55 protein-coding genes and 1 tRNA gene (1 of these 56 only partly in view) are annotated in these 55,167 nt (G+C 71.1%); 30 read left to right on the top strand and 26 right to left on the bottom strand.

The genetic code is table 11. The features are described from left to right. From ACIA47_RS07275 to ACIA47_RS07230, 10 genes are all read left to right on the top strand, one after another. Positions 1-184: the 3' portion of an acyl carrier protein gene (locus ACIA47_RS07275; protein WP_130406896.1), read on the top strand. Its footprint begins 74 nt before the window's first position; only the last 184 of its 258 coding nucleotides appear in the window; the start codon falls outside the window, past its left edge; it ends in the stop codon at positions 182-184. 4 nt (positions 185-188) lie between these two features. Continuing rightward, on the top strand, positions 189-659 hold the full coding sequence (locus tag ACIA47_RS07270; RefSeq protein ID WP_396706185.1) for an SRPBCC family protein: 471 nt from the start codon (positions 189-191) through the stop codon (positions 657-659). After that, positions 656-2,317 (top strand): acetyl-CoA carboxylase carboxyltransferase subunit alpha, encoded by a 1,662-nt coding sequence (locus tag ACIA47_RS07265; RefSeq protein ID WP_396706183.1) that lies wholly within the window; start codon positions 656-658, stop codon positions 2,315-2,317. The genes ACIA47_RS07270 and ACIA47_RS07265 overlap by 4 nt, the downstream gene beginning before the upstream one ends. Continuing rightward, a complete protein-coding gene (locus tag ACIA47_RS07260; RefSeq protein WP_396706181.1) occupies positions 2,304-2,741 on the top strand; it encodes an acetyl-CoA carboxylase biotin carboxyl carrier protein in 438 nt (145 codons plus the stop codon). The genes ACIA47_RS07265 and ACIA47_RS07260 overlap by 14 nt, the downstream gene beginning before the upstream one ends. A 4-nt stretch (positions 2,742-2,745) precedes the next feature. Next, positions 2,746-4,131, top strand: coding sequence for an acetyl/propionyl/methylcrotonyl-CoA carboxylase subunit alpha (locus ACIA47_RS07255; RefSeq protein WP_396706179.1), 1,386 nt, complete (start codon positions 2,746-2,748; stop codon positions 4,129-4,131). An 82-nt stretch (positions 4,132-4,213) separates the two neighbouring features. Further along, complete coding sequence (locus ACIA47_RS07250) at positions 4,214-5,749, top strand: peroxidase family protein (RefSeq protein ID WP_203121585.1); 1,536 nt, start codon at positions 4,214-4,216, stop codon at positions 5,747-5,749. Between the two features lie 105 nt (positions 5,750-5,854). Continuing rightward, complete coding sequence (ahcY, locus tag ACIA47_RS07245; protein WP_396706175.1) at positions 5,855-7,300, top strand: adenosylhomocysteinase; 1,446 nt, start codon at positions 5,855-5,857, stop codon at positions 7,298-7,300. A gap of 14 nt (positions 7,301-7,314) precedes the next feature. Beyond that, entirely contained in the window at positions 7,315-8,292 is a 978-nt protein-coding gene (locus ACIA47_RS07240) for a carbohydrate kinase family protein (RefSeq protein ID WP_203121582.1), read from the top strand. Positions 8,293-8,443: 151 nt separating this feature from the next. After that, positions 8,444-11,281 carry an AfsR/SARP family transcriptional regulator gene (locus tag ACIA47_RS07235; protein ID WP_396706173.1) on the top strand — a complete coding sequence of 946 codons (2,838 nt, stop codon included), beginning with the start codon at positions 8,444-8,446 and terminating at the stop codon, positions 11,279-11,281. 160 nt (positions 11,282-11,441) lie between these two features. Next, a complete protein-coding gene (locus ACIA47_RS07230) occupies positions 11,442-12,827 on the top strand; it encodes a glycoside hydrolase family 6 protein (protein ID WP_396706171.1) in 1,386 nt (461 codons plus the stop codon). 109 nt (positions 12,828-12,936) lie between these two features. Here the strand turns inward: ACIA47_RS07230 and ACIA47_RS07225 are convergent, their stop codons facing one another. After that, a complete protein-coding gene (locus tag ACIA47_RS07225) occupies positions 12,937-14,181 on the bottom strand; it encodes an MFS transporter (protein ID WP_396706169.1) in 1,245 nt (414 codons plus the stop codon). Between the two features lie 203 nt (positions 14,182-14,384). Here ACIA47_RS07225 and ACIA47_RS07220 point away from each other — a divergent pair, with 203 nt between their 5' ends. Both ACIA47_RS07220 and ACIA47_RS07215 read left to right on the top strand, forming a co-directional pair. Next, positions 14,385-15,035 carry a CGNR zinc finger domain-containing protein gene (locus ACIA47_RS07220; RefSeq protein ID WP_396706166.1) on the top strand — a complete coding sequence of 217 codons (651 nt, stop codon included), beginning with the start codon at positions 14,385-14,387 and terminating at the stop codon, positions 15,033-15,035. A 280-nt stretch (positions 15,036-15,315) separates the two neighbouring features. Next, positions 15,316-15,388: transfer RNA gene (locus ACIA47_RS07215), tRNA-Arg, on the top strand. 119 nt (positions 15,389-15,507) lie between these two features. On the opposite strand, the gene ACIA47_RS07210 is transcribed toward ACIA47_RS07215, so the two are convergent. Together ACIA47_RS07210 and ACIA47_RS07205 are read right to left on the bottom strand one after the other, a co-directional pair. Continuing rightward, a complete protein-coding gene (locus ACIA47_RS07210) occupies positions 15,508-16,107 on the bottom strand; it encodes a ClpP family protease (RefSeq protein WP_091394861.1) in 600 nt (199 codons plus the stop codon). Between the two features lie 137 nt (positions 16,108-16,244). Continuing rightward, on the bottom strand, positions 16,245-16,742 hold the full coding sequence (locus ACIA47_RS07205) for a helix-turn-helix domain-containing protein (protein ID WP_396706164.1): 498 nt from the start codon (positions 16,740-16,742) through the stop codon (positions 16,245-16,247). A gap of 206 nt (positions 16,743-16,948) precedes the next feature. On the opposite strand from ACIA47_RS07205, the gene ACIA47_RS07200 reads away from it, so the two are divergent. Beyond that, positions 16,949-17,962, top strand: coding sequence for a TrkA family potassium uptake protein (locus tag ACIA47_RS07200; protein ID WP_030329269.1), 1,014 nt, complete (start codon positions 16,949-16,951; stop codon positions 17,960-17,962). Positions 17,963-18,079: 117 nt separating this feature from the next. Here ACIA47_RS07200 and ACIA47_RS07195 read toward each other — a convergent pair whose 3' ends face one another. Continuing rightward, positions 18,080-18,559: a MarR family winged helix-turn-helix transcriptional regulator gene (locus ACIA47_RS07195; RefSeq protein ID WP_396706162.1), complete on the bottom strand. Its 480-nt coding sequence runs from the start codon at positions 18,557-18,559 to the stop codon at positions 18,080-18,082. Between the two features lie 82 nt (positions 18,560-18,641). Between ACIA47_RS07195 and ACIA47_RS07190 the strand changes: the two genes are divergently transcribed. After that, a complete protein-coding gene (locus ACIA47_RS07190) occupies positions 18,642-19,286 on the top strand; it encodes an FMN-dependent NADH-azoreductase (protein ID WP_225855377.1) in 645 nt (214 codons plus the stop codon). Positions 19,287-19,355: 69 nt separating this feature from the next. Here the strand turns inward: ACIA47_RS07190 and ACIA47_RS07185 are convergent, their stop codons facing one another. The 3 genes from ACIA47_RS07185 to ACIA47_RS07175 all read right to left on the bottom strand — a co-directional run bounded on the left by ACIA47_RS07185 (position 19,356) and on the right by ACIA47_RS07175 (position 23,989). Continuing rightward, complete coding sequence (locus ACIA47_RS07185) at positions 19,356-20,390, bottom strand: 2-oxoacid:ferredoxin oxidoreductase subunit beta (RefSeq protein ID WP_396706160.1); 1,035 nt, start codon at positions 20,388-20,390, stop codon at positions 19,356-19,358. After that, positions 20,383-22,230 carry a 2-oxoacid:acceptor oxidoreductase subunit alpha gene (locus ACIA47_RS07180; protein ID WP_112581690.1) on the bottom strand — a complete coding sequence of 616 codons (1,848 nt, stop codon included), beginning with the start codon at positions 22,228-22,230 and terminating at the stop codon, positions 20,383-20,385. The genes ACIA47_RS07185 and ACIA47_RS07180 overlap by 8 nt, the downstream gene beginning before the upstream one ends. A gap of 280 nt (positions 22,231-22,510) precedes the next feature. Further along, the gene (locus ACIA47_RS07175; RefSeq protein WP_396706158.1) at positions 22,511-23,989 is read right to left on the bottom strand and encodes a hypothetical protein; all 1,479 of its coding nucleotides are present in this window, start codon (positions 23,987-23,989) and stop codon (positions 22,511-22,513) included. Between the two features lie 129 nt (positions 23,990-24,118). Here ACIA47_RS07175 and ndhC point away from each other — a divergent pair, with 129 nt between their 5' ends. Then, on the top strand, positions 24,119-24,496 hold the full coding sequence (gene ndhC, locus ACIA47_RS07170; protein ID WP_396706156.1) for an NADH-quinone oxidoreductase subunit A: 378 nt from the start codon (positions 24,119-24,121) through the stop codon (positions 24,494-24,496). Positions 24,497-24,563: 67 nt separating this feature from the next. Here the strand turns inward: ndhC and folP are convergent, their stop codons facing one another. Further along, the gene (folP, locus tag ACIA47_RS07165; protein ID WP_396706155.1) at positions 24,564-25,433 is read right to left on the bottom strand and encodes a dihydropteroate synthase; all 870 of its coding nucleotides are present in this window, start codon (positions 25,431-25,433) and stop codon (positions 24,564-24,566) included. 156 nt (positions 25,434-25,589) lie between these two features. On the opposite strand from folP, the gene ACIA47_RS07160 reads away from it, so the two are divergent. Together ACIA47_RS07160 and ACIA47_RS07155 are read left to right on the top strand one after the other, a co-directional pair. Beyond that, a complete protein-coding gene (locus ACIA47_RS07160; protein WP_396706153.1) occupies positions 25,590-26,207 on the top strand; it encodes a DivIVA domain-containing protein in 618 nt (205 codons plus the stop codon). After that, a complete protein-coding gene (locus ACIA47_RS07155; protein WP_396706151.1) occupies positions 26,204-26,701 on the top strand; it encodes an SRPBCC family protein in 498 nt (165 codons plus the stop codon). Before ACIA47_RS07160 ends, ACIA47_RS07155 begins: the two co-directional genes overlap by 4 nt. Here the strand turns inward: ACIA47_RS07155 and ACIA47_RS07150 are convergent. Further along, positions 26,646-27,566: a sterol desaturase family protein gene (locus ACIA47_RS07150; RefSeq protein WP_396706149.1), complete on the bottom strand. Its 921-nt coding sequence runs from the start codon at positions 27,564-27,566 to the stop codon at positions 26,646-26,648. The genes ACIA47_RS07155 and ACIA47_RS07150 overlap by 56 nt on opposite strands. A gap of 113 nt (positions 27,567-27,679) precedes the next feature. On the opposite strand from ACIA47_RS07150, the gene ACIA47_RS07145 reads away from it, so the two are divergent. Beyond that, positions 27,680-28,261, top strand: coding sequence for a DNA-3-methyladenine glycosylase I (locus ACIA47_RS07145; RefSeq protein ID WP_203122876.1), 582 nt, complete (start codon positions 27,680-27,682; stop codon positions 28,259-28,261). A gap of 13 nt (positions 28,262-28,274) precedes the next feature. Beyond that, on the top strand, positions 28,275-28,898 hold the full coding sequence (locus tag ACIA47_RS07140) for a hypothetical protein (RefSeq protein ID WP_396706147.1): 624 nt from the start codon (positions 28,275-28,277) through the stop codon (positions 28,896-28,898). On the opposite strand, the gene ACIA47_RS07135 is transcribed toward ACIA47_RS07140, so the two are convergent. From ACIA47_RS07135 to ACIA47_RS07120, 4 genes are read right to left on the bottom strand one after another with little or no spacing between them, the layout of a single operon-like run. Beyond that, on the bottom strand, positions 28,895-30,136 hold the full coding sequence (locus tag ACIA47_RS07135) for a DUF1501 domain-containing protein (protein WP_396706145.1): 1,242 nt from the start codon (positions 30,134-30,136) through the stop codon (positions 28,895-28,897). The two genes, ACIA47_RS07140 and ACIA47_RS07135, sit on opposite strands and share 4 nt — an antisense overlap. 14 nt (positions 30,137-30,150) lie before the next feature. Then, positions 30,151-31,449, bottom strand: a complete 1,299-nt coding sequence (locus ACIA47_RS07130) for a DUF1800 family protein (RefSeq protein ID WP_396706143.1) — start codon at positions 31,447-31,449, stop codon at positions 30,151-30,153. A 59-nt stretch (positions 31,450-31,508) separates the two neighbouring features. Next, positions 31,509-32,300 carry an enoyl-CoA hydratase-related protein gene (locus tag ACIA47_RS07125; protein ID WP_203122883.1) on the bottom strand — a complete coding sequence of 264 codons (792 nt, stop codon included), beginning with the start codon at positions 32,298-32,300 and terminating at the stop codon, positions 31,509-31,511. A gap of 4 nt (positions 32,301-32,304) precedes the next feature. Then, positions 32,305-33,123 (bottom strand): PaaX family transcriptional regulator C-terminal domain-containing protein, encoded by an 819-nt coding sequence (locus ACIA47_RS07120; protein ID WP_396706141.1) that lies wholly within the window; start codon positions 33,121-33,123, stop codon positions 32,305-32,307. A gap of 190 nt (positions 33,124-33,313) precedes the next feature. Here ACIA47_RS07120 and ACIA47_RS07115 point away from each other — a divergent pair, with 190 nt between their 5' ends. Then, complete coding sequence (locus ACIA47_RS07115; protein WP_007455245.1) at positions 33,314-33,481, top strand: DUF3117 domain-containing protein; 168 nt, start codon at positions 33,314-33,316, stop codon at positions 33,479-33,481. Positions 33,482-33,628: 147 nt separating this feature from the next. Continuing rightward, the gene (locus tag ACIA47_RS07110) at positions 33,629-35,104 is read left to right on the top strand and encodes a leucyl aminopeptidase family protein (RefSeq protein ID WP_396706417.1); all 1,476 of its coding nucleotides are present in this window, start codon (positions 33,629-33,631) and stop codon (positions 35,102-35,104) included. A gap of 54 nt (positions 35,105-35,158) precedes the next feature. Here ACIA47_RS07110 and ACIA47_RS07105 read toward each other — a convergent pair whose 3' ends face one another. Further along, on the bottom strand, positions 35,159-35,728 hold the full coding sequence (locus ACIA47_RS07105; RefSeq protein WP_396706415.1) for an O-methyltransferase: 570 nt from the start codon (positions 35,726-35,728) through the stop codon (positions 35,159-35,161). Between the two features lie 314 nt (positions 35,729-36,042). On the opposite strand from ACIA47_RS07105, the gene ACIA47_RS07100 reads away from it, so the two are divergent. Both ACIA47_RS07100 and ACIA47_RS07095 read left to right on the top strand, forming a co-directional pair. Continuing rightward, positions 36,043-37,494 carry a trypsin-like peptidase domain-containing protein gene (locus ACIA47_RS07100; RefSeq protein ID WP_396706139.1) on the top strand — a complete coding sequence of 484 codons (1,452 nt, stop codon included), beginning with the start codon at positions 36,043-36,045 and terminating at the stop codon, positions 37,492-37,494. 97 nt (positions 37,495-37,591) lie between these two features. After that, positions 37,592-38,014, top strand: coding sequence for a preprotein translocase subunit TatB (locus ACIA47_RS07095; protein WP_091394791.1), 423 nt, complete (start codon positions 37,592-37,594; stop codon positions 38,012-38,014). 301 nt (positions 38,015-38,315) lie between these two features. Here the strand turns inward: ACIA47_RS07095 and ACIA47_RS07090 are convergent, their stop codons facing one another. The 3 genes from ACIA47_RS07090 to ACIA47_RS07080 all read right to left on the bottom strand — a co-directional run bounded on the left by ACIA47_RS07090 (position 38,316) and on the right by ACIA47_RS07080 (position 41,470). Then, on the bottom strand, positions 38,316-39,464 hold the full coding sequence (locus ACIA47_RS07090; protein ID WP_396706137.1) for an Mrp/NBP35 family ATP-binding protein: 1,149 nt from the start codon (positions 39,462-39,464) through the stop codon (positions 38,316-38,318). A 76-nt stretch (positions 39,465-39,540) separates the two neighbouring features. After that, positions 39,541-40,191 (bottom strand): DUF1003 domain-containing protein, encoded by a 651-nt coding sequence (locus ACIA47_RS07085; RefSeq protein ID WP_203123116.1) that lies wholly within the window; start codon positions 40,189-40,191, stop codon positions 39,541-39,543. Next, positions 40,184-41,470, bottom strand: a complete 1,287-nt coding sequence (locus tag ACIA47_RS07080) for a magnesium transporter MgtE N-terminal domain-containing protein (protein ID WP_203123118.1) — start codon at positions 41,468-41,470, stop codon at positions 40,184-40,186. The genes ACIA47_RS07085 and ACIA47_RS07080 overlap by 8 nt, the downstream gene beginning before the upstream one ends. A gap of 33 nt (positions 41,471-41,503) precedes the next feature. On the opposite strand from ACIA47_RS07080, the gene ACIA47_RS07075 reads away from it, so the two are divergent. Together ACIA47_RS07075 and ACIA47_RS07070 are read left to right on the top strand one after the other, a co-directional pair. Then, complete coding sequence (locus tag ACIA47_RS07075) at positions 41,504-42,373, top strand: PhzF family phenazine biosynthesis protein (RefSeq protein ID WP_396706134.1); 870 nt, start codon at positions 41,504-41,506, stop codon at positions 42,371-42,373. Positions 42,374-42,385: 12 nt separating this feature from the next. Then, positions 42,386-42,916 (top strand): hypothetical protein, encoded by a 531-nt coding sequence (locus tag ACIA47_RS07070; protein ID WP_396706132.1) that lies wholly within the window; start codon positions 42,386-42,388, stop codon positions 42,914-42,916. Between the two features lie 8 nt (positions 42,917-42,924). Here the strand turns inward: ACIA47_RS07070 and ACIA47_RS07065 are convergent, their stop codons facing one another. Beyond that, on the bottom strand, positions 42,925-43,644 hold the full coding sequence (locus ACIA47_RS07065; RefSeq protein WP_396706130.1) for an HAD family hydrolase: 720 nt from the start codon (positions 43,642-43,644) through the stop codon (positions 42,925-42,927). Positions 43,645-43,750: 106 nt separating this feature from the next. On the opposite strand from ACIA47_RS07065, the gene ACIA47_RS07060 reads away from it, so the two are divergent. Further along, positions 43,751-44,707, top strand: a complete 957-nt coding sequence (locus tag ACIA47_RS07060) for a DMT family transporter (RefSeq protein ID WP_396706128.1) — start codon at positions 43,751-43,753, stop codon at positions 44,705-44,707. Between the two features lie 52 nt (positions 44,708-44,759). Here ACIA47_RS07060 and ACIA47_RS07055 read toward each other — a convergent pair whose 3' ends face one another. Further along, on the bottom strand, positions 44,760-45,053 hold the full coding sequence (locus ACIA47_RS07055; RefSeq protein WP_396706126.1) for a hypothetical protein: 294 nt from the start codon (positions 45,051-45,053) through the stop codon (positions 44,760-44,762). Then, the gene (locus tag ACIA47_RS07050; RefSeq protein WP_396706413.1) at positions 45,046-45,870 is read right to left on the bottom strand and encodes an SDR family NAD(P)-dependent oxidoreductase; all 825 of its coding nucleotides are present in this window, start codon (positions 45,868-45,870) and stop codon (positions 45,046-45,048) included. Before ACIA47_RS07050 ends, ACIA47_RS07055 begins: the two co-directional genes overlap by 8 nt. Positions 45,871-45,998: 128 nt before the next feature. On the opposite strand from ACIA47_RS07050, the gene ACIA47_RS07045 reads away from it, so the two are divergent. Next, entirely contained in the window at positions 45,999-46,955 is a 957-nt protein-coding gene (locus ACIA47_RS07045) for an HpcH/HpaI aldolase/citrate lyase family protein (RefSeq protein WP_396706124.1), read from the top strand. Between the two features lie 75 nt (positions 46,956-47,030). Here the strand turns inward: ACIA47_RS07045 and ACIA47_RS07040 are convergent, their stop codons facing one another. Then, on the bottom strand, positions 47,031-47,600 hold the full coding sequence (locus tag ACIA47_RS07040) for a DUF4190 domain-containing protein (RefSeq protein WP_396706122.1): 570 nt from the start codon (positions 47,598-47,600) through the stop codon (positions 47,031-47,033). Between the two features lie 118 nt (positions 47,601-47,718). On the opposite strand from ACIA47_RS07040, the gene ACIA47_RS07035 reads away from it, so the two are divergent. Next, positions 47,719-48,624, top strand: coding sequence for an SDR family NAD(P)-dependent oxidoreductase (locus ACIA47_RS07035; RefSeq protein WP_091394758.1), 906 nt, complete (start codon positions 47,719-47,721; stop codon positions 48,622-48,624). A gap of 27 nt (positions 48,625-48,651) precedes the next feature. On the opposite strand, the gene ACIA47_RS07030 is transcribed toward ACIA47_RS07035, so the two are convergent. After that, positions 48,652-49,191 (bottom strand): DUF4190 domain-containing protein, encoded by a 540-nt coding sequence (locus ACIA47_RS07030; RefSeq protein WP_396706119.1) that lies wholly within the window; start codon positions 49,189-49,191, stop codon positions 48,652-48,654. A 177-nt stretch (positions 49,192-49,368) separates the two neighbouring features. On the opposite strand from ACIA47_RS07030, the gene ACIA47_RS07025 reads away from it, so the two are divergent. Further along, the gene (locus ACIA47_RS07025; RefSeq protein WP_396706411.1) at positions 49,369-50,565 is read left to right on the top strand and encodes an acyl-CoA dehydrogenase family protein; all 1,197 of its coding nucleotides are present in this window, start codon (positions 49,369-49,371) and stop codon (positions 50,563-50,565) included. Between the two features lie 139 nt (positions 50,566-50,704). Here the strand turns inward: ACIA47_RS07025 and ACIA47_RS07020 are convergent, their stop codons facing one another. Continuing rightward, on the bottom strand, positions 50,705-51,112 hold the full coding sequence (locus ACIA47_RS07020) for a CoA-binding protein (protein WP_396706117.1): 408 nt from the start codon (positions 51,110-51,112) through the stop codon (positions 50,705-50,707). 19 nt (positions 51,113-51,131) lie between these two features. Beyond that, positions 51,132-53,192: an intein-containing Rv2578c family radical SAM protein gene (locus ACIA47_RS07015; protein ID WP_396706114.1), complete on the bottom strand. Its 2,061-nt coding sequence runs from the start codon at positions 53,190-53,192 to the stop codon at positions 51,132-51,134. Between the two features lie 93 nt (positions 53,193-53,285). On the opposite strand from ACIA47_RS07015, the gene ACIA47_RS07010 reads away from it, so the two are divergent. Then, positions 53,286-53,705 carry a thiol-disulfide oxidoreductase DCC family protein gene (locus ACIA47_RS07010; RefSeq protein ID WP_109819716.1) on the top strand — a complete coding sequence of 140 codons (420 nt, stop codon included), beginning with the start codon at positions 53,286-53,288 and terminating at the stop codon, positions 53,703-53,705. On the opposite strand, the gene ACIA47_RS07005 is transcribed toward ACIA47_RS07010, so the two are convergent. Together ACIA47_RS07005 and ACIA47_RS07000 are read right to left on the bottom strand one after the other, a co-directional pair. Continuing rightward, entirely contained in the window at positions 53,669-54,619 is a 951-nt protein-coding gene (locus ACIA47_RS07005) for an MFS transporter permease (protein ID WP_396706112.1), read from the bottom strand. The genes ACIA47_RS07010 and ACIA47_RS07005 overlap by 37 nt on opposite strands. Continuing rightward, positions 54,616-55,056 carry a hypothetical protein gene (locus ACIA47_RS07000; protein ID WP_091394742.1) on the bottom strand — a complete coding sequence of 147 codons (441 nt, stop codon included), beginning with the start codon at positions 55,054-55,056 and terminating at the stop codon, positions 54,616-54,618. Before ACIA47_RS07000 ends, ACIA47_RS07005 begins: the two co-directional genes overlap by 4 nt. Positions 55,057-55,167 lie beyond the last annotated feature (111 nt).

Genomic DNA, 55,167 nt, shown 5'->3' with positions numbered 1-55,167 from the left:
GGCCGATCCGGCGACGCTCGACGCGCCGTTCGAGGACCTGGGCTACGACTCGCTCGCGCTGTTGGAGCTGGCGGCGCGGGTGCAGCAGGAGTACGAGGTGCGCATTCCCGACGACGCCGTGTCGATCATGAAGACGCCGCGGCTCGCCGTCGACTACGTCAACCAACGACTCGCGGATCGGTGACCCCATGGCCGGACACACTGACAACGCGATCGTCATCAACGCACCGTTCGACCTCGTCTGGGACCTGACCAACGACATCCCCAACTGGCCCTCCCTGTTCAGCGAGTACGCCAGCACGGAAGTGCTCTCGACGTCCGCCGACGGGGCCGTCGTCTTCCGCCTGACCATGCACCCCGACCCGGCCGGCCGGGTCTGGAGCTGGGTCTCCGAGCGGGTGCCCGACCGCGCCGACAAAGTGGTGCGGGCACGGCGGCTGGAAACGGGCGCCTTCAAGTACATGAACCTGTTCTGGGAGTACACCGAGATCCCGGACGGCGGCGTGCGAATGCGGTGGGTACAGGACTTCGAGATGCGGCCGGGCGGCCACGCCGACGACGAGGGCATGACCGCCCACCTCAACCGGACCACACGTGAGCAGCAGGCACGCATCCGGGAGATCGTGGAGAAGGCCGCGGCCGAACGCGGGCAGTCATGACCGCCACCGTCAACACGCCCGTCGGTAAGAGCTGGCTGATCTGCCCGGGCTGCCGGGCGCTGCTCTACCAGCGCCGGGTCGAGCGCAACCTGGGCGTCTGCCCGGAGTGCGATCACCACGACCAGGTCACCGCACACCAGCGGATCGAGCAGCTCTTCGATCTCGACTCGGTCGAGGAGTTGCCGCCGGTCGACGCCGTCGGCGACCCGCTCGGGTTCGTCGACACCAGGCCCTATCCGCAACGGATCGAGGCCGCCCGTCGGCGCACCGGGCTGGACGAGGCAGTTGTCTGCGTCCGGGGCACTGTCGAGGGGCAGCCGTTGATAGCGGCGGTCATGGACTTCCGGTTCCTCGGTGGCAGCCTCGGCACGGGCGTCGGCGAGCGGATCACCCGGGCCGCCGAGTTGGCGCTCGAAACCCGTACGCCTCTGCTAATCGTCAGCGCCTCCGGCGGGGCCCGGATGCAGGAGGGCGTGCTGTCGCTGATGCAGATGGCCAAGACGAGCGCGGCGCTCGGAGCCCTCGACGAGGCCGGGGTGTTGACGATCTCGCTGGTCAGCGACCCGACCTACGGTGGCGTCGCGGCATCGTTCGCGACGCTCTGCGACGTCATTCTCGCCGAGCCGGGGGCGCGCCTCGGCTTCGCCGGCCCGCGGGTCATCCAGCAGACGCTGCGGCAGCCGCTGCCGGCCGGCTTCCAGACCGCCGAGTACCTCTTCGCCCGCGGCATGCTCGACGACCTGGTGCCCCGGTCGAACCTGCGGTCGACCATCGGCCGGTTGCTGGCCTTCGCGAGGGCCGACCGGCCCGCACCGGATCCTCACCCGGTACGGGCCACCGCGCCCCCCGAGTCGGCGGACCCGTGGGCGGTCGTGGCGCTGTCCCGCGATCTCGGTCGGCCATCCACACTCGACTACATCGGCCACTTCGTGGACGGTTTCGTGGAGCTGCACGGCGACCGGCTGGCGAGTGACTGCCCGGCGATCGTCGGCGGCGTCGGCCTGATCGACGGCCGGCCCACAGTGGTGATCGGCCACCAGAAGGGCCACACGGTCGCTGAGGTGGCCAGCCGCAACTTCGGCATGGCGACACCGGCGGGCTATCGCAAGGCGGCCCGGCTGATGCGCCTGGCCGAAAAGCTCGGCACGCCGATCGTGACGCTGATCGACACGCCCGGCGCCTACCACGGCATCTCGGCGGAGGAGAACGGGCAGGCCCTCGCCATCGCCGACAGCATCCGGCTGATGGCCGGACTGACGGTTCCGGTCGTCGCGATCGTGACCGGCGAGGGTGGCAGTGGAGGTGCCCTCGCCCTCGGCGTCGGCAACCGGGTGCTGATGCTCTCCAACGCCACGTACTCGGTGATCAGCCCGGAAGGCTGCGCGGCGATCCTCTGGAACGACTCCGGTCGGGCCGACGAGGCCGCCGCGCAGCTCAAGCTCCAGGCCGGTGACCTGCTGGCGCTCGGCATCGTCGACGGGGTGGTTCCCGAACCACAGGGCGGGGCGCCGGCCGATCCCGGGGCGACCGCGTCGGCCGTACATCGGGCGGTTGTCGACGCGTTCGCGGAGTTGGCCGGTCTCAACCGCGAGGAGGTGCAGGCCCATCGCCGGGCCCGCTTCCGACAGATCGGAGGTTTGACGAATGCCGGAGGGTAACGGCGACCCGCTGGACGCCGCGGTCCGCAGTCTCGCGCGGCTGATCGGGTCGACGCCAGGTCCGGTCCGTCGCGCCCGGCTCCAGCACGGCGACCTGGTGGTCGAGGTGGAGTGGCCGGACGGCGCACCCTGGGTGGCGGCGGTCCCGGCGGTCCCGGCGGTGGAGGCCGACGCCGGTCTGCACTACGTGTGCGCGCCGATGGTCGCGACGCTCTACCTCGCGCCGTCGCCCGGCGCTGACCCGTTCGTCAGTGAGGGTGACCAGGTCGTGCCCGGCCAGCAGGTCGCGATCCTCGAAGCGATGAAGATGATGATCCCGGTCGAAGCCGACCGCGCGGGCGAGGTCGTGAAGGTGCTGGTGCCCAACGCGACCCCGGTCGAGTACGGCGAACGGTTGATCGCCTTAGCTGTGTTGGAGGGCTGACCCAGTGTTCGAGTCGGTCCTGATCGCCAACCGGGGCGAGATCGCGGTCCGGATCGCCCGGACCTGCCGGGAGATGGGGCTGCGTACCGTGGCGGTCTACTCGACCGTCGACCGGGACTCGGCGGTGGTGCGGCTGGCCGACGAAGCCGTCCAGATTGGGCCGGGTCCCAGCCGGCGCAGCTACCTGAGCGCCCCGGCCATCATCGAGGCGGCCCGCCGCACGGGAGCCGACGCCATCCACCCGGGCTACGGATTCCTCTCCGAGGACCCGGACTTCGCCGAGATCTGCGAGGCCGACGGGATCACGTTCATCGGGCCGCCGCCCGCCGTGATGGCCGCGCTGGGCGACAAGGCCCGGACGCGGGGCATCATGGCGGGCCTCGGCCTGCCGGTGCTGCCCGGAACGACCGACGCCGTCGAGTCCGCGGCCCGCGCCCGCGCGGTCGCCGAGGAGATCGGCTTCCCGCTGATCATCAAGGCCGTCGCCGGTGGTGGCGGTCGGGGCGTACGGGTCGTCCGCGACCCGACCTCGTTCCTGGGCGAGTTCGCCTCCGCGCGGGCCGAGGCGCAGCTGCTCTTCGGCGACAACCGGGTCTACATCGAGCGTTACCTCGAGTCGGCCCGCCACGTCGAGGTGCAAGTGCTTACCGACCGCTACGGCAACGGCATCCACCTCGGCGAGCGCGACTGCTCGGTGCAGCGGCGTCACCAGAAGCTGATCGAGGAGTCGCCCGCGCCCGGGTTGCCGCAACACATGGTCGACCGGATGACCGCCGCCGCGGTCACCGGCGCGCTCGGTGTCGGCTACGTGGGCGCGGGCACCTTCGAGTTCCTGGTCGGCGGTGGGGACGACTTCCACCTCATGGAGGTCAACTGCCGGCTCCAGGTCGAGCACCCGGTCTCCGAGCTGGTGACCGGCGTCGACCTGGTGCGGCAACAGATCCTCGTCGCGGCCGGCGAACGGCTCGCGCTGACCCAGGCCGACGTGACGTCGCGCGGCACGGCGATCGAGTGTCGCCTCAACGTCGAGGACCCGGCGCGCGGCTTCGTACCGACGCCGGGTGAGCTGACCCGCTTCGACCTGCCCGCCGGTCCGTTCGTCCGGGTCGACACGCACGGGTACGCCGGTTACCGGGTGCCGGCCGACTACGACTCCCTTCTCGCGAAGGTGGTCGTCTGGGCACCCGACCGCCCTCAGGCCCTGGCCCGGATGGCCCGCGCCCTCGACGAGTGCGCCGTCGAGGGGCCAGGTGTGGCCACCACCCGCGACTTCCTCCGATCGACGCTCGACCACCCGCTGTTCCGTGCGGCGAAACACGACACCTCGCTGGTCGACACCATGCTCACCGGCCTCCAGCCGGACACCACCGAAGCTCCAGGGCGCCACTAACCGAAGGGTTCACACTGCTGCCGGTTCGCGGGTTTACGGCCCGTGCGTCCACGCGGGCGCCCGCGGACGGAAGGTGGCCGACATGGCAATTGACAACGCTTCTCGAGGTGTCAGCCGACGGCGATTATTGGCCGGAGTCGGCGCGGGGGCGCTCGTGGCCGGCACCGGGGGAGTCCTGCTCGACGCGACGCCCGCGGCGGCCGCGTTCTCCAACCGGTTCGGCCGGATGTTCCCGTCGCTGCCGGCGTTCGGGTCCGCGACGACCCAGATGCGGAACGCGCTGATCGACCTGTCGCGCGTCGGCGGCCCGATGGACGCCCGCGACCCGCTCAGCGTCGGTGCGGAGGCGCTCGCCGACCTGCAGCAGCACAGCATCAACAACCCCGACAACTTCTCGGTCCCGCAGGGCATGACGTACTTCGGGCAGTTCGTCGACCACGACCTGGCCTTCGAGACGACGGCGCCGCTGGGCACGCCGGTCGACCCGACCACTGTGCCCAACCCGCGGACGCCGGCCCTCGACCTCGATTCGCTCTACGGCGGCGGGCCGACCGCAAACCCGGAGCTGTACAACTCCGCCGATCCCGCCAAACTCAAGATCGAGTCCGGTGGGCGCTTCGAAGACCTGCCGCGCAACTCCAGCGGCAGGGCGATCGTCTTCGACCCCCGCAACGACGAGAACCTGCCGATCGCGCAGATAACGGCCGCGTTCATTCTCTTCCACAACCGGGTGGTCGACCTGGTACGCGCGCAGGGCACCCCGGCGGCACAGGTCTTCGGCGCCGCCCGGCAGCTTGTCACCTGGCACTACCAGTGGATCGTGCTCAACGAGTTCCTTCCGCTGATTGCCGGCCCGGGCGCGGTCTCCACGGTGCTCAGCGGAGGCCGCCGCTTCTACCGGCCGGAGCCGAACGCGACGTTCATCCCGGTCGAGTTCACCGCGGCGGCGTTCCGCTTCGGCCACAGCCAGCCACGACCGGCCTACCTGGTCAACCGCACCGGCAACGGCGGCGACGAGTTCTACGCCATGCTCTTCGACTCGTCGCTGAGCGGTGCCGACCCTGCCGACCTGCGCGGCGGGAAGCGGGCCGCTCGTCGCTACCTCGACCACCAGTTCTGGTTCCAGTTCTTCGACGGCCAGGTGCGCTGGAGCAAGTGGATCGACGTGCGCAACTCGACGCCGCTGTTCGGCTTCCCGCTGCCACCGCCACCGTCCGGCTCGCCGTCGGCCAACCTGCTCGGCCGCGACCTGCTCCGTCAGCTCACCTTCGGCATCCCGTCGGGCCAGCGGATCGCCGCACACATCGGGGCGCCCGCGCTCGGCAGCTTCAACTTCCCGGAGCTCAGCGGGTACGGCCTCGGCCTGGACTCCAACACCCCGCTCTTCTACTACATCCTCAAGGAGGCACAACTCCAGGCCGGTGGCGGCTCCTTGGGCGCCGTCGGTGGGCGAATCGTGGCAGAGGTGCTCATCGGCATCGCCCAGCTCGACCCGGCGAGCTACCTGAAGGTGCAGCCCAGCTGGCGCCCGACCCTGCCCGCCCGCTTCTCGGGCCAGTTCACGATGGCCGACCTGCTCACGTACGCCCGGGTCGACCCGGCCAGCCGCAACTCCTGACGGCGCCTGCTCCGCACCCGGGCCCGGGCGGCCCGGTGTGCGGAGCATGAGCCCGGTTGAACGGGACTCCAACGGTCCTCGACGCGGGTGGAGGAAGGTGCGGGCATGACTGGCGACTTCAGCGATTTCAAGGTGGCGGATCTGTCGTTGGCGGCCTTCGGGCGTAAGGAGATCGAGCTGGCCGAGCATGAGATGCCGGGTCTGATGTCGATCCGGAGGGAGTTCGCCTCGCGGCAGCCGTTGAAGGGTGCGCGGATCACCGGCTCGCTGCACATGACCATTCAGACGGCTGTGTTGATCGAGACGCTGGTGGCGCTCGGCGCGCAGGTCCGGTGGGCGTCCTGCAACATCTTCTCGACCCAGGATCACGCGGCGGCAGCGGTCGTGGTCGGCCGGACCGGCACCCCGGACGCCCCGGCGGGGGTGCCGGTCTACGCCTGGAAGGGCGAGTCCCTCGACGAGTACTGGTGGTGCACCCAGCAGGTGCTGCTCTGGCCGGATGGGCAGGGCCCGAACATGATCCTCGACGACGGTGGTGACGCCACGCTGCTGGTGCACAAGGGCGCCGAGTTCGAGGCGATCGGGGCGGTGCCGTCGCCGGAGAGCGCCGACTCCGAGGAGTACGAGGTCATCCTCGGTGTGTTGACCCGGTCGCTGCGGGAGGACAACCGCCGCTGGACGCGGGTCGCTGCCGGGATCAAGGGGGTGACCGAGGAGACCACGACCGGTGTGCACCGGCTGTACGAGATGCAGCAGGCGGGCAACCTGCTGTTCCCGGCGATCAACGTGAACGACTCGGTGACCAAGAGCAAGTTCGACAACAAGTACGGCTGCCGGCACTCGTTGATCGACGGGATCAACCGGGCCACCGATGTGCTGATCGGCGGGAAGGTCGCCGTCGTGTTCGGCTACGGCGACGTCGGCAAGGGCTGCGCCGAGAGTCTGCGTGGCCAGGGTGCGCGGGTCATCGTGACCGAGGTGGACCCGATCTGCGCCCTCCAGGCGGCGATGGACGGCTACCAGGTCGCGACCATCGACGACGTTGTCGAGACCGCGGACATCTTCGTGACCGCCACGGGCTGCTTCAGCGTGATCACCAACGAGCACATGGCGCGGATGAAACACCAGGCGATCGTGGGGAACATCGGCCACTTCGACAATGAGATCGACATGGCCGGTCTCGCGAAACGCGGGGACGTCGAGCGGATCACCGTGAAGCCGCAGGTGGATGAGTGGCGGTTCGCGGACGGCCACTCGATCATCGTGCTGTCCGAGGGTCGGCTGTTGAACCTCGGCAACGCCACCGGGCATCCGAGCTTCGTGATGTCGAACAGCTTCGCCAACCAGACCATCGCGCAGATCGAGCTGTTCACCAGCACCGACCAGTACCCGATCGGTGTCCACACCCTCCCCAAGCACCTGGACGAGAAGGTGGCCCGACTCCACCTCTCGGCGCTGGGTGTCCGCCTCACCGAACTCACCAAGGAACAAGCCAACTATCTCGGCGTCCCGGTCGAAGGGCCCTACAAGCCCGACCACTACCGCTACTGAGAGGGCCCGTCCGCATGATCGCCGTATCCGGCTCGATCGCGACCGACCATCTGATGCGTTTTCCGGGGCGGTTCGCCGAGCAACTCATCGCCGGCAGCCTCGACACCGTCTCGCTCTCGTTCCTCGTCGACGACCTTGTCGTCCGGCGCGGCGGAGTCGCGGCCAACATCGCCTTCGGGCTCGCTCAACTCGGGCACCGGCCGGTGCTGCTCGGCGCGGTCGGCGGTGACTTCGGCGACTACCGCAGCTGGCTGGAGCGGCACGGGGTCGACTGCTCAGAGGTGCAGGTCAGCTCCATCGCACACACCGCCCGGTTCATCTGCACCACCGACACCGACCTCTGCCAGATCGCGTCGTTCTATCCCGGCGCGATGGGCGAGCCCGACCGGATCAGCCTCGACGGTGTCGCCGCGCGGGCCGGCGGGCTCGGGCTCGTCATCGTCGCCGCGGAGAACCCGGACACGATGCTCGCCCGCGCCGCCGCCTGCCGCCGGCTGGGCCTGCCCTTCGCCGCCGACCCGTCACAGCAGCTGGCCCGGATGCCGTCGTCCGACATCGAGGCGATGATCAACGGCGCTCGCTACCTGTTGACCAACGAGTACGAGGCGGCGCTGCTGGAGTCGAAGACCGGGCTGAGCGAAGACGACATCCTGCGCCGCGTGGGCGTGCGGGTAGTGACCCTGGGCGCCAACGGGGTACGCGTCACCGGGCGGGAGGGTGACGTCCTGGTCCCGGCGGCGCGGGTGGGCCGCATCGTCGACCCGACCGGCGTCGGCGACGGCTTCCGGGCCGGCTTCTTCGCCGCGCTCGCCGCCGACCTGCCCATCGAGCGCGCGGCACAGGTGGGCTGCGTGCTGGCGGCGCACGTGCTGGAGGTTGAGGGCCCGCAGGAATACACGGTCGACGCCGACGCGTTCGAGCGCCGCATTGCCGACTCCTACGGCCCGGACGTCGCGGTCGACGTGCGGGCGCTGGGGCTCGCTCGGGTCTGATCGGGCCAGTCGGAGGGCGAACCGCTGCCCCTGCGGCGGCCCGTCCCCGGACGGTCTTCAGACGATTTACGACGACCAGCAAAGCCCGATCTTGACACTGTGATACCAGATGACTACCCTACGGGCCGATCTGCACAACGGGGGTGTCATCGTGGCGGTGCCGATCGACTTCATGGTGCTCGGGCCGCTGGAGGTTCGCGCTGGCGACCGACGCGTTGAGCTGGGCGGCGAGCGGCAGAGAAGGCTGCTGGCCGGTCTGCTTCTCCGCCACGGCCAGCTGGTGTCCGCCGCAGACCTGATCGCCATCGCCTGGAGCGGGGACCCGCCCGCGACAGCTCGCAACCAGATCCACAGCGGAATTTGGCAGCTGCGTCGCACACTTGACCGCTACGGTGCGGCGCACCTGCTGGGTGGTGAGCGCGCCAACTACCGGCTTCGGGTCGACGCGTGTCAGCTGGACCTCGCCCGATTCAAGGACGCCGTGTCCGAGGGGCGGCGCCTCATAGCGCTTGATGACAAGCGCAAGGCTGCGGTCGTGCTGCGTCAGGCGGTGTCGATGTGGCGGGGCCCTGCGCTCGCGGATCTGAACGGCATCGTGCTGGAGCGCGAGGCGGCCGTGTTGGAGGAGATGCGCATCGCGGTTCTCGAAGAGTGCCTGGAGTGCGAGCTGACCTTCGGCGGCGGGGCCGCCGTGGTCGCCGAACTGACTGACCTGGTGGCGAAACATCCGCTGCGCGAGCGGCTCGCGGCCATGTTGATGACCGGCCTCTACCAGTCCGGGCGGCAGGCGGAGGCGATCGAGGCGTACCAGCGCGTCGCTTCCACGCTCGCCGACGAACTGGGCGTCGACCCGGGTGACGAGCTGCGTAAGAGGTATGAGGCGATTCTTCGGCAAGACCGAGCCCTCGACCCGTCGGCGCGTCCCGAGGGCGTCGCCCTTGCCTCCGGCACCGGTGCGACACCTGTTCGCCCGGCTCAACTTCCTGTTCAAGGCGCCCTGTTCGTCGGCCGTTCCGCCAGTCTGGCCGAGTTGGATGCGGCTCTGGCGACCGGTCCCACTGACCAGCCGCACCCGACGGTCCTGTCCATCGTGGGCCATGCCGGTGTCGGCAAGACCGCGCTGGCCGTCCGTTGGGCACATCGGGTCCGCGACCGTTTCCCGGACGGGCAGCTCTTCGTGAACCTGGACGGGTTCGGCCCGGACGGGACGGCGGCCCTCAAGCCCACCGACGTCCTACGAGACTTCCTGGAAGCGTTACACGTTCCGCCAGACCGGATACCTCCCGGGCTCAACGCCCAGGTGGGCCTCTACCGCAGCGTCCTGGCCGACCGGCGGGTGCTGGTCGTACTGGACAACGCCCGCGATGCGGCACAGGTGCGCCCGCTGCTCCCGGGCAACCCGTCCTGCCTGGTCGTGGTCACCAGCCGAAACCGGCTCACCGGACTCGTCGTGAACGAAGGGGCTCAACCCGTCTCGCTCGGCATGCTGACCGAGGTGGAAGCGCACGAGTTGCTCACCCGTCGACTCGGCGTCGCCCGGGTCGTGCAGGACGCGGAAGCCGTCGACCAGATCATCCGCCGGTGCGCAGGACTACCCTTGGCGCTGGCGATCGTCGCGGCGCGTGCGGCCACCGACGCCCAGCTCCCGATCGAAGTCCTCGCCGGTCGCCTCGGGAGCGGCGAGGATCTGGACGTCCTTGCCGGAGACGATCCGCAGTCCGACCTCCGGACAGTTCTCTCCGGCTCCTACCGCGCTCTCAGCCCCGAACACGCCCGCCTGTTTCGCCTGCTCGGCCTGCACCACGGCCTGGAGATGGCCGTCTCGACCTGCGCCAGCCTGGCCGGCCTGCCGCTGGACCAGACCAGCCGACTGCTGGCCGACCTGGTAGCCGTGCACATGGTCGAGCGGCGTTCGGCCGACAGGTACGCGCTCCACGATCTCCTGCGCGCATACGCGCGCGAACTCGTCAGTGGTCACGAGACCGAGCGCGATCTGCGCGCCGCGCGGCATCGGATGCTCGACCACTATCTGCACACCGCCCATGTCGCCGATCGCCTGATCTATCCGCACCGGCGTGACTCGATAGACCTCGCGGCGCCGCAGCCCGGCGTGACCACCGAGATCCTCACCGACAGCGACGCGGCGTTCGCCTGGTACACGCGCGAACGGCGGGCACTCGTCACGGCCGTCGACATGGCAGCCTCGAACGGATTCGACTCGCACGCCTGGCAACTTGGCTGGACACTGACCACCTTCCTCAACCGATGCGGATGGTGGCACGAGTGGGCTGCGGTCGAGGCCACCGGTCTCGTCGCCGCGCAGCGGCTGAAGGACCGTAGGGCCGAGGCCCGCTGTCATCGCGGCCTCGCCAACGCCCACACCCGCCTGGGGCACTACGAACGTGCCCGCCAGCACCACAGGTCTGCCTTGCACCTGTACGTCGAGATCAGGGACCGGACCGGGCAGGCGCAGGTCCACAGCAATCTGTCCTGGTTGGCCGAGCGCCAGGGGAGCTACCGTGAAGCGCTGGCGCACGCCCAACAAATGCTGCACCTCCATCAGCATGCGGGTCCCGAATCTGGCGAGGCAAGCGCACTCAACGCCGTCGGGTGGTACCACAGTCTGCTGGGGGACCACACCCGCGCTCTTGACTACTGCGGACGCGCCGTCGCTCTCGTGCAGCGCCTGGGTGACCTCCACGGTGAGGCGTACGTGTGGGACAGCCTGGCGCATGTTCACCACCAACGAGGCGACCACGCGCAAGCCCTCTCCTGCGGACGGCGCGCGGTCAACCTGGCTGCGGAGGTCGGTGAAGCCACTCTGCAGGCGAGCGCGCTGGCCCGCCTCGGCGACACCTACGAGGCCGCCGGTGACCTGGCCGCCGCGTGGAAGGTGTGGCATCAAGCCTTGGATGTCTATAACGGGCGCGACGAGGTGCAGGCGGCAGCCATTCGAGAGAAGCTGAAAATCAGCATCTACGGTTCCTGACTCCCCGCCAGTGGTGACACCCAGATGCGGTCGTCCAAACAGTGACATCCTACCCATTGACACGTGTTCACGTCTTGGCAGCGGTGCCCGCCTCCGCTAACGTCCATGGGAACGCTCCCATGGACTTAGATACATCTATGTGATCTGGAGGCAACACGTCGTGGCTATCCTCTCCTCGCTCCGCCGCAGATCGGCGGCCATCAGCGTGGCGGCCGTCGCGGGCGCCACCGCCGTCGGCGTCTGCCTCGCCGTCAGCAGCGCCTCCGCCGGCACGCTGTCCGGGTCGCTCTACCGTGACCCGAGCTCGGCAGTCGTCCGCTGGGTCGCCGCCAACCCCGGCGACTCGCGTACCGCCGTCATCCGCGACAAGATCGCGAGTCAGCCGCAGGCGCGCTGGTTCGCCAACTTCAACCCCTCGACAGTGCAGTCCGAGGTCTCCGGGTTCATCGGCGCCGCCAACGCGGCGCAGCAGATCCCGGTGCTGGCGGTCTACGAGATCACCAACCGGGACTGCGGTGGGGCCAGCGCCGGTGGGGCGCCGGACCTCAACCAGTACCAGACGTGGGTGTCCAACTTCGCCAGGGGACTGGGCAACCAGACCGTCATCATCATCCTGGAAACCGACTCGCTCGCTCTGCTGACCTGCCTGAGCAGCGCCGAGATCAACGCGCGCAACCAGGCGATCTCGACGGCCACCCGGACCATCAAGTCGGGCAACCCCAACGCCAAGGTGTACCTCGACGGCGGCCACTCCACCTGGAACAGCGCTGGTGAGACGGCCAACCGGCTCCGGGCGGCAGGTGTGCAGTACGCCGACGGCTTCTTCACCAACGTGTCGAACTACAACTCCACCTCCAACGAGGCGAACTTCGGTCGGGCGGTCATCTCCGCCCTCAACGGCATGGGGATCTCGGGCAAGCGCCAGGTCATCGACACCAGCCGTAACGGGGGTGCCAGCGGGGACTGGTGCGGCGACGACAACACCGACCGGCGCATCGGGCAGTACCCGACGACCAACACGGGTGACGGCAACATCGACGCGTACCTGTGGGTGAAGCCGCCGGGGGAGGCGGACGGCTGCCGCTTCACTGCCGGTTCGTTCCAGCCCGACCTGGCCTTCAGTCTGGCCAACGGCGCGCCCAACCCGCCCACCACCACCCCGCCGACGACGCCGCCGCCGACGACCACTCCCCCGACCACTACCCCGCCGACGACCACACCGCCGACCACCCCTCCGAACAGCTCGCCGCCGGCCGGTGACGGCTGCTACGCGTCGATTGCGGTCAACCAGTGGGCTGGCGGCTTCACAGCGAGCGTGACGGTCACCGCCGGCAAGTCGGACATCAACGGCTGGACCGTTACCGTCGCGCTGCCCAACGGCGCGGTCACCAGCGCTTGGAACGCGCAGGTCAGCGGCACCAGCGGAACCGTAGGGTTCACCAACGTGAGCTACAACGGACGGGTCGTAGGCCGACAGTCGACCAACTTCGGCTTCCAGGGCACCGGCACCGGCCCGGGCGTGTTGGCCGACTGCGTGACCAGCTGACCTCAGCCGATGCGGCGGCCCGGCGCGAAGGACCACTCTCCGCGCCGGGCCGCCCTTTGTCACCCCAGCTCGCGCTCGCGCCCCCGTAGCTCAGGGGACGCCGCGCCAGCTATGTCGGCACGCTGGTGGCCGGTGGCTTCTCGGCATCGCGGCTGCGGGTCTGTCGCACCGACAAACTGCTGTGGTCAGGCTTGTGGTTCCTCCCTCTCCGGCGGGACATCTCGTGGCCGGTGAGCAACGCGATCGCCACGGCCGTCAGCAGGCCACCGAACAACGGGATGACGCGCACCCCGGCCGTCGCCAGCAGACCCGCGCCGATCAACGAGCCGGCCGCGAGGCCCAAGTTGAACGCGACGCTGAGGCTGGCCGATGCCATGTCGGTTGTCGACGGGGCAACCTGCATGACGCGGTGCTGAATCCCCGCGATCAGCGAGCTGAACGACATCCCCGCCACGGCGAGCAATGGGATGGTCAATGCCTTGCTCGTGCCTATCCCGTAGAGGCCGAGCATCGCGGCGGTAAGGAGCCCGAGGAGCACCAGCACGGCACCGAGCGGAAACCGGTCCAGGACCCGGCCGACCGCCCAGGTGCCGGCGACGCCGAACGAGCCTTGAACGAAGAGCAGCAGACCGAGAGACGCTGCGGCGAACCCGCTGACGTCGAGGAGGAAGACGGTCATGTAGGTGAACGCCCCCATGGCGCCGGTGACCGCGAGGACGGTGGCGAGGAGGAGCACGACGAAGCGGGGCCGGTCCGGCATCGGCCCGATGTCGCCCGCACTCTGTTGCGGTGTGACGCTCGGCAGGAGCAGGGCGACAGCGACGCAGGCGACGAAGCCGAAGACGGCCATCGCGACGAAGGCGGCCCGCCACCCGGCCTGCCCGCCCAGCCAGGTACTCAGCGGCACGCCGAGGACCGGGCCGAGGGCGTTACCGATCGACAGCCGAGCCACGATGCGGCCTCGGATGTTCGCGGGGAACATCGAGATCGCCACCGGGAACACCACCGCCCAGAAGACACCGTTTGTGGTGGCGGACACCAGCCGCGCGGCGAGCAACACCTCGTAGGAGGTGGCGAAGGCCGACACCGCCGTAACCGCGGCGAACACACCGAGGGCGCCGGCGAGCAGCGGGCGTCGGGGCACACGTCGAGTGACCCGGGTCAGCGGTAGCGCCACAACCATGACCACCACGGCGTACCCGGTCACCAGCAGACCGGCCTCGGACCTGGAGCGTCCCAGGTCTGGCGCGATCAGCGTGAGCAACCCGATCGGAAGCACTTCGGTGGTGACGTAACAGAAGGTGGCGGCGGACAACGCGGCGAGGGCATAGACCGCGCGTCGTTCATGCACCATTGGCTACCTCCCAGATCCTGGACGTCGGTCGATGATCCCGGCTAACTCGATTTTGACGGTAGCATAGACGATTGGGCATTCCTCGTTGTCCCGCTGCCAATCGCTATCGTTGCGCCGATGTGTCGTGCCAGGCGGGTCGCCCCGACTCCCGAACTGGGCGAGGTGTAACCCTCGTGGAGGATTTAGGTGGTAGCCTTGCCGGTATGCCACTCGACGTGTGCCAGTTACCGTTGGTCGGCGGCCACCCGGCGCTCAATCTGGCCAACACGCTGGAGCGAGGGGGCGAGTCGCCGCACGACTTCCTGTCCGACAGTTCCGCTCTGCTGCGCTGGTCGGCCCGGGTGGGCGTGGTCAGCGACGCGGAGGCCGACCAGGTGGGCCGGGCGTGGCGCGACGAGCCCGCGGCGGCGCACGCGGGACTGGCCGCCGTGCGGGACATTCGTGAAGGGCTGTATCTCGTGATGCTCGCGGCGATCACCGCCGCGGACGGTGAGCCGGTGGGTGACCCCATCGCCGCCGGTGCCGCGCTGGTCGCTCTCCATCAGCGCTGGTCCGGCGCGGCCGTCCGAGCGAGATTCGTGCTCGACTCGTCGCAGGTGCGACTGGTCTACGGCACGGTACCGGCCATGCTGGTGCCCGACCGGATCGCGGAGGCCGCCCTCGACGTCATGCTGACGGCCGACCTGACCCGGGTGCGCCGCTGCCCGGTGCTCGAAGGCGGCTGTGGCTGGCTGTTCCTCGATCAGAGCCGCAACGGTTCCCGCCGCTGGTGTCGCATGGCCGACTGCGGCAACGCGGTGAAGGCGCGACGGCTCACCGAGCGTCGCCGTGCCGCCCGGCCCGCCAACTCGTAGCAGTTCGCCGTTGGCGTACCGGTGGTGGCTCTCCGGCGAGTGCCAACCCGGGTCGATCGGTGCCAACCCGGGTCGATCGGTGCCGACCCGGGTCGATCGGTGCCGACCCGGGTCGATCGGTGCCGACGCGGGACACTGCAGCCGACTGTGAGTCGCCGGCCGGGCTCGCTGCTCAAGGTGGAGCCCTGGGCTGGGGAAACAGGGGTCCGGGTGAGGTGGGTGAACGTGGGCACTCCCTGCCATCCCAGGTGAACCCCAGGTCGCTAGACTAGGCCCTCGCGCCCCCGTAGCTCAGGGGATAGAGCATCGGTTTCCTAAACCGTGTGTCGCAGGTTCGAATCCTGCCGGGGGCACCTCGAAGATCAGCCAAGTCGGCCCTCTGGGCAGGAGCTTGATCGCGCGCACGACGATTGAGTCGGTGCGCCCCCATGGCACCCGATGCGGCGCGGCGCTCGCGGCCGTCAGACGTTGATCAGAGCGTCGGCAGCTGTTCGGCTCGGGTGACCACCTGGTCGATGAGGCCGTACTCCCGGGCCTGCTCGGCGGTGAACCAACGGTCCCGGTCCCAGTCCCGCTGGATCTCGTCGAGGGTTCGTCCACTGTGCTGGGCGATCAGCTCCTGCATCGTCCGCTTCACGTGCAGCATGTTCTCCGCCTGGATGGTGATGTCGGCGGCGGTTCCGCCCATCCCGCCGGACGGCTGGTGCATCATGATCCGCGAGTGCGGCAGCGCGTACCGTTTGCCGGCCGTACCCGCGCAGAGCAGGAACTGCCCCATCGAGCCGGCGAACCCGAGCGCCAGCGTCGCCACGTCGTTGCGGACGTAGCGCATCGTGTCGTAGACCGCCATTCCCGCGCTCACCGAACCGCCCGGCGAGTTGATGTAGAGGTAGATGTCCCGGTCGTCGTCCTCGGCGGCGAGCAGCAGGATCTGCGCGCAGATCTGGTTGGCCGACTCCTCCGTCACCTCGGTGCCGAGGAAGACGATCCGCTCCCGCAGCAGCCGCTCGAACACCTGGTCACCGAAGGACGGCTGCCCGCCCTCCAGCATCCGCACGTCGTACCCGATCATGTGCCGCCGCCTTCCGCCGTGCCGGCGGGCGGTGGGGACCACCCGGGGGACCGGCCCCTTCAGCGTGCGGGCGACGACGGTGGCTGGCCCAGTGATTCTGCCGCCGGCAGATTTGCCGACGGCAGAACCCACGCGGCCTACGCGACGGCTACCCGCCGCAGGCCCAGCCGGGTCTGTGTGCAGTCAGCCAGGGCGGCGGTACGCGGACCGGGGCGCGAGCCACCAGCGGAGGCTTTTCCGCCGACGCTGAGGATCGGCTCGCTCGCCACCGGCCCGCGGTGCAGGACGAACCCGCCGACACGTGGACCCACCAGCAGGGTGGCGTTGCCGATCTCCCGCCGAGTCGCATCGACCCGCTCCAGGTGGGTAAGCGCGGCGCGCGGCGCGGCCGGGAGGCGCGGCTCGACCCGGCGCATGTCGTCGCGGGCCTCGCCGAGCAGGTCGGCGAGGCTGATGCCGAGCGCTCGGCAGATCGCCGCCAGCACCTCCGACGAGGCCTCCTTCCGGCCCCGCTCGACCTCCGAGAGGTAGGGCACGGAGACGTCGGCCGACGCGGCCACCTCGCGCAGCGTGCGGCCCTGACGCTGGCGGTGGCGGCGGAGCACTCCGCCGATGACTCGTCGCAGCAACGACATGCCGGCCTCACTTTCGCGGTCGCCGTCGGGAACACCCTCATCATGCCCGTCCTCGGCCGTCCGGACCGACCCGTCCGGGCCCGCGCCGCTCCGACGGCGCGGGCCCAGGGCTCTCACCGGTTGTCCGCCGCGACCCGGGCGTGCGGTCGCCGGTGTACCCGCTATGTTGTGGGCGTGCAGGCGACGGCGGGGGAGCAGGTTCGACGGTGATCCATTTTCCCGCGCAGCGCCGGGGCCCACTGAGCGCGCTGAGCCTTCGGCTCGCCGCCGCCCTGGGCCTGGTCTTCGCCGTGGTCGCCGCGGTCTACCTGGGCCGGGACGGCTACCGCGATGTCAACGAGGACGGCCTCACCCTCCTCGACTGCTTTTACTACGCGGTCGTGTCGCTCTCGACCACCGGATACGGGGACATCACCCCGGCCGCGCCGTCGGCCCGGCTGGTCAACGTCCTCTTCATCACCCCGGCCCGAGTGATCTTCCTGATCATCCTGGTCGGCACCACCCTGGAAGTTCTGACCGAGCAGTACCGGACCGGCCGTCGCCTGTCGCGGTGGAGGAGAGCCGTGAAGGACCACGTCATCATCTGCGGCTACGGCACCAAAGGGCGCAGCGCTGTCTCCGCCCTGATGGAGAACGGTCTGGACCGTTCGCGGATCGTGGTGGTGGAGCGCAGCGCCGCCGCCCTGCGGCAGGCCACCTCCGCCGGGCTGGTGGCGATCGAGGGCTCGGCGACCCGTTCGTCGGTGCTGAACGAGGCGCACGTCAAGAGCGCCAAGGCCGTGATCATCGCGACCGACAGTGACGACGCGTCGGTGCTGGTCGCGCTGACGGTACGGCAGCTGACCGCCGGACAGGTCCGCATCATCGCGGCGGCGCGGGAGGCGGAGAACGCCCCGCTGCTCAAGCAGAGTGGCGCGCACCATGTGATCGTCTCCTCGGCCACGGCGGGCCGGCTGCTCGGCCTGTCCACCTCGGCGCCGCCGCTGATCGACGTGGTGGAGGACCTGCTCACTCCCGGCCAGGGCATGGCGCTGGCGATGCGTTCCGCTGAGCGGGACGAAGTGGGTCGCTCGCCGCGCGAGCTGGAGTCGTTGGTGATCGCCCTGGTGCGGCGAGGCAAGGTGGTCACCCTGGCCGATCGGGCCGGCGCAGTGATCGAAACCGGCGACATGCTGGTGCACGTACGCGACGACCGACCCCAGTCGGCCACCACTGCCTGATCGTCGCACCGCGATCGGCCGGTGTGACCGCTGGCATGACGTCGCCGCTGTCGCCGCTGTCGCCGCTGTCGCCGCTGTCGCCGCTGTCGCCGCTGTCGCCGCTGTGGCGAGGCGGCGTCAGCAGGCGTCGTCAGCGACGCAGATCGCCTCGGTGCAGCTGACCGCCGTGCCGGTGGAGGCCCGGCTGAGCAGTTTGTAGAGCGTCTCCCGCTCGGCGGGATCCAGTGCGCCCAGCACCTCGTCCTCGGCGCCGGCCAGGGCGCATTCGGCCTCACTGAGGCGTTTTGCCCCATCTTCGGTGAGTTCGACGACGTGTCGACGGCGATCCTCGGGCGAGCGCCGACGCTCGATCAGCTGCTTCGCCTCCAGGTCGTTGAGCAGCCCGACGATGTTGGTGCTGTCCATCTCCAGGATGGTGGCGAGCGCTTGTTGCCCGGTGCCGCCGCCGGCGCGCAGCACGGTGAGCGCGACCAGATGCCGGGGGCGTAGCCCCAGCGGCGCCAGCACCGACTCGGACCGCAGTCGCATCCGCCGGGCCAGATGGTCCAGGAGTGCGCCCGAGCGGTGCTCGGAGGAGTCGAGCGGCTGCGCGGACATGTGACCCAGTCTACCGACTCAGCGGAACATCGGCCTGCTATAAATAGTTGGTGCCTCACGAACGATCCCTGAAGGAGGAATGATGCATCTGCTGCATATCGATTCGAGCATCCGCGGTGACTGGTCGGTCAGCCGGCGACTCACCTCCCGCGCGGTCGACGCATGGCGTGCGGCCCACCCGGACGGCACCGTGGCCTACCGGGACCTGGGTGCCGAACCGCTGCCGCACCTGGACTCGGAGGGTGGGCTGGCGCGAATGACCCCTCCGGATCAGCACACGCCGGCCCAGCGTGAGTCCTGGCAGCTCAGCGAGCGGCTCGTCGACGAGGTGAAGCAGGCCGACGTGGTGCTGCTCGGCCTGCCGCTCTACAACTTCGGCGCGCCCAGCAGCGTCAAGTCCTGGGTCGACCACCTGATCGTTCCCGGGCTGGCGTACGACCCGACGACGCAGGAGGGCCTGCTCGGTGGGCGTGAGTTCGTGGTGCTGGCCACCCGGGGCGGCGGCTACGGCGAGGGCACCCCTCGCTACGGCTGGGACCACGCCGAGCCGTGGCTCCCGCACGGCCTGTCGATGACCGGCATGCAGCCGCGCTTCATCAGCGCCGAGCTGACCCTGGCGCCGTCGGTGCCGGCGATGGCCGAGCTGATCCCGCTGCACGAGGCGAGTCTCGCGGCGGCCGAGAAGGAGATCGACAACCTCTGGACGCCGGCCACCGCCCAGCGCTGAGGCAGCGCCGGTACTGACGAGAGCGGCCGCCCCCGGTCGGGGACGGCCGCTCTCGTCGGTACGGACGGGTCAGATGATCGTCCAGGTGTCGCCGCTGCCCAGCAGGCCGGCGAGCTGCTGCTCGGGGGTCTCGGTGACCTTCGCCTTGGCGGCCGCGAGCTGCGCCTGCACCACGCTGTCGTAGGACGGCCGGTCCACCGAGCGGAACACCCCGATCGGAGTGTTGCGCAGGTCCAGACCAGGCAGCCGGGACAGCGCGAAGGCGTACGCCGGGTCGGTCACCGTCGCGTCGTGCACGACGATCTCCTCCGGGCGGACCGAGCTGGTGTCCCGGACCTCCAGGCCGAAGCCGCCCGGCGGGTGCACCACGCAGAACTGCCCGTCGGCCCCGAAGGTGATCGGCTGGCCGTGCTCCAGGCGGATCAGGTGGTCGTCCCGCGTGGACGGGTCCTTGAGCTGCTCGAACGCCCCATCGTTGAAGATGTTGCAGTTCTGGTAGATCTCCACGAACGCCGAACCCTCATGCTCGGCGGCGGCCCGCAGCACCGACTGGAGGTGCTTGCGGTCCGAGTCGATGGTGCGGCCCACGAAGCTGGCCTCCGCGCCGAGGGCGAGCGAGAGCGGGTTGAACGGGGCGTCCGCCGAGCCGGCCGGTGTCGACTTGGTGACCTTGCCGACCTCGGACGTCGGAGAATACTGGCCCTTGGTCAGACCGTAGATCCGGTTGTTGAACAGCAGGATCTTGAGGTTGACGTTGCGCCGCAGCGCGTGGATCAGGTGGTTGCCACCGATGGAGAGCGCGTCGCCGTCGCCGGTGACCACCCAGACCGACAGGTCCGGCCGGGACACCGACAGGCCGGTCGCGATCGCCGGGGCCCGACCGTGGATCGAGTGCATCCCGTACGTGTTCATGTAGTACGGGAAGCGGGACGAGCAGCCGATCCCGGAGACGAAGACGGTGCGCTCCCGGGGGATGTTCAGCTCCGGCATGAACTGCTGGATGGCTGCCAGGATCGCGTAGTCGCCGCAGCCGGGGCACCAGCGCACCTCCTGGTCGGACTTGAAGTCCTTCGCGGTGAGCTTGACGGCGACGGGCTCAGACATTCTTCAGCACCTCTTCCAGCGTCGTCTCCAGCTCGGCGGCCGTGAACGGCAGACCGCGGACCTGGTTGTAGCTGATCGCGTCGACCAGGTAGCGAGCCCGGATGACGTGGGCCAGCTGGCCCAGGTTCATCTCCGGGATGACCACCTTGTCGTACGAGCGGAGCACCTCACCGAGGTTGGCCGGCATCGGTGCCAGGTGCCGCAGGTGCGCCTGGGCGATGGAGAGGCCACGTTGGCGGACCCCGCGGCACGCCGCGCCGATCGGCCCGTACGTCGAGCCCCAGCCGAGGACCAGCACCCGGGCGTCGCCGTCCGGGTCCTCCACCTCGATGTCCGGCACCGGGATCGTCTCGATCCGGGCCGCCCGGGTGCGCACCATGAAGTCGTGGTTCGCCGGGTCGTACGAGATGTCACCGGTCTTGTCGGCCTTCTCCAGCCCGCCGATGCGGTGCTCCAGCCCCGCGGTGCCGGGGATCGCCCACGGCCGGGCCAGGGTCTCCGGGTCGCGCAGGTACGGCAGGAAGGTCGTGCCGTCCTCGCCGTTGGGCTTGGTGGCGAACTCGACCCGTAGGTCGGGCAGCGACTCCACGTCCGGTAGCAGCCACGGCTCGGAGCCGTTGGCGACGTAGTTGTCGGACAGCAGGATCACCGGGGTGCGGTAGGTGAGCGCGATCCGGGCCGCCTCCAGCGCCGCGAAGAAGCAGTCCGACGGTGACCGGGGCGCGATCACCGCGACCGGCGCCTCACCGTGCCGACCGTAGAGCGCCATGTTGAGGTCGGCCTGCTCGGTCTTGGTCGGCATGCCGGTCGACGGGCCGGCGCGCTGCACGTCCACGATCACCAGCGGCAGCTCCAGCGCCACCGCGAGCGAGATCGTCTCGCTCTTGAGCGCCACGCCGGGGCCGCTGGTGGTGGTCACGCCGAGCGACCCGCCGTAGGAGGCGCCCAGTGCGGCGCCGACGGCGGCGATCTCGTCCTCGGCCTGCACGGTGAGAACGCCGAAGCGCTTGTGCTTGCTCAGCTCGTGCAGGATGTCCGACGCGGGCGTGATCGGGTACGCGCCGAGGAAGACCGGCAGCCCGGAGCGGACCCCGGCGGCGACCAACCCCAGCGAGAGCGCCGCGTTGCCGGTGATGTTTCGGTACGTGCCCGGCTTCATCTTGGCCGGCTTGACCTCGTAGCGAACCGCGAAGTCCTCGGTGGTCTCGCCGAAGTTCCAGCCAGCCTTGAAAGCGGCGACGTTCGCGGCGACGAGCTCCGGACGGGCCGCGAACTTGCGCTCCAGGAAGCGCAGCGTCGACTCGTAGGGCCGGGAGTACATCCAGGAGAGCAGGCCGAGCGCGAACATGTTCTTCGACCGCTCGGCGTCCTTCTTGGACACCTGGTGGGCCGCGAGCGCGCCGACCGTCATCGAGGTCAGCGCCACGGGGTGCACGACGTAACCGGCCAGCGAGTCGTCGTCCAGCGGGCTGGTCTGGTAACCGACCTTGGCGAGGTTGCGCTTGGTGAACTCGTCGGTGTTGACGATGATGTCCGCGCCGCGCGGCAGATCGGCCAGGTTGGCCTTCAGCGCCGCCGGGTTCATCGCCACCAGCACGTTGGGCGCGTCGCCCGGCGTGAGGATGTCGTAGTCGGCGAAGTGCACCTGGAAGCTCGACACGCCGGGCAGGGTGCCGGCAGGAGCCCGGATCTCGGCGGGGAAGTTTGGCAGCGTGGAGATGTCGTTGCCGAGCTGCGCCGTCTCCGAGGTGAACCGGTCGCCGGTCAGCTGCATGCCGTCGCCCGAGTCACCGGCGAACCGGATGACCACGCGGTCGAGTTGACGGATCTGCTTGGTCACTGTGCCACCTTCGTTCGCGACTGCGGGGCTTGCCCGGCCACGGAACCTCCTTGACGCAACGCTTCACCGCACCGCCCCAGGCTGGTCCGGCCGCTGTCGTTCCTCACCTGAGAGCCTACGTCTAAGGGAGCCCTAACCATCCCCGGAGGTCCGCCGACTGGGACCCGAAGTGGTCGCGAAACGCCCACATTTGCGGTGTTACGCCCCGCCCGCCGTAATTCAGATCACCACCGGGTCGCGCCGACGACCCCGGCCGCGCGCTGCCGGGGTCGTCCGTCGATCAGTCGGCGGGGTTGGGCGCGGGCTCCGGCGGCGGGTCGCCGAGCCGGCGGCGCAGCGAGGTCGTGGCCAGCGTGAGAGCCAGCACCACCAGCAGCGTGGAGACCACGATCAGGATCACCGCGGTGCGCTGCACCGAGGTCAACCCGCCGTCTCCGGTCGCGGCACCGGCGGGCAGTACGCCCTGCGAGCCGGTCGGTGCGGGCGGGGAGACCACCGGCGTGGCCAGTGCGGCCGCCGCGGTGATCCGGAAGCTCATCTGCACCCGACGGGTCGGACCGCTGCGTGGATCGAGTTGACCGATCAGGGCCCCGGACAGCGGCGCTTCGCGCTGCGCCTGCGGCGTCGCCTCCACCGGCAGCTGCACCTCGGCGGTCGTGCCGGCCAGCACCAAACCGGCGTCGCAGCGGGTACGCGTCGGGTCGACCGCCACGCAGCCGATCGGTGGGGTCGGCACTGTCACCCCGGCCGGCAGGACGACCTCGACCCGGCCGGCGGCGTCCACCGCGCCGGTGTTGCCCAGCCGGAGCGTGAGGGTGCTGGGGCCGCCGCTGATGTCGAAGGTCACCTCGTCGGCGGCGAGCGTGATCCCGGGCACCGGCGGGCCCGCTGGGAAGAGCACAGCGAAGCCCTGGTCGTCGGTCGCCTCTCCGACCGCTCCCGGCGCGTCCGCAATGACCTGGACGGAGCCGCTGAGCGGCATCTGCTTCCACGCCGTGCCAGCGACCCGCAGCCGCAGCACGGTGCTGAACCGGACGCCCGCTCCGGCGGTCCAGGCCCCGCACCGGTACGTCCCACCACCGGCGGCGGCACAGCCCTTCGTGCCGGCATCGGTCAGCCCGGCGGGCAGTGTGTACGAGAGTCGGATCTGTTCCGTGGTGGTACCGGTGTTGTGCACCGTGACCTGGAGGGTGGCGGCCGTGCTCGGCGTGTTCCAGTACGCCTCGGTGAGGGTGACGTCGCCGGTGGTGACCTGCACGCCCAGCGGGCTCTGCGGCGGCGGCGCCGAACCCGGGGCGGGCGGGCGGACCGTCGGCGCTGGCGGTGTCGGCGGGGCGGGGGGCGCCGTCGGTGGCACCGGGGGAGCCGGGCTGGGCGGTCGGGTGGTGCCGCCCGGCGGGGGCGCGCTGGTGGTCGGCGCCGGCGGGACCTCCGGGGCGGTGGTCACCGGAGCCGGTGGCGTCGTCTCCGGTGGTGGCGCGCTGGTCTCCGGTGCCGGGTCGGTCGGCTCCGGTTCGCCGCCCGGGTCTTCGGTCGGGGTGGGCTCCTCCGTCGGTGTGGTCGGGGGGCCCTCGCCTCCCGGCTCGTTGACCGGCTCGGCCGAGGTCGCGACCGGGTCCGCGTCCGGTGCGGCCGCGTTGGCCCAGGCCGGTCCCACGGCGAGGGCCGTGAGCAGGCCGAGCGCGAGCGCGGTCGCCAGCAGGGGCGTGGAACGTCGCCCCTCCGCCCGGTTACCGGGCGATGCCTTCACGCGGGCCATCTGTCCTCCGGTGACATGGGTGGGTGTCCAATATTCGGTAACAGTTGCCCCTGTGCACTAGTCCCATCTGGAAACAAATCCGTAACGTGTTTGGGACGGCCCGTCCGGGCGGACGGTAGGCTGCCGACTGTGAACGGATACCTGGGCTCGTACGCGACGCTCGGGCTCCTGCTGCTCGCCAGCGTTCTCTTCTTTGTTACGGCGTTCTCGGCCAACCGGGCGTTACGCCCGGCGCGTCCGGCTGATCCGCCGGGCAAGCGGGCCAGCTACGAGTGCGGGCTCGACCCGGTCGGTGCCGACTGGGCGCAGATGCAGATCCGCTACTACGTGTACGCCTACCTGTACGTGCTGTTCGCGGTCGAGGCGGTGTTCCTCTTCCCCTGGGCGGTGGTCTTCGACCGGCCGGGCTTCGGTCTGGTGACGGTGGTGGAGATGGCGGTGTTCGTGGCCGTGCTCGCGCTCGGCATCCTCTACGCCTGGCGTAGAAACATCCTCCGCTGGACCTGAGCGCCACTGCCTCCGGCGATCGTGTCGGTCCGTCCGACCGTTCGCGGTCGGTTACGGCGACGACCGGTCAGGCGAGTCCCCGGCGGGTGGCCGTGGGCGGGCGGTCGCCTCGGATCGAGGCCACCATGTCCAGCACCCGGCGGGTCGGGCCGACCTGGTGGGCCCGGAAGACCCGGGCGCCCAACCAGGCCGAGACGGCCGTCGCGGCGAGCGTCCCCTCCAGCCGTTCGGCTACCGGCAGGCCCAACGACTCACCGATGAAGTCCTTGTTGGAGAGCGCCACCAGCACCGGCCAGCCGGTCGCGGTCAGCTCGTCCAGTCGGCGGGTGATCTCCAGCGAGTGCCGGGTGTTCTTGCCGAAGTCGTGCGCCGGGTCGATGAGGATGCCGTCGGGGCGTACCCCTGCCGCCACCGCGCGCTCGGCGAGCCCGGTCACCGTCGCGACCACGTCGGCGACCACGTCGGTGAAGGCGGCCCGGTGCGGCCTGGTCCGCGGCGTCAGCCCGCCGGCGTGCGAACAGACCAGGCCGGCGCCGGTACGCGCGGCCACCCGGACCAACGCCGGGTCGACGCCCGACCAGGTGTCGTTGAGGAGGTCGGCCCCGGCAGCCACGGCCTCCGTCGCCACCTCGGCCCGCCAGGTGTCGATGGAGATCACCACCTCCGGAAACGCGGCTCGAACGGCGGCGATGGTGTCCACCGTGCGCCGGATCTCCTCGGCCACGTCCACGTCCGCACCGGGGCCGGCCTTGACGCCGCCGATGTCGATGATGGCCGCGCCCTCGTCGACCGCCCGCTCCACAGCCCGCAGAGCGCTGTCGGCGGCGTAGGTGGCCCCGCGGTCGAAGAACGAGTCCGGCGTGCGGTTGATGATCGCCATCACCACCAGCTCGCCGGGGGCGAACGTGTGCCCACCCAGCCGAAGCGCCCCGGCCATGCCCGCCTCCTGGAAGTTCACGCCGTCGCCGCCGCGTCGGCCGGTCCCGACGCTAGTCTGTCGCCCGTCCACGATTCCGGGCGGGCGTCGGCACCGATCGCGATCGAGGCGGGTGGCGGGGTCGCTCCCGGCCGGCCGCCATGCCACGATCAGTACATGGGTCAGCTTCTGCTCCTCCTGGTCGTGGCGTTGACCGTCGCGGCGGTGATATTCGGCGTGACGGTGCTGGTCAGCGGGCGTGATCCCGGCTTGGTGCCGGCCGAGCCGGATTCGCAGGCCGTGGCATTGCCGGGCACCCGCCCACTGCGCGAATCCGACGTGGGGGCGGTCCGTTTCGACACCGGGTTGCGCGGGTACCGGATGGACCAGGTCGATCAGGCGTTGCGCCGTGCCGCCTACGACATCGGTTACAAGTCCGAGCTGATCGGCGTACTGGAGTCGGAGGTCATCGCCTTGCGTGAGGGGCGCACCGACGACGCGGACGTGCTGCGGCAGGCCCGCGAGCAGTCCGCCAGCGAGGTGACTACTGCGGCCGAGGCGAGCGAGCCGGGCGAGGCGGCGGAGCCGGGCGAGGATGCGCCGCTGACCGGCGAGGCGGGTTCCGCCCCGGTCGGCTCGACGACTGCCGGCCCGTTGCCCGCCGCCAGCTCGTCCCCGGCGGATTCCGATGGGGTGGCGCCTGCCGCCGCGCCCGCCGACGACGAGCCGGCCGATCATGAGCAGACCGACGGCACCGAGCAGCGCGACGCGGTGGTTCGGTCGGAGTCGGCGTGACCGAGCCGGAGGGCGCTGACGATCTTCGCGAGGCGGCCCGACCCGGTGCCGGTGAGGTGACCGCCACGGTGATCGTCGACGCCCCGGCGGAGCGGGTGTTCGCCGCGCTGCTCGCCTGGGAACGTCAGTCCGACTGGATTCCGTTCACCCGCGTCCGGGTGGTCGAGGGCGACGGGCGCGAGGGCAGCCGGATCGAGGCGGTGACCGCACTCGGCCGGGCGACGCTGCGCGACGAGATGCGGGTGGTCCGGGTCGACGAGCCGTACGAAATCGGCGTCGTGCACCACGGCCAGCTGCTGCGCGGCCCGGGGGTGCTGCGCTGCACCCAGCTGGACCGGGACCGCACCCAGGTCGTCTGGCACGAGTGGTTCCACCTGCCGGGCGGTCGGGCCGGTCGACTGGCGTGGCCGGTGCTCTGGCCCGGCTCCAAGCTCGGCCTCACCCAGGCGCTGAAGAGGTTCGCCCGTCTGGTCGAGCAGGGCCGGCTGCCCTGACCGGGGAGCCCGGTGCCGGCTGCCAGCCCGGTGCACGGAAGAGATGCCCGACCCGGTGCCGCCAGGTCACCGCGGCGCGCAGGTCCCGGGCGATCGAGGCGTACTCGTGGAAGGCCACCCGGACCGGGTTGTAGCTGCCGACGTTCTTGGTCAGGCCGTACACGCAACGTTCCCGTTCCGGCGCGAACGACTTGAAGAGCCGGTCCCAGACGATCAGGATCCCGCCAAAGTTGCGGTCCAGGTAGCTGCCCTGCGACGCGTGGTGCACCCGGTGGTGCGACGGGGTGTTGAACACCGCCTCGTACCAGCGCGGCATCTTCTCGATCCGCTCGGTGTGGATCCAGAACTGGTAGAGCAGGTTGACCGAGCCGCAGAACGCGACCACGGCCGGGTGGACGCCGGCCACGATCAGCGGGATGTAGAACACCCAACTGGTCAGGCCGGTCCACGGCTGGCGCAGGGCGGTGGAGAGGTTGAACCGCTGCGACGAGTGGTGCACCACGTGCGAGGCCCAGAGGATGCGGACCACGTGGTGGCCGCGGTGCGACCAGTAGTAGCAGAAGTCCTGCGCGAGCAGGATCAGCGGCCAGGTCCACCAGAGCTCGGCGACCCGCAGCGGGGTGAGCGCGTAGAGCAGCGCGTACGCGGCGGCGATCGGCACCTTCCAGAGCAGGTCGGCGAAGATGCTGCCCAGCCCCATCGTCAGGCTGGTCACGGTGTCGGCGCCGCCGTAGCCGACCTCGTCGTCGTCGCGGTGCAGCAGGTAGGAGACCCGCTCCAGCACGATGAGCAGCACGAAGGCCGGGATCGACCAGGCGATGACGTCCGGGAACTCCTTCACCGCGCGGCCTCCGTTCGCCGTCACCGGTCGGGGCGCACCGTCAGGTGACCTCGACCTACCGGTCGGTAACAAGCACCATAGGCAGCCGGACGGCCGGTGGCAATGGGATGTCGGAGCGATGCCCTAGCGTGTACGAGGTGAATGACCTGGTGATCGGCGCCGATGGGCTGGCTCGCTGCGCCTGGGGGTCGAGCACCCCCGACTACGCCATCTACCACGACACCGAGTGGGGGCGGCCGCTGCGCGGCGACGACGCGCTCTACGAGCGGATGACGCTGGAGGCGTTCCAGTCCGGGCTGTCCTGGCTGACCATCCTGCGCAAGCGTCCGGCGTTCCGACTGGCCTTCGACGACTTCCACATCCCGACCGTCGCCCGCTACGACGACGCCGACGTCACCCGGCTGCTCGCCGACGCCGGCATCGTCCGCAACCGGGCCAAGATCGAGGCGGCGATCGCCAACGCCCGCGCCGCACTGGAGCTGCCCGAGGGCCTGTCCGCGCTGCTCTGGTCCTTCGCGCCGGAGCCCCGGCCGACTCGCCCCGCCTCGTTCGCCGAGCTGGCACCGATCACCCCGGAGTCGACGGCGATGGCCAAGGCACTCAAGAAGCGCGGCTTCCGGTTCGTCGGCCCGACCACCGCGTACGCGCTGATGCAAGCCACCGGGATGGTCGACGATCACATCGTCGGCTGTCACGTCACCCTTCCAGCGGCGGCGTGATGAGATGGCAGGCATGACGACCGAGACCGCGCACCGGGCCGGTGCGGCCGGCAGCGCCGACGGGGTGGGCACCTGGGCGGTGCTGCTGCCCGCCGAACGGTACGAGGCCGAGCGGCTCGTGCACCACGACACGCTGGAGCTGACCGGGCTCACCGACGTCGCCCGGCCAGGGCTGGGCGACCAGGTCGCCGTGCTGGTCGACGCGCCGCCCCGGCTGGTGGCCCTCGGCCGGGTCACCGCGCCGGGTCGACGCCACCGCGAAGACCCGGACGACCCGCAGTCCCCGGTCGAGCCGGGCGCGCTCGTCGTCGCGTACACCCGGCGGGCCTTCGACGAGCCGGTGCCGGCCGACCTGCTGACGCTCGACGGGCCGGTCACCGCGGTGGAGCCGGCGGCCTTCCGGGCGCTGGCCGACCAGCTCGGCCCGCCCCCGGCGCGGCGCACCTGGCTGGTCAGCCTCGACCTGCCGATCGAGGCCGGCACGCCGGCCGAGGCGGTTCGGCTGTTCTGGTCCTACGTGCAGGAGCTGGGCCCGCGTGAGCTGCCCGCCTTCGTCTCGCCAGCCGGCGACGAGCTGGCCATGCAGGCGTTCGTGCTGGGCGAGCAGGCCAACCAGGACCCGGAAGAGGACGACTAGAAAAGCTTGTCCACCCGCCCCCGCCAGTCGGCGAGGACCGGGCCCGGGTCGGTGCCCAGCACCCGCTCCAGCAGCGTGGCGTAGACGTCCCGGAAGTCGGTGGTGTATTTCAGGTCGCCGTCGTCGAGGTCGGTGAGGCTCGGTGGTGCGCCGTGCCAGCCGCCCCGGACGCCCGCGCCGAGCAGCAGCACGTCCGAGGCGGTGCCGTGGTCGGTGCCGTCCGAGGCGTTGGCCCGCACCCGACGGCCGAACTCGGAGTAGACCGCCACCACCACCTTCCGGCCCGCCTCGGTGCGACTCATCCGGTCGGCGAACCCCGTCAACGCCCGGTCCAGCTGACCCAGCAGCACGGCCTGCAACTGCTTCTCGTCGGCGTGCGTGTCGAAGCCGCCCAGCGAAACCGAGAAGACCCGGGTGGACACTCCCGCCTCGACGCACTGCGCGACCAGGTCGAGCTGCGCGTCCAGTGGGGTGCGGGCCCCGCCGGTAGCCGTCGCGGGGGCCTGCTCGCCGTCCGGGTCCGCCGTGTCCGGGTCGGCGGAGTCGCGTACCTGGCGGATCATCTCGTCCACCGACCGCAGGTCGGCGAAGCAGGCTGCGGCGCGACCCCGGGCCGCCGACTCGCCCGCCTCGGCGGCGGCGAACGCGGTCAGTGTCGCTGCGGGCAGCCCTTTTGCGGCCTTCCGGTCGGTCACCGGCACGGCCGCACCGGCGCTCTCCGCCCCGGCCAGCAGCGGCGGCAGCGCCGGCTCGAAGGAGACCGCCAGTCGGGGGTCGCCGCCGGCGCGGTCCAGCCACCGCCCGAGCCAGCCGGTGTTGCCGGGCCGGTCCGGTTGCGCGGTGTGCCAGATGTCCATCGAACGGAAGTGGCTGCGGTCCGGCTTCGGGTAGCCGACTCCGCGCACGATCGCCAACCCACCTCCGGACCAGCGCTTGTGCAGGCCGGCCAGCGCCGGGTTGAGGCCGAAGTCGTCGTCCAACCGCCGCACCTCCCCGTCCGGGTACGCCAGCTCCGGCCGAGCCGCCCGGTAGGCCGGGTCGCCGTACGGAATGACCGTGTTGAGACCGTCATTGCCGCCGTAGAGGGTCACCAGCACCAGCGTGCGGGACTGCGGGTCCCGGTCCCCGCTGGTGTCCAGCAGGTCCCGCAGGCTGTACGCGCCGGCCCCGGCGGCCAACGCGCCCGCGCCGACCACCCCGCTGGTCAGTAGGAACCTGCGTCGGGTCACTGTGTCCATGTCGACTCCTCCGCTCAGCTGACTGTGTATTCGGGGCTGACCAGGCCGGCGGCCAGCAGCTTGCGGGGCTCACCGGCCAGCGGGGTGAGAGCGGCGCGGGTGCGCGCGCCCCAGCCGTCGACCACCAGCAGTCGGGCCAGCGCGTCCGGTCGGCCGGCGGCGGGCGCGGCGGTCAGCCGGGCCAGCACCGCTGGTGCCGTGGCGGCGGCGAGCACCCCGGCCGTCCGCAGCCGGGCCTGCAACGACGAGGTGGTCAGCCAGGCGGACCCGGCCGGCCAACCGCCCACGCTCGGTGGACGCAACGGCACCTGGTCGAGCGCGTTCAGACCGGCCAGCAGTTGTCTACGTTGCTGCTCGGGCAGTGCGGACGGTCGGACGCCGAGCTGCCGCAGCGCACCGACCAACCACTCCACCGGCTGCTTCACCAGCGTGCCCCGGGTCTGCGCGAAGGCCGGTGCGGAGAAGAGCGCGCGCATTGTCGCGATGGTGTCCGCGCCCGCCAGGCCATCCGGCGCCGGGGTCTCGGTGCCGGCGTAACGGAACCAGAGCCGACCGGCCACGAAGGTCGCCGCCGCCGGTTGGTCCGCCAGCAGGCCGGCGTACGCCTCGGCGTCGAACCGGCCGCTCTGCCCGAGGATGCTCTTCTCGCCAGGGTCGTGCCGCTTGGTTTCGAAGCGGACCGCGCCGGTACGCCGGTCGACCACCCAGCCGGTCAGGGCCCGCGCGCCAGCCTTCACGTCGGCCTCGCTGTAGGCGCCGATGCCGAGGGTGAACAGTTCCATCAGCTCGCGGGCCAGATTCTCGTTCGGCGCCTTGCGGGTGTTCTTCTGCCCGTCCAGCCAGACGATCAGGGCAGGGTCGCGCACCATCGCGGCGACCAACGGGCCCAGCGGCCCACGACCGTGCCGGCGCAGCGTCTCCAACTGGCCCACCATCAGCCGCGCCGACTTGACCTTCTGCGCGCTGGTGGCCCAGTGCCCGTGCCAGAAGAAGAGCAGCTTCTCGGTCAGCCCGTCCTCGGCGGCCACCATCCGGTCCAGCCACCACTCGGTGACCTGCTGGAGTTGCTTGCGGCGCTCCGCGTTGGCCTGCTGTCGTTGCTCGCGGGTGGAGTCCTTGGTCAGCCCGGCGTACGGGTCCGGGGGCAGCGTCGGAACCGGCGTGGCCGCCGCACCCCGGTCCGTCGCGGGCGGGGTGAGCAGCCGGTCCAGCGCCGCCGCCGGCCCGGCCCGCTCGGCCGCGTCCACCTCGTCGGCGGTCGGCCCGAAGGTGGCCCGGCGCAGCAGGTGCGCCACCGATTCACGATCGCTCATACCGGCCGACGCTAGGCGTCCCGTGTTCGAGGACGGTAAGGGCGGCGTCCGGATCGCGTTCAGCGTCCCTCGAAGACCGGTTTCTGCTTGCCGACGAAGGCGAGGGTGGCCGCCCGGTGGTCGGCGGTGGCACCGCAGATCGACTGGGCCTGTGCCTCGGCGGCGAGGGCGTCGGCGAGGGTGCCGGCGTCGGCGATGGAGAGCTGTCGCTTGATCGCCCCGTACGCGACGGTCGGGCCGGCGGCGAGGCGGGCGGCGAACTCCTGGGCGACGGGCAACACCTGCTCGTCGTCATCCGTAAGCCGGTTGAGCAGGCCCAACCGGCAGGCCTCCTCGGCGCGGACCGGCTCGGCCAGCATCAGCAGCTCCACCGCCTTGGCGTGCCCGACCAGTCGGGGCAACGTCCAGGAGGCGCCGGTGTCGGCGGCGAGACCGACCTTGGCGAAGGCCATCAGGAAACTGGTGGTCGGACCGCCGATGCGGATGTCGGCCAGGAATGCCAGCGACGCTCCCGCCCCGGCGGCCATCCCGCGGACCGCGGCGATCACCGGCTTGGGCAGGTTGGCGAGCCGGGCGGCGATCGGGTTGTAGTGCGCCCGCACGGTGCCCAGCGGGTCACTGGCGGCGTTTTCCAGGGTGGCCACGTGCTCGCGCAGGTCCTGACCGGCGCTGAACGACCCGCCGGCGCCGGCAAGGACGACCGCGCGGCAGGACCTGTCGGTCTCCAGCTCCGCCAGGGCGTCCCGCAGCGCCTCCTTGAGCGCCACGTCGAGCGCGTTCATCGCGTTCGGCCGGTTCAGCGTGAGGGTGACGACGGCATCGGTCCGGTCGACCAGCAGCGGCTCGGTCACGTGTCTAACGACCCTTCTGTCGGACGATGCGGTTGCCGGCGTCGAGGCACTGTTCGACGTACCGGTCGGCGGCCGGACGCAGGCGGGCTGCGTGCCGGTCGAAGAAACTGGCCGCGGCGGTGCCAGGCCACCGCTCGGGCAGCAGCGCCGGGGGTAGCTGCGGATCCTGGAAGAGGAACGTACGCCACGCGTGCACGAGGCGGAACCGGGTCGCGTACGCTTCCTCGTCGCTGCTGCGCACGGTGACCGCGGCGAGCAGCGGGCGCTGGTCCGCGACGAACCGCTCGTAGGCGCGGCCGATCTCGGCCAGGTTCCAGGCGCGTCGGACCACGCCCATCGCGCCTGGGGTGCCGGAGAAGTGCGAGGCGGTGAACCGCTCGAACTTGATGCCGGTCTCGGCGAGGAGCAGGTCGACATCCTCGGCGGGACGGGTGGCGACCCAGGTCTGCTCGTCGAGCGTCCCGTAGCCGAGGAAGCTCAGGTTGGCGGCGAGCCGTTGGCGGTCCCGCCGGGAGCCTGGGGCCTCCAACACCAGCAGATCGAACCGGCCGTCCCAGGTGACCCGGCCGGTCCGGTAGATCCGGGCCGCTGCCTCGTCGAGTCGGCGGGCAGCTTTCGGTGTGATCGAATATCCCGGTCCGGAGACCAACCGGAGGGGCTCGAGCCAGCCTTGACGCACCATCCGGGAGACGGCGGTGCGAACTGCTGGCGGTGCGATTCCCAGCGGCGCCAGTAGCTTGACCAGGGCAGCAACCGGTGCCCGGCCACCCCTCGGACGGAGGTGGTCGCCGTACAGGTCGAAGAGTGCCGACCGTGCCTGCATGACCGCACATTGTGACAGGCCTTCTCAAGATAAGCTAGATGCTGTTACATCAATGCTGCTCCGGTTTGGGTCCGGCGGTGTTCATCAGGGAAAATCGTTTGTCGACACCCCCGTGACCGTTGCGGGTGGTCGTGACGAAGTGGCTGTGGGGCAACCCACCGACCCTGGTGTAGGTCTGAGGGGAGACAACATGGCGGCGATGAAGCCGCGGACGGGCGACGGTCCGCTGGAAGTCACCAAGGAGGGGCGGGGCATCGTCATGCGGGTCCCGCTGGAGGGTGGTGGCCGGCTCGTCGTCGAGATGACTCCCGACGAGGCCAACGCGCTCGGTGACGCACTGAAGGCAGCGGCCGGCTGAGTAAGGAGTGCTCCGGGCGGCTCACGCCGCCCGGAACGTTCTTTGGACCCTGAGCCACCGGAATCGCCGGTGGCTCAGGGTCTTCAATGCTGCGGTCAGGTGGGTTCGCCGCCGGTCCGCGACACTTTCCTGGAGGTACGGTTCCGCGTGCTCGCCATCCGTCTGATCGCCGAGCCCGACCGGCTCGACGTCCTCGTCCTGCCGGTCCGCTCCGCCGATTCGACGGCGGAGGGTGACACCTCGGTCGAGCCCGTACCGACCGCCGTGGCGGGCCCGGACGGCACGGACGACGAGGCGGCGGCGCTGGCGTCAGCGGCCCGGCTGACGGGCAGAGCCGGCGAGATCCACACTCAGCTGCGCCCCGGGCGTACCCCCGGCCGGCTGCTGCTGCTCGGCATCGGTGACGGCGGCGAGGCGGCTTGGCGGACGGCCGGCGCGGCAGTGGCCCGCTCAGCTTCAGCTGAGACGCATATCACGATCGCGCTGCCGGCCGAGGTGACTCCGGCCGCGGTTCGCGGGTTGGCCGAGGGGCTGCTGCTCGCCCGGTACCGGTTCCGACTCACCGAGGCCGGCGACCGACCGGCGCTCACCGACGTCGACCTGCTGCTCGATGACCCGACCGGGTACGAGGACATCGTCGCCGCGGCCCGGACCACGGCCGCGATGACCCATCTCGCCCGGGACCTGACCAACACCCCCTCGTCGGTGAAGACCCCGCAGTGGTTCGCCGACCAGGTGGCCTCCGCCGCAGCCGACCTTCCGGACCTGCGGCTGCGGGTCCGTGGCCCGGCCGAGCTGGCCACCGAGGGCTTCGGCGGGATCCTCGCCGTGGGCGGTGGCTCCGCCAGCGGACCCCGGCTGGTCGAACTGGACTGGCACCCCGCCAACGCGCGCACCCACGTGGTGCTGATCGGCAAGGGCATCACCTTCGACACCGGCGGCATCTCGATCAAGCCGGTGGCGTCGATGAAGCTGATGCGCAAGGACATGGCCGGCGCGGCCGCGGTCGTCGCCGCCACCCTGGGTGCCGCCGCGCTGCGGCTGCCGGTCCGGATCACCACGTTGACCCCGCTGGCCGAGAACATGGTCAGTGGCTCGGCGTTCCGCCCCGGCGACGTCATCCGGCACTACGGCGGGACGACCAGCGAGACGACCAACTCCGACGCCGAGGGTCGGCTGGTCCTTGCCGACGCGCTGGCGTACGCGGTGCAGCAGCTCAAACCGGACCTGCTGCTCGACCTGGCCACGCTCACCGGCGCGAACTCGGTGGCCCTGGGCAAGCGCACCGCCGCCCTGTACAGCGAGAACGACGAACTGGCCGCCAGCGTGCTGGCGGCGGCCGAGGCAGCCGGCGAGTCGGCGTGGCGAATGCCGCTGCACACCGACTACGTCGACTACCTCGGCAGCGAGATCGCCGATCTCTTCAGCGCACCGACGCAGGGTGCCGGCTCGGTGCTGGCCGCGCTCTACCTGCGCGAGTTCACCGGCGAGCTACGGGACCGCTGGCTGCACCTGGACATGTCCGCCCCGTCCTGGGCCGACGGCGACCAGGCCGAGGTCAGCCGTGGCGCCACCGGCTGGGGCGTCCGGTCGTTGCTGCGCTGGCTGGCCGACGTCAACTAGGGCGTGGGTCAGAGCCTCGGCGCGACCGAGGCTCTGACCTGTCCTGAGCTCGAATCAGCACTTCACCGCGGCGAGCAGCCCGTGCCCGACCGGAAGCAGCGCGGGAATCCAGTGCTCCGACTCCCGGACCGCCTTGATGGTTTCGCGAACCGTCACCGTCTCCGCGTCCCGGGCGGCCGGGTCGCCGATCCGGTCACTGGCCAGCACACCGTTGAGCGCCAGCACGCCCCCCGGGCGCAACAGCCGCAGCGCCGCCTCCACACAGGCGTGGAAGCCGGTCGCCTCCGCGTCCACGAAGACCAGGTCGTACGCACCGTCGGCGAGCCTGGGCAGCACGTCGAGCGCCCGACCGGTGATGATCCGGGTACGCCCGGCCGGGAAACCCGCCTCGGCGAAGATCCGCCGGGCGATCCGCTGGTGCTCCACCTCCACGTCGATGGTGGTGAGCACGCCGTCGACGCGCATGCCGCGCAGCAGCCAGACGCCGCTCACTCCGGTGCCGGTGCCGATCTCCACCACCGCACGGGCGCTGCCGGCGGCGGCCAGCAGCCGCAGCGCCGCCCCCGCGCCGGGGGTGACCGCGTCGAGGCCCACCTCCCGGGCCAGGCTGCGGGCGGTACGCAGAACAAGATCCTCGGTGACGTACGACTCGGCGAAGTGCTGGGCCTGTGTCGTCGAACTGCCGGAACCGGCGACCGTGGCGATGGGGCACCTCCGGGGGCGGTGCGTGGTGCGGGGGCGGGTTGGCACTGTGAGCGTAGAGGCGACCGTCGTGGGGCGCAGCCGCGCCTCCGCCGGAAGCGATCACCGGGGCAACCGCTGACTGCACCGCGTCCATCCGTGCAATCCTGGAGGCGGTATCCCGTCAGCCGCGACCAGACCGGCCCGTGGCCGGGCGACGCGGCGCGGGATCCGGGGACGGACTGGGAGGCACCGACGTGACCGACGGCTGGGACTGGCGCCGGGGCGGTGAGACTCCGGCTCCGGCGCGACCGCCCGGGGCAGGAGCCCCGTCGGTGGGGCCGCCGACCATGCCGGGGGCTGACCGCACGCCCCTCGCCTCGCCAGGCGGCGGAACGACACCGGGCTGGCCGGCGTCTTCCGGCGCACCGACACCGGGCTGGCCGGCGTCTCCCGTCGGGCCGGCTTCTTACGGCGCGCCGGCTGCGGGCGGGCCCAACTCGGCCGACGCGTCGGCCTGGTGGTCGGACGCGCTCGCCGACCCCTGGCGCGACCCGGCGGCCCCGACCGCGGTGGTGGTGCCCGGGGTGGTGGCTCCCGGCACCGAGCCCGAACCGGTCACCGACCCCGACGCGCCGGGCCGGCCGACACTGCGCCACCTGTTGCTCATTCCCGTGATCACCGCGCTGCTGGCCGGCACCCTCGGCGGTGCGTTGGGCTACGCGTTCGCGGTGCGCGGCGGCGCTGGTGCGGCGGTCCTCGGCGGTGCGCCCGCGGAGGTGCCGGCGCTGGCGCAGCGCAAACCGGAGTCGCTGGCCGGGGTCGCCGAACGGGTCCTGCCCAGCGTGGTCACGGTCCGGGTGAGCAGCCTCGGTGGGACCAGTGAGGGCTCCGGCTTCGTCGCCACCGCCGACGGCCATGTGATCACCAATGACCATGTGGTGGCCGGCGGCACCGGCAAGGCCTCGGTGGTCTTCAACGACGGCAGCACCGCGCCGGCGACCATCGTCGGTCAGGACGCGGAGTCGGACATCGCGGTGATCAAGGTGAGTCGTCCCGGGTTGCGGCCGGTGGAGTTCGGCGACTCCGACGCGCTCGCGGTCGGCGACCCAGTGCTCGCCATCGGCTCGCCGTTGTCGCTGGCCAACACGGTCACCGCCGGCATCGTGAGTGCGCTGGACCGGACGATGCAGGCCGGCGAGCCGGGCGGCCCGGTGCGTTACTACGCCGCCATCCAGACCGACGCCGCGGTCAATCACGGCAACTCGGGCGGCCCACTTGTCGACGGCGCCGGCCGGGTGGTCGGCGTGAACTCCACCATCAAGTCACTTGTCGCCGAGGGGCAGGAGGCGGGCAACATCGGGCTCGCCTTCGCCATCCCGATCAACCAGGCCAAGCGGGTGACCCAGGACATCATCGGCACCGGCAAGGCCCGGCGTACGGTGATCGGCGCCCGGGCGGACGGCCCGACCGGGGTCGTCGGGGGCGGCCTGCGGCTGGCCGAGGTGGAGCCGTCCGGCCCCGCGGACGGCGCCGGACTGAAGGTGGGCGACGTGATCCTCAAGATCAACGGGCGGCCGATGACCGAGCCGACGGATCTGACCGCGTTGGTCCGCAAGTACGCGCCGGGCTCGGTCGTGACCGTCGAGTATCGGCGGGGCTCCGCCCGGCAGAACACCTCGGTAACTCTCGCCGCGGACGCGAAGTGACTCACCGCGGAAGCGAAGTGAACAGCGGCGCACCCCTTGCCCGAAAGCCGTCCGCCGTGCGTAGTCTTGCTGCTGACGCCGAGAGGAGGCCCGCGGGATGCTCGACAACCTGAACTGGTGGGAGATCGGTGCGCTGCTGCTCCTGGCGCTGCTGATCTTCGGCGACCGGCTCCCCGCCGTGATCACCGACGGCCTGCGGTTGGTGCGCAACCTGCGCAACATGGCTCGCAACGCCACCGGTGACCTGAGCCGTGAGCTGGGCACCGACATCCAGCTGGAAGACCTGCACCCGAAGGCGTTCATCCGCAAGCACCTCCTCAGCGAGGAGGACGAGGCGGCGATCCGCAAGCCGTTGCAGGGCGTCTACGACAACCTGCGTGCCGACGTCAGCGGCGTGCACAACGACCTGAAGGACGTGGCCAACGCCGCCGACCTGCGGTCGAACGAGGCCCGGTCCGGCACGGCCACCAGCAGCCCCTCGGCTCCGGCCCCCCGCGCCAGCTACGACGACGCCACCTGACCGACTCGTACCCCAACCGACTCGTACCCCGACCGGCTAGTCCGCCCTGCCGGACTCGGCCGGGTCGTGCCCGCCTGGGCCCGGCGTCGGCTTGATCGACTCGGGTTCCCGGAAGTCGCGGTATCCCGCGCCGTTTGAGCGGCCGACTTCCTGAAACCCGAGTTGACCATGCCGCCACGCCCGCCGACTGCCTGCCCAGGCCGGCGGCCAGCCACGTCGTGGCGGCCTGGCTGGACCACCCACCGACGCGACTCAGCCCGCCGGCCAACAGTGGCCGACGGGCTGACGGTGTACCGGGTGGTCAGCGCCCAGCGGGCTTGAGACCGAGTGGCTTGCCGAGCAGTGACTCGCGACGCAGGGCGAGCCGATCGGCGATCGTGCCGAGCGCCTGAGCGGCCGGGGACTCCGGCTCGGCCAGCACGATCGGGTTGCCGGCGTCGCCGGCCTCGCGAACCCGGGTGTCCAGTGGGATCTGACCGAGCAGCGGCACCTGGGCGCCGATGGTCCGGCTCAGCGACTCGGCCACCGCCTCACCACCGCCAGCGCCGAAGATCTCCATTCGGGAGCCGTCCGGCAGCTCCAGCCAGGACATGTTCTCGATGACGCCGACCACCCGCTGGTGGGTCTGCAGGGCAATCGCCCCGGCCCGCTCCGCCACCTCGGCGGCGGCCGTCTGCGGAGTGGTGACGATCAGGATCTCCGAGTTGGGCAGCAACTGGGCCAGCGAGATGGCCACGTCACCAGTGCCCGGCGGCAGGTCGAGCAGGAGCACGTCCAGGTCGCCCCAGTAGACGTCGGCCAGGAACTGCTGCAGTGCCCGGTGCAGCATCGGACCGCGCCACACGACGGCGGCGTTACCGGACGTGAACATGCCGATGGAGATGACCTTCACGCCGTGCGACTGCGGCGGCATGATCATGTCTTCGACCCGGGTGGGCCGGTCCTCCGTGCCCAGCATCCGGGGCACCGAGTGGCCGTAGATGTCCGCGTCGACCACGCCGACGGAGAGCCCACGGGCGGCGAGCGCCGCCGCCAGGTTGACAGTGACGCTGGACTTGCCGACGCCACCCTTGCCGCTGGCCACCGCGTACACGCGGGTGCGCGAGCCGGGCTGGGCGAACGGGATGACGGGTTCCTCGGTGGCGCCGCCGCCACGCAGCTGCGACTGCAACGACTGCCGCTGCTCGGGGGTCATCACGCCAAAGTCGATCTCCACGCCGGTGACGCCGGGCACCGCGGCGACGGCGGCGGTGATGTCCGTACGCAGCTTGTCCTTCAGCGGGCAGCCGGCGACGGTCAGCAGCAGCTCGACGCGGACGACACCGCTGGCACCGACAGTGGCGGAGCGCACCATGCCCAGCTCGGTGATGGGCCGGCGGATCTCCGGGTCGTCGACGGTGGCCAGGGCGGCCTGGATCGCGTCCTCGACGGTGCTCACGGGTGCTGACATGCCCGCAATGCTACGTCGCGGGGCATCCGTTGCCGCCGCTGCCCGGGGCGGTGTGAGCCAATCGATGACCCGCCGGTCAGCTCTCTGACCGGCGCGGGCCGGTGCCGTCCGGCCGGGCGTCCCGGGTGAAGTCGCCGTCCAGGTCGTCACGGGGTTCTTCCAGTCCGACGCCGTCGGTCGGCCGCTGGCCACGTCGCTCCTGCCGGGTGTCCTTCTCCTGCTGGCGGCGCTCCAGTCGCTGCCGGCGCTGCCCCACCTCGTCCAGCTCCTCGGCCAGCCGGGCCAGCTCGGAGCGGAGGAAGTCGCGGGTCGCCACCTCACCCAACGCGATCCGCAGTGCGGCGATTTCCCGTGCCAGGTACTCGGTGTCCGCCTTCTGCGCGGTGGCTCGCCGCCGGTCCTCCTCCAGGGCCACCCGGTCCCGGTCGGCCTGCCGGTTCTGAGCCAGCAGGATCAGCGGCGCCGCGTAGCTGGCCTGCAACGACAGCACCAGGGTCAGGAACGTGAAGGTGTACGGGTCGAAGCGTAGGTTCGCCGGGGCCAGCGTGTTCCAGGCGAACCAGATCGTGATCACCACCGTCATGACGACGAGGAAGTTCGCGGTGCCCATGCCCCGGGCGATGCCCTCGGACCACCGGCCGAAGGCCTCCGCGTCGAACCGGGGCAGCTTGATGCCCCGGGGCTCGCGCGGCTGGTCGAGCCGTTCGTTACGCCGCTGGTCAGCCATCCGCGCCGTCCAGCACAGCGTCGGTGGTGCCCGGGGCGGTCAGGGCGTCGCGGTCCCGCCAGTCCCGGGGTAGCGAGTGGTCCAGCACGTCGTCCACGGTCACCGCGCCGACCAGCCGGTTGCTCCGGTCGATCACCGGCATGGCGACCAGGTCGTAGGTGGCCATCCGGCGGGTGATCTCCGGCAACGGGGTGGTCGGGCGCAGCGGGTCGATGTCGTTGACCACCACCTTGCCCAGCAGGTCAGCCGGGGGTTCACGCAGCAGCGCCTGGAAGTGCACCATGCCCAGGTAGCGGCCGGTCGGCGTGTTCTGCGGCGCCCGGGTCACGAAGACCTGCGCGGCGACGGCGGGGGAGAGCTGCGGTTCCCGGATCCGGGCCAACGCCTCGGCGACTGTCGCGTCCGGCGGCAGGATGACCGGCTCCGAGGTCATCACACTGCCCGCCGTGCCGGGGGTGTACTTCAGCAGCTGACGTACCGGGTCGGCCTCGTCCGGCTCCATCAGGTCCAGCAGCACGTCCTGCTCGGGCGGGGGCAGTTCGTTGAGCAGGTCCGCCGCGTCGTCCGGGTCCATCTCCTCCAGGACGTCGGCGGCCCGCTCCCGGTCGAGACCGGCGAGGATCTCCACCTGGTCGTGCTCCGGCAGCTCGCTGAGCACGTCGGCCAGTCGCTCGTCATCGAGCGCGGCCGCGACCTCGTTGCGCCGCGCGTCGGGCAGATCCTGCAACGCGTTGGCCAGGTCGGCGGGGCGCATGTCCTCCAGGACGGCGAGCAGGTTCGCCGTACCCCGGTTGTCGGCGATGCCGCTGAGGCCGCGCACCCGGTCCCACTCGACCTGGTGCAGGTGGCCGCGGCGGCTGAGCCGACCGGTCTGCTCGCGGACGGCGACCCGGGTCAACGACCACTCGCCACCCCGGGTGCACTCCATCGCGACGTCAACGACCGCGCCGGGCTGGCCGCCCGGGTCGAGTTGCACCCGTCGGTCGAGCAGCTCCTGGAGCACCAGCAGCTCGTTCGGGCGCTTCTCGAACCGGCGCAGGTTGAGGGTGCCGGAGCCGAGCACGACGGCATCGGCGTCGATGGAGGTGATCCGGTTGATGGAGAGGAAGATCCGACGACGCATCGGCATCTCGGCGACGAGGCCCACCACCTCGGGCGGACGCTTGGTCGCCCGCAGCCGTGCCACGGCGTCACGAACCCGGCCCACCTGATCACCGTTCGGGTCGAAGACGGCGACTCCGGCGAGACGGGCGATGTAGATCCGGGTCGGCGTACTCACGGGCACCAGCCTAAGCGCCTAGTGTTTATCAACATGTCGACAGTGGCCTACGAGATCGTGGACGTCTTCACCGATCGCCCCTTCGCCGGCAACCCGCTGGCGGTGGTGTTCGGCGCGGAGGCGCTGGCCACCGAGCAGATGCAGGCACTCGCGCTGGAATTCAACCTCTCCGAGACGGTGTTCGTGCTGCCACCGACCCAGGTCGGCAGCACCTACCGGGCCAGGATCTTCACTCCAGTGGAGGAGTTGCCGTTCGCCGGGCACCCCAGCGTCGGCGCGGCGGTCACCGCGTACCGGCGGGGCATGTTCGGTGTGGGGCAGGTCACCCAGGAGTGCGGGGCCGGTGTGCTGCCGATCGAGGTGACCGCGTCCGGGGCGACCCTGACCGGTGGTGCCCCGACCCTCGGGCCGGAGCTGGACCCGGAGCCGTTGCTGGAGATCGCCGGGCTGGTCGCCGGTGACCACATCGGGCCCGCCCCACGGGTCGCCGGCTGTGGGCTGGAGTTCCCGTACCTGCCGGTACGGGCGGAGTCGGTGGCTCGCGCCCGGGTGAACCCGGCGGCGGCGCAGCGGTACGGGGTGTCGCACGTCAGCGTCTTCTCCTGGGACGCGGCCGCGCAAACCGCGCACGCCCGGGTCTTCGTGCCAGGGATGGGCGTTCCGGAGGACCCGGCGACCGGTTCGGCGGCGCTCGGCCTCGGTGTGTGGCTGGTGGCGAGTGGCCTGCTGCCCGGCGAGGGGCGGTCGGAGTACGCGGTTCGGCAGGGCGTGGAGATGAACCGCCCGTCCGCGTTGGCCTGCACGGTCACCGCGGCGGACGGGGTGGCGGTCGGCGCGACGGTCGCCGGTCAGGTGATGCCGGTGGCCCGGGGTGAGATCGCCGTGCCGCCGTTCGTGGGCTGAGCGGAGGCGCCGATGCGGGAGGATGCGGGTGTGACGGACGAGGACGCCCCCGGGGGCAGCCCACTGGTCGACGAGGCGCTGAAGAAGGCCGCGGTGGCCTGGGTCAGCGTTGCCGGTGGGCCGGCGCTCGCGCTCTGGTGCGCCCCGCTGGAGGGCGCGCTGCTGGTGGTCAGCGGGCCGGGGGAGCAGGCCGCGCCGGGTCTGGCCGACGCGACCGAGGCCCAGGTCACCCTGCGCGGCGACCACGGCGGTCGGATCGTCACCTGGCCGGCCCGGGTGAGCCGGTTGCAGCCGGGCACCGAGGCATGGGAGGTCACCGCGCCGCTGGTGGCGGCGAAGCGCCTCAACGCGCCCGGTCCGACCGCCGACCTGGTGGCCCGGTGGGCCGCCGACGGATGCGCGGTGAACCGGCTCGCCCCGGCCGGTACGCCACTGTTCGGCACGGAGCTGCCGGCCGACGCGCAGACCGAGCCGCCCCGGGCGACGCCGGCGGTCCGGGCCACCCGTAAGCCGTTCCGCCTGCACCGGGTTCGCCGCCGCTGATCAGTTGATCAGCCGGTCCGACCGCCGACGCCCGCGACCGCCGCGTCGGCGTCGACGAGGGCGAGCACCTCGCCCAGGGCGCCGAGGGTCGGGCCGCGCCAGTCCCGGTCGGCGTTGAACACCATGTGCGTGGCCAGATCCGGTGCGGCGAGCCGGACGGCGGTCATCCCGGCCCGCTCGGCGCCGCTCAACTCCTGGCTGCCGCCGTCGCCGACGTAGAGGCAGTCATTCGGCGCGAGCCCGAGCCGCTGGCAGGCGGTCAGGTAGAGCGCCGGATCCGGTTTGCACCGCCCGACCTGCACCGAGAAGACCCGCACGTCGAGCAGCGGAGCGACCGCGAGCTGCGGCAGGAAGGCCGGCAGTTCGTGCGTACAGTCGCTGATCACGCCGGTGCGCAGGCCGCGCTGGCGCAGGGCCGCCAGCACCGGCACCGCGTCGGCCCGCAGCCAGGTGTCCGCGCGGACCGCCCGGTGCCGGGACGCCACCGCCGCCCGCACCGCATGGTCACTGGGGTGTACGCCGACCTGCGCGCACACCCAGCGCAGGGTCGCCTCCGCGTTGCCGAGCCGGCCGGTGGCCCGTTCGTAGTAGGTGCGGTTCAGCACCTCGGTCAGCGCGTCGGTGTGGCAGCCGAGCAGCTCGGCGGTGCCGAGGTGCGCGACACCGCGCTGCACCGAACGGGTCAGGGTGCCGAAGAAGTCGAACAGCACCGCCTGGTACCTGGGCATGGGGGAACGCCTCCGGGCGGTCGAGGGTCGCCGGCGCGGAACCGCGTGATCGTAACGGAGTGATGACCCTCCGTGCTGACCGTCATACGTGTGAGGATTACGTCCCGTGCCCCCACCTTCACCTCGGCCGACAGTGGATCCGCTGACCACCGGCGCGGTCGGGCTGGCTGTGGTCGCCGTGTCGTCGTCCGCGCCGTTGATCGCGTACGCCGCCGCCCCCGCGCTGGCCATCGCGTTCTGGCGCAACCTGCTCGCGGTGGCCGTGCTGAGCCCTTTCGCGCTGGTCCGACGCCGCGCCGAGTTCCGCAGACTGACAGTGGGCGTGGGCCGGCGGGAGGGTCTGTTCTGCGTTCTGTCCGGGGTCGCGTTGGCCGGGCACTTCGCCACCTGGGTGCCGAGCGCCCAGCTCACCACGGTCGCCACGTCCGCCGCCCTGGTCGCCACCCAGCCGGTCTGGCAGGGGCTGATCGCCCGCGCCCAGGGGCGTCCGCTGCCCCGGGTGGTGTGGATCGGCATCGCGGTGGCGGTCGGCGGCGCGGCGGTCGCCACCGGGGTGGACGTCGGAGTCTCCGGCCGGGCCGTCCTCGGCGACGTGCTGGCGCTGATCGGCGGTGTGTTCGCCGCCGTCTACACCGCCTTCGGGGAACGGGCGCGGACCAGCATCAGCACCACCACCTACACCACCATCTGCTACGGGATCTGTTCGCTGATCCTGCTGGCCCTGTGCCTGGTCGGCGGCGTACGGCTGACCGGCTTCGACGGGCGTACCTGGCTGGCCATCCTGGCCCTGGTGGCCGGCGCCCAACTGCTCGGGCACTCGATGTTCAACTACGCCCTGCGGAAGATCCCGGCGACCACGGTGAGCGTGCTGATCCTGCTGGAGGCGCCGGGCGCGGCACTGCTCGGCTGGGCCTGGCTGGGTCAGGTGCCCCGCCCGTACGCGCTGCTCGGCATGGCGTTGCTGCTGGTCGGGGTGGCGGTGGTGGTGCTCGGCGGCGGTCGGGCCGCTCGCCGGGCGGCACCCACCGCCCTGCCGGCCGACCCGACCCCGCTGGCCGACTGACGGCCGCCGCGGTGCTGCCGGAAATCCACGGCTCGCCCTGCCGCCTACCGGGTTAGGTCTCGTGGACCTCGATGACCCGGGTCGTCGGCGCGGCTTCGCCGAGGGCGGTACGCAGCGCCGCCCGGTCCGGGTCGGCGAGGAACGACTCGTAGCCGGCCCGCCCGTCGAACCGGATCACGTGCACCTCGGCCTGCCCATCGGTGCCGCGCAGTCGCCGCTCCAGCCGGCCGCCGTGCCGTTCGAGCAGGGCCAGCACGGCGTCCTCGTAGCGCTGCCCGGCGGCCTCGGCCCCGACGGCGAACTCGACGATCGCGACGAGTGTCAGCACACCGGCCGGGTCAGTCATCGAGACCGACGGCCTTGGCGCTCGCCGCCCACAGTCGGGCGGCGAGCTGCGGATCGGCCGCCTTCCGGAGCGGTCGACGCGGCCGACGGTCGACGTAGTAACCCCCGTTGATCAGCCGGGAGCGCTCCTGGTTGGCCAACCACACAAGGGTCTCGGCGCCCTTCTCCGGGCTGCGGAACGGTATGAACCGCATGCCGAACGCGACCAGCCTGCTGTCGTTGGCGAACCGGGTGCGGACCACCCCGGGGTGGAAGCTGTACGCGGCAACGTCCGGCCAGCGCCGGGCGGCCTCGGCGGTGAACAGGACGTTCGCCTGCTTGCTGGTGCCGTACGCGCCCATCGGCCGGTAGTCACGCAGTGGCTTGTTCAGGTCGTCCGGGTCCAGTGCGCCGAAGCGGTGCGCGCCGGAGGCGGTCACCACGACCCGGCCCACCCGGTCGGCGAGCAGGTTGGTCAGCAGGAACGGGGCCAGGTGGTTGGCCTGGATCGACATCTCGAAGCCGTCGACAGTGCTCAGTGGTTGCAGCGCGATCGCGCCGGCGTTGTTGGCCAGCACGTCGATCCGGTCGTACGCCGCCCGGAGCTGCTCGGCCAGCCGGCGTACGTCGTCGAGGATCGCGAAGTCGGCCCGGAACAGCTCCGGACGTTCACCGGAGTTCTCCCGTACCCGTTCGGCTGCGGCCTGCAGGCGGGCCGGGTCCCGTCCGACCAGCACCACCTGGTCACCCCGGCAGGCCAGGTGCACGGCGGCTGCCAGCCCGATGCCGGAGCTGGCTCCGGTCACCACCACCAGTCGGCGCCCAGTGAGATCTTCCACAGGTCCATTCACCCCGGTCATGGCGCGAGGTTACCGTGGCGTCACAACGCCCTTTGGGATCGTTAAGGTCTCGGATCTGTCGTCAGGTGGCGTCGGCATGTCCGCCGGACGCTGGAAGGAGCGCATCCATGGCCGCAGTCGGTCGCCCCCGCAGGTCCTGCCTCGCCGTGCCGGGTTCCAGCGTGAAGATGCTCGGCAAGGCCCAGGGCCTCCCGGCCGACCAGGTTTTCCTGGACCTGGAGGACGCCGTCGCCCCGCTGGCCAAGCCGGACGCGCGCAAGAACATCGTGGCCGCCCTCAACGAGGGTGACTGGGCCGGCAAGACCCGGGTGGTCCGGGTCAACGACCTGACCACCCCGTGGACCTACCGGGATGTCATCGAGGTCGTCGAGGGCGCCGGCGCCAACCTGGACTGCATCATGCTGCCGAAGGTGCAGACCGCCGCCCAGGTGCAGTGGCTGGACCTGACGCTCACCCAGATCGAGAAGACGATCGGCCTGGAGGTCGGTCGGATCGGCATCGAGGCGCAGATCGAGAACGCCGCCGGTCTGGTCAACGTGGACGCGATCGCTGCCGCCTCGCCGCGCGTGGAGACCATCATCTTCGGCCCGGCCGACTTCATGGCGTCGATCAACATGAAGTCGATGGTGGTCGGCGGCCTGATCCCGGACTACCCGGGCGACCCGTACCACTACATCCTGATGCGGATCCTGATGGCCGCGCGGATGCACGACAAGCAGGCAATCGACGGCCCGTTCCTGCAGATCCGCGACGTCGACGCGTTCCGCGAGGTGGCCAAGCGCTCGGCCGCGCTGGGCTTCGACGGCAAGTGGGTGCTGCACCCGGGCCAGATCGACGCCGCCAACGAGGTCTACCAGCCGGCGCAGGCCGACTACGACCATGCCGAGCTGATCCTCGACGCGTACGAGCACTACACCTCGGAGGCCGGCGGCCGGCTCGGCGCCGTGATGCTCGGCGACGAGATGATCGACGAAGCGTCCCGCAAGATGGCGCTGGTGGTCGCGGCCAAGGGCCGGGCCGCCGGGATGAGCCGTACCTCGTCGTTCACCCCACCGTCGCAGTGACCGGCCGGGCCGGGACGACCGCCGACGGCTGTCGGTCCGGCCCGACAATCGGCGGTACGCCGGCCCGCCCGCCGGTCAGTAGCTGCTGCTGTTGTCGCTCGTCGCGATCGCGTAGATGATCGCGGCGGCGTAGATGGCGATCACCAGCACCAGGAACCCGGTGAGGATCCAGCCGACGATGATGGCGGCCTTCGCCATCCCCGCCCCGCCCTCGCCGCTGAGCCGGATCTGCTTCTGCGCCACGTGGCCGAGGATCGCGCCGATCGGCGCGGTGATGCAGGAGGTGAAACCGATCAGGGCCAGCACGAACGCCGCGATGGCCATCCCGTTGGTCTTCGGAGGCTGCGGGTAGCCGTAGCCGGGGTACTGCGGCGGGTAGCCGGGCGGGGCGTATCCGGGTGGGGCGTATCCGGGCATCGGCTGGGCCGCTGGCTGCTTCGCGCCGGCGTACGGGTCGACCGGGGCGTACGGGTCGACCGGGGCGTACGGATCGGGGGCGTACGGATCGGGGGCGTACGAGTCGACCGGGCCAGGTTGCGCGGGCACCGGCTGACCGGCCGCCAGGGTCGGGTCCGGTGCGGGGCTCGACGGCTGGGCCGACCACGTGGGATCGCTCCAGTTGCCGGGCGGCGGGGGATTGGTCATGCGAACTCTCCGTCGGGTTGGGGTGCGGAGACAGGGTAGCCAGCGCCGCCCAAACCCGACGCCCCCGCTTCCGGGTGCCGCGTTGCTCGGGCCGGCCGTAACGGGCAGGATCCCTGACATGGCATACGACGCGCGCGCCGCGGACCGCTCCGGCAGTCGACCCCGACGGGACGTCAGCCGCCCGGGCGCTGCCCGGCGCGCCCGGACGGCCGCCCCGGCGGGTAGCCCCGGCCCCGACGAGCCGGTCGCGCTCACCGACCCGGTCACCATGCGCCTCGACGGGCGGGTCGCCCTGGTCACCGGGGCGGGCAGTCCGGACGGCATCGGGTACGCCACCGCCCGGCGACTCGCCGACCTGGGCGCGCGGGTGGCCATCGTCTCCACCACCCGACGCATCCACGAGCGGGCGACCGAGCTGGGGGTGACCGGCTTCGTCGCGGACCTGACCGACGAGTCCGAGGTCGGCGCGCTGGCCGATGCGGTCGCCGAGCAGTTGGGCGACGTCGAGGTGCTGGTCAACAACGCCGGCCTGGCCAGTCGCGCCAGCCAGGGGGTGCTGCGGCCGGTAGCGCAGCTGACCTACGACGAGTGGCGCGGTGAGATCGACCGCAACCTCTCCACCGCGTTCCTGTGCAGCCGGGCGTTCATCGGGGGGATGGCCGAGCGGGGCTGGGGTCGGATCGTCAACCTGGCGGCCACGGCCGGCCCGGTAAACGCCCTGCCCACCGAGGCCGCGTACGCCGCGGCGAAGGCCGGGGTCGTCGGGCTGACCCGGGCCCTGGCCATGGAGATGATCGCCGACGGGGTGACAGTCAACGCGGTGGCGCCCGGCACCATCTACACCGCGGCGTCCACCATGGCCGAGATCAAGCAGGGTCTGGGCACCCCGGTGGGGCGACCGGGCACGCCGGACGAGGTCGCCGCGGCGATCAGCTTCCTCTGCTCGCCGGCCGCCTCGTACATCACCGGGCAGATGCTTGTGGTGGACGGCGGCAACAGCGTGCGTGAGGCCCGCTTCCGCTGACGGTGCCGGTCCGCGCCGGCCCGCTCGTCAGTAGCCGCCACTGTCGCCGGTGTTGCCGAAGGCCACCAGCGCCAGCCAACCACAGCAGGCCAGCACGGTGAGCCCGGTGAAGACGTAGCCAAGGATCAGCCCCCAGGTCGCGAGCTGGTCGCCCTCCTCGCCGCTGGTGCGGATCTGCCGCTTGGCCACGTGGCCGAGGACGGCGCCGGCCGGCGGAAAGACGAAGGCGAACACCAGCGACAGGATCGCCAGCACGTTGGTGCCCCGACCTGGCCCGGACGGCGGTGGGCCGTACTGACCGTAGGGGCCCTGCGGGGGGTACGGCGGTTGCTGGCTCCAGTGCGCCGACTGCTGCGGCCCCTGGTGGCCGTACGGCGACGGTTCGCCCGCCGGCAGCCCGTACGGTGAGCGCTCCGCTGGCAGCTCGTACGCCGGCTGGTCCGTCTGCGGCGCGTACGGCGGCTGACCGGCCGGCGGTCGCGCGTACGGTGACTGGTCCTTCGGTGGCTCGTAGGGTGACGGCGGCGGCTCGTCCTCGGGCGGTCCCGACGGCGGCGGGTAGCTCACAGCTGTCCTCCTCCTGCCGGTGCCGGAAAAGTCCCTCTTGCCGGACGCTACCCGCAGCGGTGAACCTTTTCACAGCGGTTGTGTGGACTGGTCACCTTGGCCTCGTCGACCCGAGGGGCCGATACTGACCCAGCGTTCAGTTACCCATGAGTAGTGCGCGGATCCCCGGAGGCTGAGATGGCCCGACTCGCCCAGACGCCCGGCCTGACCGATGTGCAACAGTCGATCCTGGAGACCGTTCGGGACTTCGCCGACAAGGAGATCATCCCGCACGCGCAGCGGTTGGAGCACGCCGACGAGTACCCCACCGACATCCTCGACGGCATGCGCGAGATGGGGCTGTTCGGTCTCACCATCGACGAGGAGTACGGCGGCCTCGGTGAATCGCTGCTCACCTACGCGCTGGTGGTGGAGCAACTGTCCCGAGGCTGGATGTCGATCTCCGGCATCGTCAACACCCACTTCATCGTGGCGTACCTGATCTCCCAGCACGGTTCCGCCGAGCAGAAGGCCCGGCTGTTGCCGAAGATGGCCACCGGCGAGGTGCGCGGAGCGTTCTCCATGTCCGAGCCCGAGACCGGCTCCGACGTCTCGGCGATCAAGTCCCGGGCCGTCCGCGACGGCGACCGCTACGTGCTCAACGGGCAGAAGATGTGGCTCACCAACGGGGCCTACTCCTCGGTGGTGGCCACCCTGGTCAAGACCGACACGGGCGCGGAGTCCGTCTACGGCAACATGAGCACCTTTCTGCTCGAGAAGGAGCCGGGCTTCGGCGAGACCGCCCCCGGCCTCACCATCCCCGGCAAGATCGAGAAGATGGGTTACAAGGGCGTCGAGACCACCGAGATGGTGCTCGACGGCGTGACCGTGCCGGACTCCGCGATCCTCGGCGGTGCCGACCAGGTGGGCCGCGGCTTCTACCAGATGATGGACGGCATCGAGGTGGGCCGGGTCAACGTGGCCGCCCGTGCCTGCGGCATCTCCATCCGCGCCTTTGAGCTGGCGGTGAGCTATGCCCAGCAGCGCAAGACCTTCGGTCAGCCTCTCGCCAAGCACCAGGCGATCGCCTTCAAGCTCGCCGAGATGGGCACGAAGATCGAGGCTGCGCATGCCCTCATGGTCAACGCCGCCCGGCTCAAGGACGCCGGCCAGCGCAACGACGTGGAGGCCGGGATGGCCAAGCTGCTCGCCTCGGAGTACTGCGCCGAGGTCGTCCAGGAGGCGTTCCGCATCCACGGCGGCTACGGCTACTCCAAGGAGTACGAAATCGAGCGGCTGATGCGGGAGGCCCCGTTCCTGCTCATCGGCGAGGGCACCTCAGAGATCCAGAAGACAATCATCTCCCGAGGCCTCCTCAAGCAATACAAGCTCTAACCCCGCCCCCCGCCCCCCGCCCCCCGCGATCTTGCACTTTCGGTTGCCCGATTGGCCCTTATGTCACATGTGCCGGGACAGTAAGTGCAAGATCGCGGAGGGGTGAGCGGAGGGGTGAGCGGAGGGGTGAGCGGAGGGGTCAGGTCAGGCGGGTCAGGTTGGCGGCGGCACGTTCGACGATGAGGCAGCGGTCCTCGACGTAGTCCATGCCGGCCTCCTCGGCGATCCGCCGCGCCTCTGCCGAGACGATGCCCAGTTGGAGCCAGACCGCGGGGGCGCCGATCGCCGCCGCATCCCGGACCACCTGCACGGCGTCGGCCGCCGGTCGGAACACGTCCACCAGGTCGACGGGGTGCGGAATGTCGGCGAGGGTCTTGTAGGCCTGTTCCCCGAACAGTTCGTCGACCGTCGGGTTGACCGGGATGATGCGCCAGCCGTACTGCTGCATCTGCAACGGCACGCCGTGGGCGGCCTTGAACGGGTCGCGGGACGCGCCCACGACGGCGATCACGGCGGAGTTGGCGAGGATCTGCTGAGCGGTACGCACCCGCCGACTGTAGCTCCGACTACAGCAGCGTCAGCTGCTCGGCCGCCGACGGTGGCGGCGGCTCGGGCAGGCTGCGGTTGTCGCCCCGCTCCCCGCGGTGCAGCCCGTGCCGGCGGGCGGCGATCCGCACCCGTGCGGTCAACTCCCGCTGGTACGCCTGCGGGGCGTACGCACCGGCCCGGTAGAGCTCGCGGTAGCGGGGCACGAGGTGCGGGTGCTCACGGGCGAGCCAGTGCGCGTACCACTCCCGAGCGCCGGGACGCAGGTGCAGGGGCAGGGCGGTCACGCTGGTCGCACCGGCGGCGGCGATCGCCGAGACGGTGGCGTCGATCGACTCGTCGCTGTCGCTGAGGCCGGGCAGGATCGGTGCCATCAGCACTCCGACGGAGAAGCCGGCGTCGGCGAGCGCCCGGACGGCGTCCAGCCGGCGGCGTGGGTGCGGTGTGCCCGGCTCGACGGTGCGCCAGAGGTGCTCGTCGACGAACCCCACCGAGAAGGAGATGCCCACGGTGGTCACCTCGGCGGCCTCGCGCAGCAGCGGCAGGTCGCGCAGGATCAGCGTGCCCTTGGTGAGGATCGAGAACGGGTTGGCGAAGTCTCGCAGGGCACTGATGATCTGCGGCATCAGCCGGTAACGACCCTCGGCGCGCTGGTAGCAGTCCACGTTGGTGCCCATCGCCACGTGCGCGCCCCGCCAGCGCGGCGCGGCCAGCTCCCGCCGGATCAGCTCACCGGCGTTGACCTTGACGATCACCTTCCGGTCGAAGTCAGCGCCGGCATCGAGATCGAGATAGGTGTGTGTGTTTCGGGCGAAGCAGTTGTGGCTGACCACTCCGTTGGCGATGAAGTCCCCGGTGCCAGTGGTGATGTCCCAGAGCGGCAGCTCCAGCCCGAGTGCCTCGATGCCGACGACCCGGAGGGCGCCCTGATGCTTGAGTGCGCCACCCTCGATCGACCGCTTCCGAGTGATGGCAGGGTCGGTCAGGTGAAAGAACCGGAGCCGGGCGGCGAGGCCCCCGGTCAGCCTGATCTCCCGCACACGGTTGGGTAGGCCGCGGTCTTCTCGCACGCAGGCGAAACCGAAATGGCGCAATGCTGCCGTCGTCTGGTCGAGGATGGCGTCGTCGCTGTTGCCGAAGCGCAGGACGCCTCTGCTGCAACTGCCCGCCGCGTCGAAGATGCCGGCCAGGAAGCCAAGCCTCCAGTCGTCACTGGGCTCGACCGGCCAACGAACGAGTTCAGTGATCGCCAGGATGTCCCGCTGCTCAGAGGTTCGGATGGCGGCCACAGCGAGTCGCGTGGGACTGGCCGGGGTGAAATCGAAGCGCTGTGTCTTGATCTCTTCGAGCGCGAGGTAGCGCTCGCTGCGGCTCAATGCCTCGTCATCGGCCAACGCCAGCCGGAACCGGTGCACCGTCCCGTACGAGTACGTGCCCAGGTGCGCGTCTCCGCGGACCATGCCGCACAGGTAGCCCCGGCGGTAGTCGGGTGACTCCTTGGGCCCAACGGCGAAACGACCGGTGCCGATCAGGCGGTTGTTGGTGGTCAGGTAAGGGCGTCGAGCGTTGCCATGCATGGCCCCGGTGACGTACTTCCAGCCACGTTCAGAGAGGAACCGGTGGTCCCCGCTGGCGATGAGGGTCGTGCCATCCTCCAGGGTGACCCGGTAGGCCAGCTTCACCGTGGACCACTTGTCGAGGACGGTGGTGATCACGTATCGGCGGTACGCGCCCCGTCGTTCGGTCCCGTAGATGCGGTCGCCCGGCTCCAGTTCGCTGATCGGCTTCGTGCGGCCGTCCGCCATGAGGATCGGGGTGTCCGCACCCAGGCAGTAAACACAGGCATGGGAGCAGCCCCGATATGGGTTGATCGTCCACTCGAACGGGACGCGGGACTGCCCGGGCACCCGGTTGAGAATGGACTTGGCCTGCACTTCGTAGAAGGTCATCCCGGCGAATTCGGGGGTGTCGAAGGTGCGGGCCACGGCGCCGGGCAGCGCCAGCGGCAGGGGTGGCGTCGCTGGCGCTGCCCGTTCGGGGCCTCCCTCGACCGGGGGAGCGGTGAGGTTGTCCCAGCGCATGGCCATTATTCGAACACGTGTACGAGACAAGCGCAAGTGACCCGCCGTACACCCGTGGGCATCCGGGTGGTCGGAGAGGGGAGGATGGACGCCATGGAGACGTCGACCTTCGTCTACGACGGGGACTGCGCGTTCTGCACGAGCTGTGCGGAGTTCATCGAGCGCCGCATCCCCACCGCCGCGCGGGTGGTGCCCTGGCAGTTCGCCGACCTGGACGCGCTCGGCCTCACAGTGGCCGAGTGTGAGGAGGCCGTGCAGTGGGTCGGCGCGGACGGCTCGCGCGCAGCCGGTCCGGACGCCATCGCGAAGCTGCTCGCCGCGAGTGGTCCGCTCTGGCGGGTCGCCGGCGCCGGCCTACGGATTCCTCCGGTACGCGTCGCGGCCTGGCCGTTGTACCGCTGGGTGGCGCGTAACCGGCACCGACTTCCTGGTGGCACGGCGGCCTGCTCTTTGCCCCAGGAGGCCCGGGAGCGGCTCTACGGGCCGGCCGGTCGCCCGACCACCGGCGCCTGATCGTCGAGCGCCGGCCCCGCGCCGGCTGCCACCGGGTCGACGTCGGCCGGGCGCGGTTCCGGGGCGTCCGTCGTCACCGCCTCGGGAGAGCCGAGGCCGATCAGTCGGCGTGCCCAGACCAGCGGGCGCACCCGCTCCAGCGGTAGGAAGCTGGTCATCGCGGCCAGGTGCGGCGCGAACGAGATCGTGATGGTCGCGATGGTGACCGCGTGGAACGAGTAGAAGAAGCCGACCATGGCGAGTCGCCAGCGGGGTGGCAGCAGGAAGACCATCGGGCTCAGCAGCTCGAACGCCACGATGCCGAACTGGGCGACGATCAGCAGGTACGGCACCTGGGCGATGAGGTCCGCCAGGTCGGTGCCGCGCCGGATGATCGCGCGGGCCAGGACCGAGCCGGTCAGCCAGTCCAGCCCGCCGAAGCGCAGCTTGGCGAACGCGGCCAGGAAGTACGTGCAGATCACCGCGATCTGGGTGACGCGTAGCGCCCAGCCGCCGGCCTCGGTGCGGGTGGTGTCGCCGTGTCGGGCGCGACCGGCGGTGGGCAGCACGGCAAGTGCGACGAGCAGCCCGAACCGGTCGTGGTCGACCTTTCCGTAGCTCATCGCGATGATCATCCACTCCAGGTACAGCGCGCACACCGCCCAGCCGAGCAGCCGGGGCGCTCGTCCGGTGGCGGCGAGGAGGGCGAGCAGTAGCAACGCCCAGAAGATCACCGTCACCAGCGTCTCGGTTGGCGTCGGTAGTGGGAGCAGGCGGCCGATCAGGAGTGGCTGGTACAGGTCGCCGGGCACGCTGACCCGGGTGCGCACCCAGGGGGTGAAGATCACCAGATCGGCGGCGACGAACAGGTAGATCAGGGTGCGAAAGGCGGCCACCCGGCCCCGGGGTACGGCCTCGGTCAGCCAGCGGTTCATCGGGTGGCCTGCCAGCGAACGACGGTCTGGTCGGTGTGTTGGCCGGTCGGTCGGCCGGCGCGGATGCCGTGCCAGCGGATGACGATGCGGACCTCGACCAGCGCGGGGGCGTCCGGGTGGCGTTCGGCGTACGCGTCGGCGACCTCGGTGAGCAGCGTCGGGTCGGCGGCGTATCGGGCCTGCTGCCCCTCGATCTCGGCGCGGCGGATGCCTGTCGCGTTCTGGTCGAGGTCGACCACCGCCCCGGAGCTGTTCACCCCCTCGACGCGGGTGTCGGGTGCGGGTGCGTTCGGCGGGTTGGAGGTGGAGTACATCCGGAACGGGCCGAACGGGAAGTCGTCGTCGCTGCCCCAGAAGGTGCCGACGACGAGCAGGACGAGGCCCAGTGCGGTCGCGCCCAGCCGGGTCACGCGCCCGCGGGTGGTCAGGTTCTCCATCGGGTCGTGACGATACGGGATGTACCGACGGCTTCGGGTCCCTCTGACGGCCAGTTCGGCCTGACCAGGCAGGTGATCATGCGGGAGTTGGTGGGGGTACGACGAAGGCCG

Source organism: Micromonospora sp. NPDC051227, from assembly GCF_044455385.1.
Classification (GTDB): Bacteria; Actinomycetota; Actinomycetes; order Mycobacteriales; family Micromonosporaceae; genus Micromonospora.
The sequence above is the reverse complement of the archived record's forward strand: the minus strand, read 5'-3'. Positions and strand labels throughout refer to the sequence as shown.

Coding starts and splice junctions, on each gene's coding strand:
- ACIA47_RS07270 (WP_396706185.1), top strand. CDS start 189: ATGGCCGGACACACTGACAACGCGATCGTCATCAACGCACCGTTCGAC.
- ACIA47_RS07265 (WP_396706183.1), top strand. CDS start 656: ATGACCGCCACCGTCAACACGCCCGTCGGTAAGAGCTGGCTGATCTGC.
- ACIA47_RS07260 (WP_396706181.1), top strand. CDS start 2,304: ATGCCGGAGGGTAACGGCGACCCGCTGGACGCCGCGGTCCGCAGTCTC.
- ACIA47_RS07250 (WP_203121585.1), top strand. CDS start 4,214: ATGGCAATTGACAACGCTTCTCGAGGTGTCAGCCGACGGCGATTATTG.
- ahcY (WP_396706175.1), top strand. CDS start 5,855: ATGACTGGCGACTTCAGCGATTTCAAGGTGGCGGATCTGTCGTTGGCG.
- ACIA47_RS07240 (WP_203121582.1), top strand. CDS start 7,315: ATGATCGCCGTATCCGGCTCGATCGCGACCGACCATCTGATGCGTTTT.
- ACIA47_RS07225 (WP_396706169.1), bottom strand. CDS start 14,181: ATGGTGCATGAACGACGCGCGGTCTATGCCCTCGCCGCGTTGTCCGCC.
- ACIA47_RS07220 (WP_396706166.1), top strand. CDS start 14,385: ATGCCACTCGACGTGTGCCAGTTACCGTTGGTCGGCGGCCACCCGGCG.
- ACIA47_RS07210 (WP_091394861.1), bottom strand. CDS start 16,107: ATGATCGGGTACGACGTGCGGATGCTGGAGGGCGGGCAGCCGTCCTTC.
- ACIA47_RS07205 (WP_396706164.1), bottom strand. CDS start 16,742: ATGTCGTTGCTGCGACGAGTCATCGGCGGAGTGCTCCGCCGCCACCGC.
- ACIA47_RS07195 (WP_396706162.1), bottom strand. CDS start 18,559: ATGTCCGCGCAGCCGCTCGACTCCTCCGAGCACCGCTCGGGCGCACTC.
- ACIA47_RS07190 (WP_225855377.1), top strand. CDS start 18,642: ATGCATCTGCTGCATATCGATTCGAGCATCCGCGGTGACTGGTCGGTC.
- ACIA47_RS07185 (WP_396706160.1), bottom strand. CDS start 20,390: ATGTCTGAGCCCGTCGCCGTCAAGCTCACCGCGAAGGACTTCAAGTCC.
- ACIA47_RS07175 (WP_396706158.1), bottom strand. CDS start 23,989: ATGGCCCGCGTGAAGGCATCGCCCGGTAACCGGGCGGAGGGGCGACGT.
- folP (WP_396706155.1), bottom strand. CDS start 25,433: ATGGCCGGGGCGCTTCGGCTGGGTGGGCACACGTTCGCCCCCGGCGAG.
- ACIA47_RS07160 (WP_396706153.1), top strand. CDS start 25,590: ATGGGTCAGCTTCTGCTCCTCCTGGTCGTGGCGTTGACCGTCGCGGCG.
- ACIA47_RS07140 (WP_396706147.1), top strand. CDS start 28,275: ATGACGACCGAGACCGCGCACCGGGCCGGTGCGGCCGGCAGCGCCGAC.
- ACIA47_RS07135 (WP_396706145.1), bottom strand. CDS start 30,136: ATGGACACAGTGACCCGACGCAGGTTCCTACTGACCAGCGGGGTGGTC.
- ACIA47_RS07130 (WP_396706143.1), bottom strand. CDS start 31,449: ATGAGCGATCGTGAATCGGTGGCGCACCTGCTGCGCCGGGCCACCTTC.
- ACIA47_RS07120 (WP_396706141.1), bottom strand. CDS start 33,123: ATGCAGGCACGGTCGGCACTCTTCGACCTGTACGGCGACCACCTCCGT.
- ACIA47_RS07115 (WP_007455245.1), top strand. CDS start 33,314: ATGGCGGCGATGAAGCCGCGGACGGGCGACGGTCCGCTGGAAGTCACC.
- ACIA47_RS07095 (WP_091394791.1), top strand. CDS start 37,592: ATGCTCGACAACCTGAACTGGTGGGAGATCGGTGCGCTGCTGCTCCTG.
- ACIA47_RS07090 (WP_396706137.1), bottom strand. CDS start 39,464: ATGTCAGCACCCGTGAGCACCGTCGAGGACGCGATCCAGGCCGCCCTG.
- ACIA47_RS07085 (WP_203123116.1), bottom strand. CDS start 40,191: ATGGCTGACCAGCGGCGTAACGAACGGCTCGACCAGCCGCGCGAGCCC.
- ACIA47_RS07075 (WP_396706134.1), top strand. CDS start 41,504: ATGTCGACAGTGGCCTACGAGATCGTGGACGTCTTCACCGATCGCCCC.
- ACIA47_RS07070 (WP_396706132.1), top strand. CDS start 42,386: ATGCGGGAGGATGCGGGTGTGACGGACGAGGACGCCCCCGGGGGCAGC.
- ACIA47_RS07065 (WP_396706130.1), bottom strand. CDS start 43,644: ATGCCCAGGTACCAGGCGGTGCTGTTCGACTTCTTCGGCACCCTGACC.
- ACIA47_RS07055 (WP_396706126.1), bottom strand. CDS start 45,053: ATGACTGACCCGGCCGGTGTGCTGACACTCGTCGCGATCGTCGAGTTC.
- ACIA47_RS07045 (WP_396706124.1), top strand. CDS start 45,999: ATGGCCGCAGTCGGTCGCCCCCGCAGGTCCTGCCTCGCCGTGCCGGGT.
- ACIA47_RS07040 (WP_396706122.1), bottom strand. CDS start 47,600: ATGACCAATCCCCCGCCGCCCGGCAACTGGAGCGATCCCACGTGGTCG.
- ACIA47_RS07035 (WP_091394758.1), top strand. CDS start 47,719: ATGGCATACGACGCGCGCGCCGCGGACCGCTCCGGCAGTCGACCCCGA.
- ACIA47_RS07025 (WP_396706411.1), top strand. CDS start 49,369: ATGGCCCGACTCGCCCAGACGCCCGGCCTGACCGATGTGCAACAGTCG.
- ACIA47_RS07015 (WP_396706114.1), bottom strand. CDS start 53,192: ATGCGCTGGGACAACCTCACCGCTCCCCCGGTCGAGGGAGGCCCCGAA.
- ACIA47_RS07010 (WP_109819716.1), top strand. CDS start 53,286: ATGGAGACGTCGACCTTCGTCTACGACGGGGACTGCGCGTTCTGCACG.
- ACIA47_RS07005 (WP_396706112.1), bottom strand. CDS start 54,619: ATGAACCGCTGGCTGACCGAGGCCGTACCCCGGGGCCGGGTGGCCGCC.
- ACIA47_RS07000 (WP_091394742.1), bottom strand. CDS start 55,056: ATGGAGAACCTGACCACCCGCGGGCGCGTGACCCGGCTGGGCGCGACC.